Source organism: Actinoplanes nipponensis (assembly GCF_016862275.1).
In the GTDB taxonomy this organism is placed as follows: Bacteria; Actinomycetota; Actinomycetes; order Mycobacteriales; family Micromonosporaceae; genus Actinoplanes; species Actinoplanes nipponensis.
In genome coordinates, this window is record NZ_BOMQ01000013.1 from 1 (window position 1) to 40403 (window position 40403).

Here is a 40403-nt window from a genome sequence, read left to right on the forward strand (position 1 = left end):
AACTAGCTGAGCGAAAGTCCCGCCGCCCAGCCCGGATCACTCCGGTCTGCTGGCGGCGGGACCCTGTGCCCGTACCGGAAAACGGTTTTGATCCTGCGAGATCAGCCCGCCTGCTCGGCGAGGGAGAGGAACTGGCGCTTGGACGCCAGGGCCTGCTCCGCCTCCTTGATCCGCTTCGCGTCGCCCGCCGCCTGGGCCCGGGCCAGCCGCTGCTCGGCCTCGGCGACCTGCTCGCGCATCTGCTGGAGCAGCGGGTTGTCCTGCGGGGTGGTCTTGCGCCAGGCCGAGTCCATCGCCACCCGGATGCGGTCCTCGGCGGCCCGCCAGCGGCGGTCCAGCGACGCGGTCGACTCGCGCGGCACCCGGCCGGCGTCGTGCCAGGCCGCCTGCAGGTCGCGGAGCTTGTTCTGGGCGCCGCGCGGGTCCGCGTCGACGTCCAGGGCCTCGACCTCGGCCAGGATGGCCTGCTTCTTCTCCAGGTTGCCCTTGAACTCGGCGTCGCGGGCCGAGAAGACCTCGCTGCGCCGGGTGAAGAACGCGTCCTGGGCGGCCCGGAAGCGTTCCCAGAGGCGCTGCTCGGCCTCCTTGGCGGCGCGGGGCGCGGCCTTCCACTCGTTCATCAGGTCCTTGAGCCGGTTGGCCGTGGCCGACCACTCGGTCGACTCGGCCAGCGTCTCGGCCTCCTTGACCAGCTCTTCCTTGGCCGACTGGGCCTGCTTGCGCTGGCCGTCCAGGGTGGCGAAGTGCGCGCCGCGGCGGCGGGTGAAGCCGTCGCGGGCGGCCGCGAAGCGCTTCCACAGCTCGCCGTCGGTTTTCTTGTCGACGCCGCGGATGGTCTTCCACTCGTCGAGGATCTCCTTGAGCCGGTCGCCCGCGCTCTTCCACCCGGTCGACTCGGCGGCGATCGTCTCCGCCTCCTCGACCAGGGCGGTCTTGCGGGCCAGGGCCTCGCCGCGGGCCGCCTCGCGGGCGGCCTTGGCCTCGCCGGCCTTCTCCTCGGCGAGCGCGGTGAGCCGGTCGAGGCGCGCGGCGAGCCCGTCGATGTCGCCGACGACGTGGGCCTCGTCCAGGCCCGCACGGATCCGCTTCACGCTGGTCAGCGAGTGCGTGGCGTCCGCGGCGCCGGACTTCAGCCGGGCCTCGATGAGGTCGACCTCGGTGACCAGGTCCGCGAAGCGCCGGGCGAAGTGGGCCAGGCCCTCCTCGGGGGTGCCCGCCTGCCACGAGCCGACCACGCGGTCGCCCTCGGCCGTCTTCACATACACGGTGCCGTCGGCATCCACGCGCCCGAAGGCCGTCCAGTCGTTCATGAGCCCACCCTCGTTCTCCCGGCTGCGCGGGCCTCGTCGCCCGCGACCGCCGCCATAGCGCAGTCGAACGCCATCATCCCATCGGCATTCTTTCTCGCGCATTGTCACAGGTCCAACCCGGTTCCGGGGAAGCGCCCGCGAACGACCGTGACCAGCCCGTTACGGTGGCTCCGTGCCTTTGCTCCCGCCTGTCGGAGTCATCGCGGTCGTGGGACCCACCGCGGCCGGGAAATCCGCCCTCAGCATCGCCCTCGCGCACGCCCTCGGCGGCGAGGTGGTCAACGCGGACTCCATGCAGCTCTACCGCGGGATGGACATCGGCACCGCCAAACTGACCGTTGACGAGCGCGAAGGCGTCCCGCACCACGTGCTGGACGTCTGGGACGTGCGTGAGCCGGCCAGCGTCGCGGCCTATCAGGAGCTGGCCCGCGCGGCCGTTGACGACATCCTGTCCCGGGGCCGGGTGCCGCTGCTCGTCGGCGGCTCCGGGCTCTACCTGCGGGCGGTTCTGGAGGAGTTCGAATTTCCCGGCACGGATCCCGCCATTCGGGAGCGGCTGGAGCTGGAGCTCGCCGACGAGGGACCGGCGCCGCTGCACGAGCGGCTGCGCACGCTCGACGAACCGGCCGCCGCGAAGATCCTGCCGTCCAACGGGCGGCGGATCGTCCGGGCCCTGGAAGTGATCGAGCTGACCGGCGCGCCGTTCACCGCCTCGCTGCCGGCGCCCACGCCGTACTACCCGTCGGTGCAGCTGGGCGTCGACCGCGCGGCCGAGGGGCTGGACGCCCGGATCGCCAACCGGGTCGACCTGATGTGGGCGGCCGGGCTGCTCGACGAGGTACGCGCGCTGGACGGGCTGCGCGAGGGCCGGACGGCGAGCCGGGCCCTGGGCTACCAGCAGGCCCTGGCCCAGCTCGACGGCGAGCTCAGCCGGGCCGAGGCGGTCGCGGAGACCGTCCGGGCCACCCGGCGGTTCGTCCGCCGGCAGCGGTCCTGGTTCCGCCGCGACCCGCGGATCACCTGGCTCGACGGCGCGTCGCCGACCCTGACGGAGGACGCGTTGGCGGCCTGCGCGGCGGCTGCGCGATGATGGACCGCGTGTTGTTCACCAAGGGCCATGGCACCGGCAACGACTTCGTCATCCTGGGCGACCCGGACGGGGCGCTGGGGCTGACTCCCGCGCTGGTCGCGGCGCTGTGCGACCGGCGCCGCGGCATCGGCGCCGACGGCGTGCTGCGGGTCGTGCGCAGCGCCAAGCACCCGGACGGCGCCGGCCACGCCGGTGACGCCGAGTGGTTCATGGACTACTGGAACGCCGACGGCTCCCTCGCCGAGATGTGCGGCAACGGCGTCCGCGTCTTCTCCCGCTACCTGGTGGCGGGCGGCCTGGCCACGCCCGGCCCGGAGGGCCTGCCGGTGGCCACGCGGGCCGGCGTCGTGCGCGCGCTGGTCGGCGCGGACACGATCTCCGTCCACATGCGCACCCCCGAGGTGTACGCGGCCAGCACGGCGACCGTCGGCCCGCTGACCTTCCCGGGTGTCGCCGTGAACTGCGGCAACCCGCACCTGGTGTGCGGCCTGCACGACAGCCTGCCGCTGTCCTCGCTCGACCTGCACGTGGCGCCCGGCTTCGACCCGGCGCTGTTCCGCTCCGGGGTCAACGTGGAGTTCACCACGCCGGGGGAGCCGGTCGAGGGCGCCGACCTGCACGTGCACATGCGGGTCTACGAACGCGGCTCGGCCGAGACGCTGTCCTGCGGCTCCGGCGCCCTCGCGGTCGGCGCGGTGGCGCTGCGCGACGCCGGGCTGGCCGAGGGCGTGATCGCCGTGGACGTGCCGGGCGGCCGGCTCACCGTCACCCACCGCGACGGCGCCTGGTGGCTCGCGGGCCCGGCGGTGCTGGTCGCCACGGGCGAGGTCGACCCGGCGGCCCTGGCCTGATGGCCGCGCTGCACCGCGTGGCGCACCGCGGCTATTCCGCCGTCGCGCCCGAGAACACCCTGCCCGCGCTGGCCGCGGGGGTGCTGGCCGGGGCGACGTTCATCGAGTTCGACGTGCGGACCACGGCCGACGGCGTGCCCGTGGTGATCCACGACCGCACCGTGGACCGCACCACGGACGGCGCCGGCCACGTCGCCGAGCTGACCCTGGACGAGATCTCCGGGCTGGACGCGGGCTCGTGGTTCTCCCCGGCCTACGCGGGGCTCCGCGTCCCGCTGCTGCGTGAGGTCATCGACCTGCTGCGCCCGTACGCCCAGCCCCGGGTCGAGCTGCTCCTGGAGATCAAGCCGCCGGCCACCCGCGAGCAGGTGAAAGTGATCATCGCCCAGGTCGCCGAGGCCGGCCTGCTGGACCGCACGGTGGTGCAGAGCTTCGACCCGGCCGTCGTACGGCTGGCCGGGGAAGCCGCCCCGGAGGTACGCCTGGGGCTGCTCCGCCACGGCTTCGACGACGGGCAGGTCGAGGTGGCGCGGGCGCTGCGCCTGCGCTACGTCAACCCGGACCTGCGGGCGGTGCTGGCCGACCCGGCGACGGTGGCGGCGCTGGCCGCGGAGGGCGTCGGCGTGATGCCGTGGACGCCCAACGACATCTCCCTGTGGGCGCCCCTGGTCGAGGCCGGCGTGGCCGGCCTGATCAACGATCGGACCGGCGAGCTGACCGGCTGGAGCCTCGCCCGCGGCCTGGGCTGAGCGCGCCCGGGCCCGGGCGCGCTCAGAAGGTCGTCTCGGGCGCCGTCTCCAGCTCGGCCTCGGGGACCGCCGCCGGGTTGGCCGGGGTCTGCGCGCCCTTGACCACCGCGCGGATCGCCGCGGCCACCGCCGGGGTCACCCGGGAGTCGAAGACGCTGGGCACGATCACCGTCGGGTTCAGCTTGTCCTCGCCCACCACGTCGGCGATCGCCATCGCCGCGGCCAGCGCCATCTCCTCGGTGAACTCCTCGGCGCTGACGTCGAGCATGCCGCGGAACACGCCCGGGAAGGCCAGCACGTTGTTGATCTGGTTGGGCTGGTCGGAGCGGCCGGTGGCGACCACCGCGGCGTGCTGGCGGGCCTCCCGCGGGTCCACCTCGGGATCCGGGTTGGCCAGCGCGAAGACGATCGACTTGTCGGCCATCCCGGCGATGTCGGCCCCGGTCAGCAGGTTCGGCGCGCTGACCCCGATGAAGACGTCGGCGCCGACGATCGCGCCCTTCAGGTCGCCGCTGTAGTTGTCCTTGTTGGTGTGCTCGGTGAGCCACTGCCAGGTCGGGTTGAGGTCGTCCATGCCGCGGTGCAGGGCGCCCCGGCGGTCGTACGCGATGATGTCGCCCACGCCCTGGCGCAGCAGCAGCTTCATGATCGCGGTGCCCGCGGCCCCGGCCCCGGAGACCACCACCTTGACGTCGGCCAGGTTCTTGCCGACCACCCGCAGCGCGTTGGTCAGCGCGGCCAGCACGCAGATCGCGGTGCCGTGCTGGTCGTCGTGGAAGACCGGGATGTCCAGCAGCTCGCGCAGCCGCATCTCGATCTCGAAGCACCGCGGCGCCGCGATGTCCTCCAGGTTGATCCCGCCGTACGCCGGGGCGATCGCCTTGACGATGGCCACGATCTCGTCGGTGTCCTGGGTGTCCAGCACGACCGGCCAGGCGTCCACCCCGCCGAACCGCTTGAACAGCGCGGCCTTGCCCTCCATCACCGGCATCGCGGCGGCCGGGCCGATGTTGCCCAGGCCCAGCACGGCCGAGCCGTCGCTGACCACGGCCACCGTGTTGCGCTTGATGGTGAGCCGGCGCGCGTCGGCCGGGTTCTCCGCGATGGCCATGCACACCCGCGCCACGCCCGGCGTGTACGCCCGCGACAACTCGTCCCGGTTGCGCAGGGCGACCTTGGAGCTGACCTCGATCTTGCCGCCCAGGTGCAGCAGGAACGTGCGGTCGGAGACCTTGCGGACGTCGACGCCGTCCTGCTCCTCCAGCTGCTTGACGACCTGGTCGGCGTGGCTGGAGTCGGCGGTGTCGCAGGTGAGGTCGACCAGCACCCGGGTGGGGTCGGAGTCCACCACGTCGAGGGCCGTCACGATCGCACCGGCCTCGCCGACGCAGGTGGTGAGCCGGCCGATGGACGAGGCGTCGGCGGTCACGGCGATTCGGATCGTGATCGAGAATCCTGCGCTGGGCAGGCGGGTGGTCACCACGGTGTTCCCTCCGTCGTTGGCGGGTGCGTACCCGCATTCTTGCGCTTCGGGAATACCCCGGACCAATCCGGTGGTTACTGATGAGTCAGACACTCAGGCTTTAACGTCTTTAGGCCGTTTCGGGTGGTGGGCGGGGTGGTCGGACGGGCTCTGCCCCGTTATGTGGATGCGCCGGCCCGTCGGGCGTGCCACGATCGGGCGGAGGAGGTCACTTTTGCGTACTGAGGTATTCGAACCGGATGTCACCACCGGTGAGCTGGAGCTCGAGGAGCGCCATTCACTGCGTCGGGTCGCCGGACTCTCCACCGAGCTCACGGACGTCACCGAGGTCGAGTACCGCCAGTTGCGGCTCGAACGGGTCGTCCTGGTCGGTGTCTGGACCGGGGGCAGCGTCCAGGACGCCGACAATTCCCTCACCGAGCTGGCCGCGCTGGCCGAGACGGCGGGCTCGGAGGTGCTCGAGGGCCTCATCCAGCGGCGCAGCCAGCCCGACTCCGCCACGTTCATCGGCCGCGGCAAGGTCGACGAGCTGCGGGACGTGGTCATCGCCACCGGCGCCGACACGGTCATCTGCGACGGCGAGCTGTCGCCCTCGCAGCTGCGCAAGCTCGAGGAACAGGTCAAGGTCAAGGTCGTCGACCGGACCATGCTGATCCTGGACATCTTCGCCCAGCACGCGAAGAGCAAGGAGGGCAAGGCCCAGGTCGAGCTGGCCCAGCTCCAGTACCTGCTGCCCCGGCTGCGCGGCTGGGGTGAGTCGCTGTCCCGGCAGGGTGGCGGCGCGGGCGGCTCGGGGGGCGGCGGGGTCGGCACCCGTGGTCCCGGTGAAACCAAGATCGAGACGGACCGGCGGCGGATCAACACCCGCATCTCGAAGCTCAAGCGCGAGATCAAGGCGCTGCGGACGGTACGTCAGACCAAGCGGGCCAAGCGCACCAACAGCGGCGTGCCCGCGGTGGCCATCGCCGGCTACACCAACGCCGGCAAGTCCAGCCTGCTCAACCGCCTCACGTCGGCGGGCGTGCTGGTGGAGGACGCGCTGTTCGCCACCCTCGACCCGACCACGCGTCGCACGGCGGCCGAGGACGGGCGGGTCTTCACGATCTCCGACACGGTCGGCTTCGTCCGGCACCTGCCGCACCACATCGTCGAGGCGTTCCGCTCGACGCTGGAGGAGGTCGCCTACTCGGACCTGATCGTGCACGTGGTGGACGGCGCGCACCCCGACCCCGAGGGTCAGGTGTCGGCGGTCCGCGAGGTGCTCGGCGAGGTGGGCGCGGACCGCATCCCGGAGCTGCTGGTCGTCAACAAGATGGACGCGGCCGACGAGGAGACCGTCCTGCGGCTGAAGCGGGCCTGGCCGGACGCCGTGTTCGTGTCGGCCCGCTCGGGCCTGGGCATCGAGGAGCTGCACGCGGCGATCGCCCAGCGGCTGCCGCGGCCGGCCGTCGACATGCGGGTGCTGCTGCCGTACGACCGGGGTGACCTGGTCGCGCGGATCCACCGCGGCGGGCAGGTGCTGGACACCCGGCACACCGAGCAGGGCACGGAGCTGAAGGTCCGGGTGGGCCAACAGCTCGCCGCCGAGCTGGAGAACTTCCGGGCGCCCTGACCCGCCGACCCGTCCCACCAGGGTTGATCCACGCGTAACACCGGTACGAGACGCCGCATGCGACACTGATCGGATGCGGCGTCTCGTGTTCCCGGCCATCCTGGCTTCCGGGCTGGTGATGGTGGGGGCCGTGCCCGCCTCCGCCGAGCCCGCTCCGACGGTGATCTCGGCCAAGGCAGCGGCCGGCAAGAAGATCTGTAAGGTCACCGACCCGGCGCTGCCGGAGCTGTCGGGGATCGTGGCCACCAAGAACGGCTTCGTCGTGGTGAACGACGGCGCCGACGAGGCCAGCCGCCGCAAGGTCTTCTTCCTCGACCGGGACTGCGAGATCACCAAGAAGGTCGACTACCCGTCGCGCCCGCTCGACACCGAGGACCTGGCCCTCTCCCCGGACGGCGACACGCTGTGGATCGCCGACACCGGCGACAACAACGCCCGCGACAAGACCGGCGACACCCGCGCGACGATCGGCCTCTGGTCGATGCCGGCCAACGGCGCCAAGGAGCCGAAGATCCACCGCCTGGCCTACCCGGACGGCGACAAGCACGACGCCGAGGCGCTCCTGTTCAACGGGGACGGCACGCCGATCATCGTGACCAAGGAGGTCTCCGGCAAGACGCTCCTGTACACGCCGGTGAGCGCGCTGAAGACGAACAACGACGAGGGCGTGCGGCTGAAGCGGGCGGGCGAGATCGAGCTGCCGAGCAGCGACACGCCCGGCACCCCGATCGCCCGGCTGGCCCAGACGACCGTCACCGGCGGCGCGGTGGCGCCGGGCGGCGGACGGGTCACCCTGCGGACGTACCTGGACGCGTACGAGTGGGACGTCGCCGACGGTGACGTGCTGGGCGCGCTGAAGAACAAGCCGCGCAAGACCCCGCTGCCGAACGAGCCGTTCGGCGAGGCGATCACGTACAGCGCCGACGGCAAGCTGTTCTACACGGTGTCGGACATGGGCGCGGGCGCCGACCCGGAAGCAGCGAACTACATCCTGAGCTACACGCCGGCCACCACCATCGCCGAGACCAAGACCGACAAGGCGGCGGCCGAGGCCGACGACGGGGCGTCCTGGTACGCCGACCTGAGCCTGACCGACATCACGTACCTGATCGGCGGCGTCGGCGTCCTCGGCGCGCTCCTGGTCGGGGCCGGCGTCATCGGCATCATGCAGGCACGCAAGAAGCGCAGGCTCGAACCGCCCACGAAGAACACCGACCCGACGGACGACGGCCCGGACCCGCTCGACGCGAAGACGGAACTGCTCTCGGTCGGCGGCCCGGCCGAACGCCCAGGCGTCTACGGCGGCAAGCGCCCTCCGGCCGGAGCGCCATCCGGCCCCGGCGTGTACGGCGGCAAGCCGGCAGCGGCGGGCGCGCCGGCGAAGGGCAACGGGGTCTACGGCGGGGGCCGGCCACCGCAGGGTGGTCAGCCTGCGGGTCGTCCCGGTCAGGGTGGACAACCGGGCGGTCGTCCCGGTCAGGGCGGTCAGCCCGGCGGTCGTCCCGGTCAAGGCGGTCAGGGCGGTCGTCCAGGTGGTGCTCCGGCCGGTCCGGGTGGCCGCCCCGGCGTCCCGCCGGCTGGTCCGGGCGGTCGCCCCGGTCAGGGTGGTCAACCCGGTGGTCGTCCCGGTCAGGGCGGTCAGCCCGGCGGTCGTCCCGGCCAGGGCGGTCAGCCCGCGGTGCGTCCGGGCCAGCCGCCCGCCCGCCCGGTCCAGCAACCGGCTCGCCCCGCGCAGCCGCCCGCCCGCCCCGCGCAGCAGCCGGCCCGCCCGGCCCAGCAGCCGGCCCGTCCCGTGCAGCCGCCCGGTCGTCCGGGTCAGGGTGGCGGTGGCCGGCCCGGCGGTGGCGTCTACGGCGCCCCGCCCCCGCCCCCACCCTCGGGTGGCCGGCCGCAGGGCGGTGGACCGCAGCGCCCGTCCGGTTTCCTCGGCCAGGGCGGCGGACAACAGGGAGGCCAGCCACCGGGTCGCCCGGACGGCGGCGGCCGGCAGGCCAACGGCATGAACAGCTATGCGAACCGGAACGACTCATCGCGACGAGCGGAAGGGCGTTTCGAGAATCCGGGCTACGGGCGCACCCCGCGCGGGTATTGAAACGCGGTTGTCGGGGAACGCCGGGCTTCGGCTGACGGGGCCGGTGTCGCCACTTCGGTGGCGGTGCCGGCCTGATGCTTTTCCGGTGGGCGGAACGCTTTTTGGTGTGGGGGTCGCGCGGTTTTGCTTTCGGCCTGGGGTGGCCGCAATGCCCAGTCCCTCGGCTCGCCGGTCCTTGCCCAGCCGGGCCGGTCTTTCGCTTGGCCCAGCCGGGCCGGGTCTGTCGCTTGGTGCAGCCGGGCGGGTCTCTCGCTTGGTCCAGCTGGGCGGGTCTCTCCCTTGGCCCAGTCGAGCCGGTCTCTTGCTCAGCGCAGCCGAGCCGGTCCCCTCGCCCGGCCGAGTCCGGGCCGGTCCCTCGCCTCGCCTCGCCTCGCGTCGCCGAGCCGGTCCTGCCGGTCCTGTCCGGTCTCTCGCTTGGCCCAGCCCGGCTGGTCCTCGTCCGGCGCAGCCCGGCTGATCCAAGCCCAGCCCAGCCCGGTCGGTCCTGGCCCAGCCCAGCCCGGTCGATCCTTGCCAAGCCCAGCCCGGTCTCTCGCCTGACCAAGCCCGGGGGTCTCGCTCGGCCCGGCGGTCCCTCGCGTGGCCAGCCGGCCTCGCACCCGCCGATTGCGGCGCGGCCCCGACCCCGACTGCGACCCGGCCCCGGATCCGGCCTCGGCTCCGGGATGCGACCCGTTCCGGTCTGGCCTCGGCTCCGGGATGCCACGCGCTCCGGGCCTGGCCTCGGCTCCGGGATCTCACGCGCTCCGGGCCCAACCTCAGCTCGGGGATGGCACGCGCTCCGGGCCCAACCTCAGCTCCGGCATACGACCCGCTCCGGTCCCGGCCTCCGCCCCGGATATGACCGGCTCCCGGCCCGGGAACATCCGCCCCAGCTGCGGCCCGCCCAGGCCGCCCCACGGCCCACCCCCGAACCCCAGCCCGATCAGACCCGGCGAAGCACAGCCACCACACGCCCCATCACCGTGGCGTCATCCCCCGGAATAGGGTCGAAGGCCGGGTTGGCCGGCATCAGCCACACGTGCCCGTCCCGCTGCCGGTAGCTCTTCACCGTCGCCTCGCCGTCGATCATCGCGGCCACGATGTCGCCCACGTTCGCCGTCGGCTGCTGGCGGACCACCACCCAGTCCCCGTTGCAGATCGCCGCGTCGATCATCGAGTCGCCCTTGACCTCGAGCATGAACACGTCACCCTCGCCGACCAGCTCGCGCGGCAGCGGGAAGAACTCCTCCACCGCCTGCTCGGCCAGGATCGGCCCACCGGCGGCGATCCGGCCCACCAGCGGCACGTACGCCGGGGTCGGCCGGGCCGAGCGCAGCGCCTCGTCGTCGACCATCTCGCTGGGCGCGCGCACGTCCACCGCGCGCGGCCTGTTCGGGTCGCGGCGCAGGAAGCCCTTCTTCTCCAGCTCCTTGAGCTGGTACGCCACGCTGGACGGGGAGACCAGGCCGACCGCCTCGCCGATCTCGCGGACGCTCGGCGGGTAGCCGTAGCGTTCCACCCAGTCGCGGATGAACTCGAGGATCCGGCGCTGACGGGCGGTCAGATCCGCGGTGACCAGATCGGGGAACTGGCTGACCACCGGCGTCACGGCGCGCAGCTGCGGCGCGTCAGCGCTGCGGGCCCGGGTCGGGGTGCGCCGCCGCATCGCCGCCTTGGTGTTCGCGGCCTCGGGCTTCGCGTCCTTCTGGTGTTGCCGGCTCGTCCGGTCGTCGGTCGACATGTTGGCCCTCCTGTCGGCCAGTGCCTCGTCGGCACGTGGTGCGCTCGCGGAGCCGGACATTTCGCCGTGGGGATGGACTTGTGCCCGGCTGACCCCTCTTGACCGAGAACCGTAACTGCGGGGTACGACATATTCAAACATCTGTACGACTTTCTCGCGGCGTGTCGCTCGGAAGTGCTCGACTTCCGTACGCCTGTTCTGATAGACCGTCGTACGGGCGTTCGATCGAACGCTTGTCCGAGGGACGTATGCGGAGAAAGGAATATGCCGTGGTGGCCACTGGTATGCGGCGGGGCGGTGACCCGGCCCCGTTGCGGTTGACCCGGCGGGGTCGCGTCGTTGTGCTGACTTTCTTCCTCCTGCTGGCGTCCCTGGCGAGCGCCGTGTTGTGGACCACAGCCTCGCGGGCCGACGATCCCCCCGCCGGTCCGCCGCCCACGGTCGTGGTCCAGGCGGACGACACGCTGTGGGACATAGCCGCCCGCACCGACCCGGGCCGCAGCCCGCATGCCGTCGCCGCGGAGATCCGCCGGCTCAACGGTCTCGGCGTCGACGAGATCGCGATCCATGCCGGTGACACTCTCGTGGTGCCCCGGGCGCGTTGATCCACTTCCGCGCCCGGCGGGGTTGATCATGGGTTTCGGTGCTGGCCGTGACCGGTGCGGCACCCCTCGTGGTGAGGCGGAAAATACGGCGCGCCGACGCGCCGGTGAACTTGCGTCGGCGTCCGCAGCGGCATAACGTCAACCCCAACATCTAGTAGTTACAAGGGTGTAAGTCATCCACAGGTTGGGGTCGGGCAACCCCGTCATCCACAGGTTCGTCCACAGCCACGACGCGGAATCCTCCGCTGCCGGGGCTGTCATTCGGCGTGCCTCGGCGACGGTCTGTTCCCCTGTTCCGCCTCCCGGATGGCAGCGCCCGGCGACAGGGGGATCTCGGTGCGGTGTCCGTATTGCCGGCACGCCGACTCACGCGTGGTCGACTCGCGTGAGGCCGACGACGGTCAGCTGATCCGCCGCCGCCGGTCGTGCCCGGAGTGCGGCAAGCGCTTCACCACGGTCGAGGAGGCCGTGCTGGCGATCGTGAAGCGCAACGGCGTCACCGAGCCCTTCAGCCGGACCAAGATCATGAGCGGTGTCCGCAAGGCCTGTCAGGGCCGGCCCGTCGACGAGGACTCGATCGCGTTGCTCGCGCAGCGCGTCGAGGAGACCGTACGGGCCAAGGGTGCGGCCGAGGTGCCCAGTCACGACGTGGGCCTGGCCATCCTGTCGCCGTTGCGCGAGCTGGACCAGGTCGCCTATCTGCGCTTCGCGAGCGTCTACAAGTCGTTCGACTCGCTCGAGGACTTCGAACGCGAGCTCGCTGAGCTGCGCGAGGCGGCGGCGGGGGCCCGGCATGCGGTGCCCGCCCGGTCCGGGGCCGGTCGTCCGGCCAAGCTCACGGAATCCCGTACCAAATAGCAGCTTTTGAGAGCAGGCATGGCCACAGCCGTGCCTGGATGTCGGTAACAGATCGCGGTGGGGAAGCTGCGATCTATCGAGGGGGAGCACGAGATGGCCGGTGACGGCATGACAGCAGGCAGGCAGCGCAGTCGCGCTACCAACGGGGGCGCCGCGGTCGGGGGGCTGCGGATCGAGCGGGTCTGGACGACCGAGGGCGTCCACCCGTACGACGAGGTCGAGTGGGAGCGCCGCGACGTCGTCATGACGAACTGGCGGGACGGCTCGATCAACTTCGAGCAGCGCGGCGTGGAGTACCCCACCGCCTGGAGCGTCAACGCGGCCAACATCGTCACCACCAAGTACTTCCGGGGTGCGGTCGGCACGGACACCCGCGAGTGGTCGCTCAAGCAGCTGATCGACCGGGTCGTGAAGACGTACCGCAAGGCCGGCGAGGACTACGGCTACTTCGCCAACCCCGGCGACGCGGAGATCTTCGAGCACGAGCTGACCTGGATGCTGCTGCACCAGGTGTTCAGCTTCAACTCGCCGGTCTGGTTCAACGTCGGCACCGCCTCGCCGCAGCAGGTCAGCGCCTGCTTCATCCTCTCGGTCGACGACTCGATGGACTCGATCCTCGACTGGTACAAGGAGGAGGGGCTGATCTTCAAGGGCGGCTCCGGCTCCGGCGTCAACCTCTCCCGCATCCGCTCCTCCAAGGAGCTGCTCTCCTCCGGCGGCACGGCCAGCGGCCCGGTCAGCTTCATGCGCGGCGCCGACGCCAGCGCCGGCACCATCAAGTCCGGCGGCGCGACCCGCCGCGCGGCCAAGATGGTGATCCTGGACGTCGACCACCCCGACATCTCCGAGTTCGTCACCACCAAGGCCCGTGAGGAAGACAAGATCCGCGCGCTGCGCGACGCCGGCTTCGACATGGACCTCGGCGGCAGCGACATCGTCTCGGTGCAGTACCAGAACGCCAACAACTCGGTGCGCGTCAGCGACGAGTTCATGCGGGCGGTCGAGGAGGGCACGACCTTCGACCTGCGCGGCCGGCTGCACGGCGAGGTCATCGAGACCATCGACGCCAAGCAGCTGTTCACCGAGATCGCCAAGGCGGCCTGGGAGTGCGCCGACCCCGGCCTGCAGTACGACGACACCATCAACGACTGGCACACCAACCCGGAGACCGGCCGCATCACCGCGTCCAACCCGTGTTCGGAGTACATGTCGCTGGACGACTCGTCGTGCAACCTGGCCTCGCTCAACCTGATGAAGTTCCTCAAGGCCGACGGCGGCTTCGAGATCGAGAAGTTCGTCAGGAGCGTCGAGTTCGTCATCACCGCGATGGACATCTCGATCTGCTTCGCCGACTTCCCGACCCCGAAGATCGGCGAGACCACGCGGGCCTACCGCCAGCTCGGCATCGGGTACGCCAACCTGGGCGCGCTGCTGATGGCGACCGGCCACCCGTACGACTCGGAGTCGGGCCGCAGCGTGGCGGCGGCGATCACCTCGCTGATGACCGGCACGGCGTACCGCCGCTCGGCCGAGATCGCCGGCGTCGTCGGCGCGTACGACGGCTACGCCCGCAACGCCGACGCCCACAAGCGCGTCATGCGCAAGCACGCCGCGGCCAACGACGAGATCCGCCCGTCGGGCACCGTCGCCACCGCGATCGTCCGCGAGGCCACCAAGCAGTGGCAGTACGGCAACAAGATCGGTGACAAGAACGGCTGGCGCAACGCCCAGGCCTCCGTGCTCGCGCCGACCGGCACCATCGGCCTGATGATGGACTGCGACACCACCGGCGTCGAGCCCGACCTGGCCCTGGTCAAGTTCAAGAAGCTGGTCGGCGGCGGCTCGATGCAGATCGTCAACCAGACGGTCCCGCGCGCGCTGCGCAGCCTCGGCTACCCCGAGGAGCAGGTCGAGGCGATCGTCGAGCACATCGCCGACCACGGCATCGTGGTGGACGCGCCCGGCCTCAAGCCGGAGCACTACCCGGTGTTCGACTGCGCCATGGGCGAGCGGTCCATCGCCCCGATGGGCCACGTCCGGATGATGGCCGCCGTGCAGCCGTTCATCTCCGGCGCGATCTCCAAGACGATCAACATGCCGGAGTCGGCGACCGTCGAGGACATCGAGAACGTCCACTACCAGGGCTGGAAGCTCGGCCTCAAGGCGCTGGCGATCTACCGCGACAACTGCAAGGTCGGCCAGCCGCTGTCGGCCGCCAAGCCGAAGAACGCCGTGGCCGAGGCGCCCGCCGCCGCGGTCGAGCCGGTCGTCGAGAAGGTCGTCGAGTACCGCCCGGTCCGCAAGCGCCTGCCGAAGAAGCGCCCGTCGGAGACGGTGTCGTTCTCGGTCGGCGGCGCCGAGGGTTACCTCACCGCGTCGTCCTACCCGGACGACGGCCTCGGCGAGGTCTTCCTGAAGATGTCGAAGCAGGGCTCGACCCTGGCCGGCGTCATGGACGCCTTCTCGGTGGCGATCTCGATAGGGCTGCAGTACGGCGTCCCGCTCGAGACGTTCGTCAGCAAGTTCACCAACATGCGGTTCGAGCCCGCCGGCATGACCGACGACCCGGACGTCCGCATGGCCGCCTCGGTGATGGACTACATCTTCCGTCGCCTGGCCCTGGACTTCCTGTCCTACGACGCCCGCGCCGAGCTGGGCATCTTCACCGCCAAGGAGCGCGCGGCGCAGATCCAGGCCGAGGCCGCGGCCGAGGCCTCCGGCGTCGACCTGGCCGGCATGGCGGCGTCCGCGCCGGTCTCCGCCCCGGTCGGTGCCGCGTCGTCCCCGGCGGCGACCGTCCCGGCAGCCGAGGCCGAGCGGAGCGCGCCGGCCCCGGTGGGCTCCTCGACGGAACTGCTCGAGGTGGTCCTGGGCACGTCGGCCGACGCGCCGCTGTGCTTCACCTGCGGCACGAAGATGCGCCCGGCCGGCAGCTGCTACGTGTGCGAGGGCTGCGGCTCGACCTCGGGCTGCAGCTGAGACCGGAAAGTCAGGGCATGTCCGGTGACTGACTCCTGACGAATGCACGAATGCACGGATGCACGGATGCCTCCCACCCGACATCGGGTGGGAGGCATCCGTGCATGGCGTATGGGACCTCGACTCTGATCTCCAGCAGCCGGCCGGCCTTACCGGGACGGTTTTCGGTGGCGGGCCGCTGACCCCGTTGCGATCATGCGACCGTGACCGACGACGCCCTCCTCGCCCACGCCCGGCGCCTCTGGACCACCCTGGCCGCAACCCCGGTCACCTTCTCAACCGCACCCGTCGGGGTAGCCGTCTCCCCGCGGTCCCGGCTGTGTCCGCCGGGCTGGGTCGGCATCGTCACGCTGGGGGACGCCGCGATCGCCACCGCCCCCGACGACCACACCGCCGAGATCGTGCGGCGGGCGCTCGACGGCCGCCCGGCCGTCGCCGTGACGGATCCGGCCGCGGTCGGTCACCGGCTGCCGATCGGCGAAGTCCTCGGGCCGGCGATCCTGGCCTACTGTGACCCGGCCCAGTTCCGGCCGGGCGCCTCCGGCGCCGTACCGCTGGTCCCCGCCGACCATGCCGACCTGGCCGCGTTGCTGGCCCGGGTCCCGGCCGGGGACGCCGCCGAGTCCGGCCTGGACGAGATCACCTCGCCGGCGTTCGTGGTGCGCGGCGCATCGGGGATCATCGCGGCGGCCGGCTACCGCGCCTGGCCGGGCGGCGCCGCCCACCTCAGCGTGCTGACAGCCCCGGCCGAACGCGGCCGGGGGCTCGCCCGCATCGTCGCGGCGGCGGCGGTCACCGCCGCGCTGCGGGCCGGTCTGCTGCCCCAGTGGCGGGCGCGCCCGGCGGAGTCACGCCGAGTGGCCCGGGCCCTCGGGTTCCGCGAGCTGGGCACGCAGTTGAGCATCCGCCTCACCCTCGCCGGACGCCCGGACTGACCGGCGGCTTCACGCCGGGGGAGTCCGCGCCCAGTACGGGTCGCGCCCGGTGAGCCCGAGCATCCGGTCCAGCACCGGGGCGTCCGGCGGCACCGGCGTCTCCGCCCCGTATTCCCCCAGCTCGCGACCCAGCTCGGCGGTCTTGGCCACCTCGTCGTGCAGGAAGCCCAGCACCTCCTCGTCCCAGGACACCGGCTGGCCGGTGGCCCGGGCCAGGTCCCAGCCGTGCACCACGATCTCCGCGAGCACCATCCCGCCGACCATCCGGGCGGGCATCTCGTTCGGCCCGCCCATCGACGTCACGCCCTGCCACGCGGCGGGCGCCGACCAGGCCGCGACGAGCTGCGCCAGCTGCCGTTCGAGGGCATCGTCGCCGGGCGGCAGCACGCCGTCGGAGTGGCGGCTGGCCCGGGCCAGGCTCGGTCCCCACTGGAGCAGGTGGTCGATCAGGCCCCGCACGTCGAACTCCGCGCACGGTGTCGGGGCGGTGAGCTGGTCCGGGTGGATCCCGCGGATCACGGTCAGGGTGGGCGGCGCCGCCAGGGCGATGAGTTCGTGTTCCCGCATGAACGCCGACGATAGGGGCCGCGCGGGCCGCCGTCTTGAAGAAACGCGACGCTAGGCTGCGGTCATGGCCAGGGACGCGCGCGAGCTGCGCGGCGCGTGGGCCACTTTCCAGAGCCACTGGTACGGCGTACCGTCCGCCGATCTGGCCCCGTTCGTCTCCGGGTACTGGGCCGCGGAGTGGGACCTGCGCGGGCAGCCGCCGTACCGGCAGAAGATCGTGCCGTACCCGCACGTGCACCTGACGTTCCGCGACGGCGACGCGGTCGTCCGCGGTCCGGAGCGCCGGTACGCGGTCCGGGTGCTCGAGGGCCGCGGCCGGGTGTTCGGGGTGAAGTTCCGGCCGGGCTGCTTCCGCCCGTTCCTCGGCGACCGCGTCTCGACGATCACCGGTCGGGTCCTGCCCGCCGCAGCGGTGTTCGGCCCGGGCCGGCTGCCGATCCCGTCACCCTCGGCGGAGGGCTCGTTCGAGGAGGCGTCGCAGCACAGCGCGGGGCGGGTCGAGGAGTTCCTGCGGCAGCGCCTGCCGGCGCCGGATCCGCTGGCCGAGCGGGCCGCCGGGATCGTGACGCTGGTACGGGACGAGCCGGGGCTCACCCGGGTCGACGCGCTGGCCGGGCGGGCCGGGCTGGGCGTGCGCCGGCTGCAGCGGCTGTTCGCCGAGTACGTCGGTCTCGGCCCGAAGTGGGTGATCCGCCGGTACCGGCTGCACGAGGTGGGGGAGCGGCTCGCCGCCGGCGCCGAGATCGACTGGGCCGGGCTGGCCGGCGAGCTCGGCTACGCCGACCAGGCGCATTTCGTCCGGGACTTCACCGCCATGGTGGGTGAGCCGCCCACCCGGTACGCCGCCCGCTACCCCGGTCAAGGGGACGGTCGTCACTGATCACCGAGCTGACGATCGGCCACTTTAACGGTTAAGTTCGAGGCGTGACTGTTGCCGCCCCCGACCGTTCCCGCCTGGAGATCGCCAAGGTCGCCGTCGGCGTCACCTTCGCGACGAACGGCCTCGCCTTCGCCGGCTGGTTCGCCCGCATCCCGGCCGTCCGCGAGGACCTGGGCCTGAGCTCGGCCGCGCTGGGCCTGCTGCTGCTCTGCCTCTCCGGGGCGGCGCTGACCGCCATCCCGCTCGCCGGTCCGCTGGTCCAGCGCGTCGGCCCGGGCCGGGCGGTGCTGCTCGGCAGCACGTCGGTGACGGTGGGCCTGCTCGCCATGGCCGCGGGCACGCAGCTGGGCTCGGTGCCGCTGGCCGGGGTCGGGCTGGTTCTGCTCGGCATGGGCAACAGCACCTGGGACGTGGCCATGAACGTCGAGGGCGCGGACGTCGAGCGCCGGCTCGGCCGTACCCTCATGCCCCGCTTCCATGCCGGCTTCAGCCTCGGCACCGTGGGCGGCGCGGGGGTCAGCGCGGCTGCGGCAGCAGCCGGGGTGAGCGTCTCCGCGCAGCTGCTGGGCACCGCGCTGCTCGGCGCGAGCGTGATGGCCCTGACCGTCCGCCGGTTCCTGCCGCACACCGCCACCACGGCCGAGCAGCGCACCCGCGGCCGGGTCCGGGACGCCTGGCGCGAGCCGCGCACCCTGCTGATCGGCGTGATCATGCTGGGCTTCGGCTTCACCGAGGGCGCGGCCAACGACTGGCTGGCCATCGGCCTGGTCGACGGCTACGACGCGAGCGAGACCACCGGCGCCATCGGCTTCGGCTTCTTCGTGACGGCGATGACGCTGGCCCGGTTGTTCGGCGGCAACGCGATCGAGCGCTGGGGGCGGGTGCGGGTGCTGCGCGGTACGGCGGTGTCCGCGCTGGCCGGCCTGCTGCTGGTGGTCTCGGGCATCGGCGTGCCGCTGGTCCTGTTGGGCGCCCTGCTCTGGGGCGCGGGCGCGTCCCTGGGCTTCCCGATCGGGATGAGCGCCGCCGCCGACGACCCGCTGCGCGCGGCGATCCGGGTGTCGGTGGCCGGCTCCATCGGCTACGGCGCGTTCCTGGCCGGCCCGCCGCTGATCGGCGTGCTGGCCGAACACCTCGGCGTGCTGCGGGCGCTGCTGGTCGTCGTGGTGGCGATCGGTCTGGGGCTGGCGGCCTCGGGCGCCGCCCGTCCCCTGTCGCGGGGCGGGACGCCGGAGCCCGAAGCTGCCCGCCCCTGATCAGCCGCCGCTGAGGAAGTCGCCGATCAGCGACGCCAGCAGCTCCGGCTGCTCGATCACCATCGCGTGCGAGGCGTCCTCGAGCGGGAGGTAGCGCATCCGCGGGTTGGCCCGGGCCCCGGCCGCCGCCTGCTCCACCAGGTACCGCCGGTGGGCCGCGTACAGCTCCGCGAAGGGCTCCTGCTCGGGCAGGTCGCGGGTGGCGAGCACGGCCAGGGTCGGCGCGGGCGTGGTCGCGTACACCGGGCCCAGGTCCAGGGCGTTCATCAGCTCGCGCAGCTCGCCCGCGGTCGCGGCGGACGGCCGCATGGTCGTCTCGCCGTCCCGGTGCACCAGGTTGCGCCGGAAGCCCTCGATCCACACCTTCTCGTTGGCGCCCATGTCCCGGGCCGCCATCTGCTCGCGTTCCACCAGGTCGGGAAGCTCGTCCGAGGGGATGGTGCGGCCCATGCCGGCGTGCGTCGTGTCGAAGACCGCCGCCAGCCGGGCCAGCTCGGCCGCCGCCTTCTCCGGGTCCAGCCCCGGCAGCTGCTCCGGGCGGGCCGGCGGCGGGTTGCCGTCCAGGCTGACCACGCCGGGCGTCTCCGGGTGCCGCTGGCCCCACAGCACGGCGAGCATGCCGCCGAGCGAGTGCCCGGCCACGGCGGGCCGGTTCAGCTCCAGCTGGACGGTCACCGCGGCGATGTCGCCCAGCGCCGCGTCCCAGGACCACGGGCCGTCGCCGGAGCGCCCGTGCCCGCGCAGGTCCAGGGTGATGACGCGGTGCCGGGGCCGCAGCGCCCGGGCCAGGGTGGTCAGCGTGGCGAGGTTGCCGCCGGCGCCGTGCAGCAGCAGCAACGGCGGCTGGTCGCCGCCGAAGTCCCGGACGGCGATCGGCAGCTCGCCGGCGTCGACCAGTCGGTCGTTGATCACAACATCTCTCCCAGCGTCAGGTGGTCGGTGGCCGGCGGAGCCGGTCCCGGACGGCGGCCGAGGGCACCCCGCCGTCCGGATGGCGGGGGAGCCGGCCCCGCCGTACCAGGTCGTGCACCCCCTGGCGGGTGATGCCGAGCATGGCCCCGGCGGTGGCGTACGAGACGGACTCCGCGGCCGGATGGCCGACCCGCCGGGCGACCACCCCGCCGAGCGGGGTCCGCCACCACTCCACCGGCGGATCGAACGCCCGGTCGTCCGGATACAGCGTGGCGATGAGCCGGACGGCGGCGCGGACGGCGGTGGCGTCGTCCCCCTCCCGCAGCTGGGCCGCCCACTGCCCGGCCCGCAGCCGGACCAGCCGGCGCAGCGCGTCCACCGCGTCGTCGCCGTCCAGCAGGATCTCGAGCGGGTCCAGCAGGCGGACGTCGAGCAGCCGGACGATCTGCTCGACCAGGGCGTCGGCCGAGGGCATGCGGCCCATGCTGGCCCGGCTTGACGTCGACTGTCAAGTCGCTAGGGTCGGGGGGTGCAGACGCCGCATCCGAGCCGGCTCGCCCCCGATCACCCCCGCCGCGCCGAGATCCTGGCCGCGCACGCCGCCGCCGACGCAACCGGCGAGGCCGGCTACCTCGATCCGGGCACCGGGCTCTTCGTGCTCACCGCCGGTTTCCTGGCCCGGCGGGGCACCTGCTGCACCCGGGGCTGTCGTCACTGTCCGTACGTCGGCGGTGCCTGAGGCGGGCTTTCGTCGGCAGCCCCGCGCACAGTACGGTGTGCCCCGAATTAGTCGGGAGGACATTCGTGCGTTCGCGTCTCATCGCCGTCGGCGCCGCAGCCGCGCTGCTCGCCCTGGCGGGCTGTACGCACCGTGACGAGCCGGCGCGGCAGGCGCTGCCCGAAGTACGCATCGTCCAGCAGCCCGCGGCCTCGGCCGGCGGCGCCTGCATCCTCTGGGACTACGCGTTCATCGAGCAGACGATCGGCGTCGCCTTCACGGTCGCCGCCTCGGACCAGGTCGACGACACGTCCACCTGCGTGGTGCAGACCGAGACGGCCGACTGGCCCGACCTGGCGCTGTCGGTCGTGGAGAGCACCAAGGCGGACGCCGGGCTGTTCACCACGGAGCTCATGCCGAAGAAGGCGACCAAGCTCAAGGGGCTCGGCAAGGCGGGCTACCGGCTGGTGAGCAAGCCTTCCGGCGGGCACGGTCCGGTCGTGGAGATCGGCTGGCTCAGCGAGGCCGCGCAGCTGCAGACGCTGCGCTTCACCTTCCCGAAGGATGCACAAAGCGACGCGGTCGACGAGCTCGCGCCGAAGCTGCTGAACCTCGCGAAGGCGCTCGACACCACCCGCGGCTGACCCGCCGGCCGGCTCAGTGGGCGTCGACGAACACCCGCGACGCCACCTCACGCGGCAGCCGGATCTTGTCGCCGGACCGGTCGATCGTCACGCCGTCGCGCTCCTGGGCCACCGTCACGGTCGCGCCCGGGTCGATGCCGGCCGCGTGCAGCTGGCGCAGCACGCCCGCGTTGGTCTGCACGCTCTCGCAGATCCGCCGCACCACGACGCTGCCGCTCAGGCCCGGGAAGGCCAGGTTGCGCTCGCCCGAGTTGATCACGCTGGAGCTGCTCTCCATCGGCTCCTCGGCCGGCAGGCCGAGCACCTCGAGGCCGGGGATCGGGTTGCCGTACGGCGACCGGGTCGGCCGGTTGAGCAGCTCGTAGACCTTGCGCTCGACCGAGTCGCTCATCACGTGCTCCCACCGGCAGGCCTCCTCGTGGGCCTCCTCGTAGGGCATGCCGATGACGTTGACCAGCAGCAGCTCGGCGAGCCGGTGCTTGCGCATGACCGCCACGGCGGCCACCCGGCCCTCCTCGGTCAGCAGCAGGTGCCGGTCGTTCTCGACGGTGAGCAGGCCGTCGCGTTCCATCCGGGCGACGGTCTGGCTGACGGTGGGTCCGCTCTGATGCAGGCGTTCGGCGATGCGCGCGCGCAGGGGCGGTACGCCCTCCTCCTCGAGCTCGAGGATCGTACGCAGGTACATCTCCGTGGTGTCGACGAGATCATTCAAGATGCGGCCCTCCCAGCAGCGATATTACCTCGCAGCCGGGGCTTGACTTCGTGCCGACGAGGTGGGTCAGGTGACCCTACCCTGGGTGGCGGCGGAAGGCTCGGGTGGCAGCGCCGGGCGCGCGTGGCAGCATGAGCCCATGGCGGAGTCGACGGCGGTGGTCTGGGACGAGGCGCTGCTCGCGTACGACATGGGCGAGCACCCGATGAATCCCGTACGGGTGGAGCTGACCATGGCGCTGGCCCGCGAGCTGGGGGTGCTCGACCGTCCTGGGGTGCGGCTGCTGGTCCCCGCGCCGGCCGACGACGCGGCGCTGACCAGGGTGCACCGCCCCGACTACCTGCACGCGGTACGGGCCGCCCCGCACGACCCGTTCTTCCGCGGCTGGGGCCTCAACACCCCCGACAATCCGGTCTTCGAGGGCATGCACGAGGCCAGCGCCCGGATCTGCGGGGCCACGCTGGCCGCCGCCGAGGCCGTGTGGAGCGGCGAGGTCACCCGGGCGGTCAACGTCTCCGGCGGGCTGCACCACGCGATGGCCGCGCGCGCCTCCGGCTTCTGCGTCTACAACGACCCGGCGGTCGCCATCGCCCGGCTGCTCGACCTGGGCGCGGAGCGGATCGCGTACGTCGACATCGACGTGCACCACGGCGACGGGGTGCAGGCGCTGTTCTACGACGACCCCCGGGTGCTCACCGTGAGCCTGCACGAGACCCCGCTGGCGCTCTTCCCCGGCACCGGTTTCCCCGACGAGACGGGCGGCCGGGGCGCCGAGGGCTCGTCGGTCAACGTCGCGCTGCCCCCGGGCACCGGCGACGCGGGCTGGTTGCGGGCGTTCCAGGCGGTGGTGCCGTCGATGCTGCGGGCGTTCGCGCCGCAGATCCTGGTCACCCAGTGCGGCGCCGACGCGCACCGGCTCGACCCGCTCGCCGATCTGCGGCTGTCGGTCGACGGTCAGCGGGCCGCCTACATCGCGCTGCGCGGGCTGGCCGACGAGCTCTGCGACGGCCGCTGGGTGGCCACCGGCGGCGGCGGGTACGCGCTGGTCGAGGTCGTGCCGCGGGCCTGGACGCATCTGCTCGCGGTGGCCACCGGCGAGCCGCTCGACCCCGGCACCGCCACCCCGCCGGGCTGGCGCAAGCTCGCCGCGGAGCGCCGCCCCGGCACCGAGGTCCCGGCCACCCTGACCGACGGGGGCACGCCACCGGTCGAGCGCTGGGAGCCGGGGACCACGCCCGACCCGGTGGACAAGGCGATCCTGGCCACCCGGATGGCGGTCTTCCCGCTGCACGGGCTGGACCCGTACGACATCCGGGACTGAAGGGGTAACGCGTGACCAGAGAAGCGGACGTGCTGCTCTCCGACGGCAGCGCCGTGCACATGCGCCCGATCCGCCCCGAGGACGCGCCGGCCATCGTGGAGTTCCACTCCCGGATGAGCGACCGCACCCGCTACCTGCGCTACTTCTCGCCCTACCCGCGCATCCCGGAACGGGACCTCGCCCGCTTCGTCAACGTCGACCACCACGACCGGGAGGCCTTCGTCATCGTCAGCGGCCCGCGGATCATGGCGGTCGGCCGCTACGAGCGGCTGGGCCCGGACTCGCCGGAGGCCGAGGTCGCCTTCGTCGTCGAGGACGCCCACCAGGGCCGGGGGATCGGTTCGGTGCTGCTGGAGCATCTCGCCGAAGCGGCCCGGGAGAACGGCATCAGCCGCTTCGTCGCCGAGGTGCTGCCGCAGAACGGCGGCATGCTGCGGGTGTTCAGCGACTTCGGCTACCAGGTCCAGCGCAAGTACGCCGACGGCGTCGTGCACCTGGGCTTCCCGATCGCCCCCACGGAGAAGTCCCGCGAGGTGCAGGAGAGCCGCGAGCAGCGCACCGAGTCACGGTCCATCGCGCGGCTGCTGCACCCGCGCGCGGTGGCGGTGTACGGCGCCAGCGCCAGCGGCCAGGGCATCGGCGCGGCGATCCTGGGCCACCTGCGCGACGGCGGCTACACCGGGACGATCGTGCCCGTGCACCGCAGCGCCGAGCGGGTGGCCGGGCTGCCCGCGTACCGGTCGGCCGCCTCGGCCGGGGCCGAGGTCGACCTGGCCGTGGTCGCGGTGCCGCCGGACGGGGTCGCCGACGCCGTGGCCGACGCGGCCGCGGCCGGCGCGGGAGGTCTCGTGGTCGTCTCCGCCGGCTTCGCCGAGTCCGGCGGTGAGGGTGCCCGCGCGCAGCGCGCGCTGATCGACGCGGCCCACGCGTCGGGCCTGCGCGTGGTCGGCCCCAACTGCCTGGGGATCGCCAACACCGATCCGGCGGTACGCCTCAACGCCACGCTCGCGCCGCGCCTGCCGGCCGCCGGGCGGGTGGGCTTCTTCAGCCAGTCCGGGGCGCTCGGCGTGGCGCTGCTGGCCGAGGCGGAGCGCCGCGGGCTCGGGCTGTCCAGCTTCGTCTCGGCCGGCAACCGCGCCGACGTCTCCGGCAACGACCTGCTGCAGTACTGGCAGGACGACCCGGGCACCGACGTGGTCCTGCTCTACCTGGAGACGTTCGGCAACCCCCGCAAGTTCGCCCGGCTGGCCCGCCGGATGAGCCGGGTCAAGCCGGTGGTCGCGGTGGCCTCGGCGACCCGGCCGGCCGGGCTGGCCGGCGACCTGCCCGCGCTGGACACCCGCGCGGTCACCGCCCTGTTCGCCCGCTCGGGCGTGATCCGGGTGGACACCGTGGCCGAGCTGTTCGACGTGGGCCTGCTGCTGGCCCACCAGCCGCTGCCGGCCGGGCGCCGGGTCGCCATCGTGGGCAATTCCTCGGCGCTGTCCGGCCTGGCCGTGGCCGCCTGCCGGGCGAACGGGCTGACCGTCGCCGAGGGCTACCCGCGCGACATCAGCCCCCAGGCCGGGGCGCACGACTTCGCCGACGCGCTGGCCGACGCGGCCGTCGACGACCGGGTGGACGCCCTGGTGGTGGTCTTCGCGCCGCCGCTGCCCGGCCAGCTCCCGGACGAGGACGCCGACTTCACGGCGGCGCTGGGCAGCGTCGCGCTGGCCGGCGAGAAGCCGACCGTGGCGACGTTCCTGCTCGGCACGATGCCCGACCGGGTGCCGGCCTACCCGTCGGTGGAGGAGGCCGTCCGGGCCCTGGGCCGCGTCGCCGGGTACGCCGACTGGCTCCGCCTGCCGCCGGGCGTCTTCCCCGCACTGTCCGGCGTGGACCCCGCCGCGCCCGAGATCGACGGCTCGCCGGCCGAGCTGCTCGCCGCGTACGGCATCCAGGTCGAGCCGTCCGGCGCGGTCACCTCGGTCGAGGAGGCGCTGGCCGCCGCGGGCGAGCTCGGCTACCCGGTGGCCCTGAAGGCGGCCGGCGGCTCCCTGCGGCACCGCATCGACCTGGGCGCCGTCCGGCTGGCCCTGGCCGACGAGGACGACGTGCGCGCCGCCTACCGCGAGCTGGAGTCGGCGTTCGGCCCGCAGGTGCTGGTGCAGTCGATGGTCCCGCCCGGGGTGGCCTGCACCGTCGAGGTGGTCGAGGACCCGGCGTTCGGCCCGGTGGTCGGCTTCGGTCTCGGCGGGGTGGCCAGCGAGCTGCTGGGCGACCTGGCCTGGCGGGCGGCGCCGCTGACCGACCGGGCCGCGGCCGCGCTGGTCGACGAGCCGCGCGCGGCGCCGCTGCTGCACGGCTATCGCGGCTCGGCGCCGGTCGACCGGGAGGCGCTGATCGATCTGCTGCTGCGGGTGGGTCGGCTGGCGGACGAGCACCCGCGGGTCCGCGCCCTGTCGCTGAACCCGGTGCTGGCCCGCCCGGACGGCATCACGGTGCTGCACGCGTCGGTGGAGATCGGCGCGGGCGGTCCCCGCCCGGACACCGGCCCGCGCCGGCTCTCCAGCGCCTGACGCCCGGCCGGCTCCTCAGTGGGGGGTGCGCGGGTCGGCGTGCTCCGGCGTCCGGCCGTCGGTCGGGGTACGCATCAGGTGCAGCGCGAGGCGGTTGGCCGCCGCCAGCACGGCCAGGACCACGGCCAGGATCGGGTGCCCGGTCACGGCCAGAGCGACGGTCGCGCCGCCGAAGACCAGCCACTCCGGTACGAGTCGCAGCGGATCCGGCAGCGGCCGGCGGGCCTTGGGGGCGACCCACTGTCCCCACACGACGGCGGCGACCAGCGGCAGCCCGATCGCGGCCAGCAGCCGCAGCCAGAGATTGTCCGATGCCTGCCAGCCCGCGTACGCCAGCGCCGCCAGCGCGCCCAGCTCCAGCACGAACCGCAGCAGCAGGTGGAAGCCTCGCATCCCGCACCTCTCCGACGACGCTCGCCCGGCCCGGGCTCGACCCGTCGATTGTCGCCGAGGAAGCGCGTCGTGTCAGTCCGCGATTCGCCCGACCCCGCCGCGGACATGGCGGAGGCCGGTCGCGCATCGCGACCGGCCTCTCGTTCGGGCGGCGTCAGCCGGCGTAGGCCTCCAGGCGCGACGCCCGCTGCGGGTCCCGCAGCTTGGACATGGTCACCTTCTCGATCTGGCGGATCCGCTCCCGGCTCAGGCCGAACTCGCGGCCCACCTCGTCGAGGGTGCGCTGGCGGCCGTCGTCGAGGCCGAAGCGGAGCCGGATCACCGCGGACTCGCGCTCCGACAGCGTGGAGAGCACGATCTCGACCTCGCCGCGCAGCTCGCTGCGGCCGACGCTGTCGCCGGGCTCGCCGCGGGGGTCGACCGCCGCGACGAAGTCGCCGAGGGCGCTCTCGCCGTCCTCGCCGACCGCCTGGTCCAGGCTGACCGGCTCGCGGTCATAGGAGATGAGCTCGATGACCTGGAACTCCGGCACGCCCATGGCCTTGGCGATCTCGGCCACCACCGGCTCGCGGCCCAGCGTGGTGGCCAGGTCGCGGCGGGCCCGGACCATGCGGTTGACCTGCTCGACCATGTGCACCGGGATGCGGATGGTGCGGGCCTGGTCGGCCATGGCGCGGGTGATGGCCTGGCGGATCCACCAGGTGGCGTACGTGGAGAACTTGTAGCCCTTGGTGTAGTCGAACTTCTCGACCGCGCGGATCAGGCCCAGGTTGCCCTCCTGGATCAGGTCCAGGAACGCCATGCCGCGGCCGGTGTAGCGCTTCGCGATGCTGACCACGAGGCGCAGGTTGGCCTCGAGCAGGTGGTTCTTGGCGGCCCGGCCCTCGGCGAGGATGATCTCGAGCAGCGGCGCCAGGTCGTCGCCGGCCGTGGGGAGCTTCTCCTCGGCGTAGAGGCCGGCCTCGATCCGCTTGGAGAGCGTCACCTCCTCGACCGCGGTGAGCAGGCGCGTGCGGCCGATGCCGTTCAGGTACGCCCGGACGAGGTCGGCGGAGACGCCGCGCTCGTCGATCGCGTCCAAGTCCGCCAAGGGCTCGACACCGTCAGTCATGATGTTCTCGGCAGCAACCGCCGCCGTGGACTCCGTCGCCTTCATCTGCAGGACCACCTTTCAGTCCCCTCCCCGCGTTCACCCGAGTCGTGCATTCCCAGCCGCATTCGTGCCGGTGATCACTAGCTTGGCGGCAGGCGCGTTAAGCGGAGGTGAGGCAAGCGTCCAGGTGGCATGAATCGGGGAGAACCCTGAGGTCGTCAACCCGACACGGTGCCCGGATTGCTGTGACATTTACGGAGAGTGAGGCAATTCCGCTTGTCGACGACGGGGTCGATAATCGGCGTCAGGTCAGCAACGAGGAGGAAAGTCCGTGGTCTTCAAGCGCATGATGCAGGCGATGGGTGTCGGGGGCCCGTCCGTGGAAACGGTGCTCGCCAACCCCAACTGCCGTCCCGGGGGCTATCTCGAGGGGCAGGTGCACGTCATGGGCGGCGACCACGCCGTCGACATCGAGTACGTCGCGGTCGGCCTCATGACCCGGGTCGAGGTGGAGAGCGGCGACAGCGAGTACAACACCGACCAGGAATTCCACCGGCAGCGGCTGACGGGCTCGTTCAAGCTCGACGCCGGCGCCCGCCACGACATCCCGTTCCGCTTCGACGTGCCGTGGGAGACCCCGATCACCGAGGTGTACGGCCAGCACCTGCACGGCATGACGATGGGACTGCGGACCGAACTCGAGGTGGCCCGGGCGGTCGACAAGGGTGACCTGGACGCCGTGGCCGTGCACCCACTGCCGGCCCAGGAGCGGATCCTGGACGCCTTCCTGCGGCTCGGCTTCCGCTTCAGCCGCGCCGACGTCGAACGCGGCCGGGTCTACGGCGTGCAGCAGACGCTGCCGTTCTACCAGGAGATCGAGTTCTACCCGCCGGCGCAGTACGCGAGCGGCATCAACCAGCTCGAGGTCACCTTCATCCCCACCCCGCACAACCTGCAGGTGGTCCTGGAGATCGACAAGCGTGGCGGGCTCTTCACCGAGGGCCACGACGCGTTCGGCCGCTTCGACGTGGACTACCACTCGGTGGACCAGGTCGACTGGACCGCGCAGCTCAACGGCTGGCTGCAGCAGTCCGCCCAGCGCCGCGGCTTCTTCTAGAGCTCCAGCCAGACGGTTCTCGGGCCCACGTTCACGCTTTCCACGAGCATGTGGGCCCGGAACCGTCCAGTCTGCACAGTCGCGCCGCGCTCCCGCAGCGCCGCGACGAACGCGGTGACCAGCGGCTCGGCCACCTCCGCGGGCGCGGCGGCGGACCAGGTCGGACGGCGGCCCTTGCGCGCGTCGCCGTAGAGGGTGAACTGGCTGACCACCAGCAGCGGGGCGCCGGTGTCGGCGGCCGAGGCGTCACCGTCGAGGATGCGCAGCTCGTACACCTTGCGGGCCAGGGCGGCGGCGGTCGCGGCGGTGTCGTCGTGGGTGACGCCGAGCAGCACCAGCAGCCCGTCCTCGATCTTGCCGACGACCTCGTCGCCGACCGTGACGCTGGCCCGGCTGACGGTCTGGATCAGCGCGCGCACGCCAGCACCCGCTCCGCCGCCAGGTCGAGCCGCTCGGTGCCGGAGAGCTGCCAGTCGCGGAAGCGGACCACCTCGTCCAGCAGCCTCGTCGGCGCGCCGGGGGCCAGCCGCAGGAACGCGCTCAGCAGCGCGCCGGCCGGGGCGGACCACTCGTGCCGCGGGTCGACCGCCACCTGGGCGAGGATCAGCGCGGTCAGTCCGGTGTCGAGGTCGGGGTCGCCGGGCCGGGCGTTGCACCAGTCGATCACCACCGGACCGCGGGCGGTCATCAGCACGTTCTCCGGGTGCAGGTCCAGATGCAGCAGAGCGGTGCCGGCGGGCGCGCCGGGCCCGGGCGGCACCTCGTGCAGGCGGCGCAGCAGCTCGGCCAGGTGCGTGGCCGCCTGGTCCAGGGTCAGCGCCGCGGTCACGAGGGCCTGGGCCATCGTCGGTCCGTCGAGGCGTTCGAGCACCATGTCGCGGCCGGCGGCCTCGTACACGGCCGGGACCGGATAGCCGGCGCCGGCGAGGTGACGCATGGCGTCGACCTCGCCGGTGACATCGGCGTCGCGCCTGTACCGGCGCAGCACGCGCCGCTCGTCCAGCGCGTACACGTCGGCCTCCCGGCCGGAGGCGAGCAACGGTCCCGTCACCCGCCGACGATAACCTTCTCAGTCGATCGCGCTGCTGGTGGCGTCGCTGGTGGGCCCGTCCGTCGGCGTCATCGCGCCGGTGGTGGCGTCGCCGGTGGTGGTCGGCGCGACGCCGGGACCGGTCCGCGGCCGGGTCTTGAAGCTGTTCGGGCCGGCGGTGCCACCGGTGGTGGTCATGATGCCGCCGCCGGCGGGCGGGGGACCGCCGTTGACCAGTTGCTCGGGGTCGGTGCCGGCGGCGATGGTGCTCGACAGGCCCGGGTCGTCCTCGCCCTTCTCGGGGCGGTACGTGCTCGGCTCCTCGAGCGCGCCGGGCGCGTAGTCGCCGTTACCGATCTCGCTGTTGTCACTCATGGCCAGGGGTTTGCCCGGACGGCCGGGCGGCAAACCGGGCTCAGTAGGAGCCGGCGGTCACCCGGCTCGCAACGGGGGCCGGCTCGCCGCGGTGCCGGGCGGCCAGGTCGTCCAGGATCGCCTCGGTCGCGGTGGCCCCGAACCGGGTGGCGCCGGCCGCGGCCAGCTCCAGCAGCGTGTCCAGGGTCCGTACCCCGCCGGAGGCCTTGACCGCGACCGCCGGGGACACCGTCGCCCGCATCAGGCGGATGTCGGCCGCGGTGGCGCCGCCCGGGGCGAAGCCGGTGCTGGTCTTCACGAACCGGGCCCCGGCCCGCTCGGCCAGCCGGCAACCGGCGACCTTCTGCTCGGCGTCCAGGTACGCGGTCTCCAGGATGACCTTGACGCAGCGACCCTCGGCCGCCGCCACGACCGCGGCGATGTCGTCGAGCACGTAGCCGGTCTCGCCGCCGCGCAGCCGGCCGATGGCCAGCACCATGTCGATCTCGCCGGCGCCGGCCGCGATCAGCTCCCGGGTCTCGGCCACCTTGAGCGCCGTGGTGGTGCTGCCGTGCGGGAAGCCGACCACGGTGCCGACCAGCACGCCGGTGCCGGTCAGGACCGCGGCGGCCGTCGCCACGTCGCCGGGGCGCACGCACACCGAGGCGGTACGGCGCCGGGCGGCCACCTCGCAGCCGTGGCGCACCTCGGCGGTGGTCAGCTCGGGCCGCAGCAGCGAATGGTCGATCATCGCGGCGACCTGCTCGACGGAGGGGATCACGGGGTTTCTCCTTCTCGGGGCGGCTGCACGTCGAAGGTGACGCGCAGCGAGTAACGGGAGCCGACGTACCGGCTGACGCTGTATTCCAGGGGCGCGGCGTGCTGGTCGACGATCACGCGGCTCTCCACCAGCAGCGGCTCGGCCGCACCGACCTGCAGGCGCGGCCCGTCCGGGCCCGCCGGCTGGGCGGTCAGCGTCGACGAGCCGAGCGTGGGGCGCAGGCCGCGCTCGTGCAGGGCGCGGTGCAGCGAGCCGGTCTCCAGGTCGGCGTCGAGCAGGGTGGCCAGGTGGGGCGGGAAGCAGGCGTACTCGACGGCCAGCGGGACGTCGTCGGCCAGGCGGACCCGCACGATCGAGACCACGGTGGGCGCCGCGGCCGTGAGCTGCAGCGCGGCCGCCTCCTCGGCGCCGGCCGGCCGGACCTCGCCCTCGACCAGGCGCGACGAGGGCGTACGCCCCCAGCTGCGCACCTGGTCGTGAAAGCTCATCAGCGTGGCGGCGGCCCGCGGCGTGGGCCGCCGGCGCACGAACGTGCCCCGGCCCTGGATCCGCTCGACCAGCCCGTCGGCCTCGAGTGCGTTGAGGGCGGCCCGCACGGTCATCCGCGCGACGCCGAACTCCTCGGCGAGGGCGGTCTCGGCGGGCACGAGGGCGCCGGGCGGCGCCGTGGCGAGCCGGGCCCGCAGCGCCCGCTCGATCCGCACGTACAGCGGGGTGTTCGCCACGTGTCCTCCAGGTCGTCTAGACAACCTAGAAGTTAGCGGACGGGCCGGGCGACGGTCCATAGGATGTGGGCCATGACGCTTTCGCTGCCCATCGCCGCCGAGGCCAACGAGCTGCTGTCGGCCGACCCGCTGGCCCTGCTCATCGGCATGGTGCTGGACCAGCAGATCCCGCTGGAGAAGGCGTTCAGCTCGCCGTACGTCCTGGCCCAGCGCCTCGGCCACGCGCCCACCGCCGCGGAGCTCGCCGACTTCGATCCCGAGCAGCTCGTCACCGTCTTCGCCACCCCGCCGGCCCTGCACCGGTTCCCCAAGGCGATGGCCGCCCGGGTGCAGGACGTCTGCCGGGCCCTGGTCGGCTCGTACGACGGCGACGCGGCCAACCTGTGGCGCGACGTCGCCGACGGCCGGGAGCTGGTCCGGCGGATCGCCGCGCTGCCCGGGTTCGGGCGGCAGAAGTCGCAGATCTTCGCCGCCCTGCTCGGCAAGCAGTACGGCGTCCGGCCGTCCGGCTGGCGGGAGGCCGCCGGCGCCTACGGCGAGGAGGGCTCGTTCCGCTCGGTGGCCGACATCGTCGACGCCGGTTCGCTGGAGCGGGTGCGGGCCTTCAAGAAGGAGATGAAGGCTGCGGCACGGAGCTGACCAGCAGCTCCAGGAACCGGGCCGGCGGCAGCGGCCGGGCGAACAGGTAGCCCTGGCCGATGGCGCAGCCCAGCAGCTGCAGCTCCGCCGCCTGCTCGGCCGTCTCGATGCCCTCGGCGACCGTGGTCAGGTGCAACACCTGGCTCAGCCGCAGGATCGCCTCGGTGATGCCGGAGCCCTCCGGGGTGCCGTTGAGCTCGGCCACGAAGCTGCGGTCGATCTTGAGGATGTCGACCGGCAGCCGGGTCAGGTAGTGCAGCGACGAGTAGCCCGTGCCGAAGTCGTCGATCGCCACGTGGATGCCGTGGTCGCGCAGCGCCCGCAGTTTGGCGATGCCGGCGCTCTCGTCCACCAGCGCCGACTCGGTGATCTCCAGGACCAGCCGGTCCGGCGCCAGCCCGGTACGCGCCAGCACGTCGAGCACGTCGGTCACCAGCGTCTCCTCCTGCAGCTGGCGCGGTGACACGTTCACGCTGACGTAGACGCCGTCCCACCCGGCCACCTGCCGGCACGCGGTCTCCAGCACGAACATGCCGATGTCGGCGATCGTGCCGCTGCGTTCGGCGATCGGGATGAAGCGGGCCGGGGACACCACGCCCAGCCGCGGATGCTGCCAGCGCACCAGGGCCTCGGCGCCGACCGGGCGGCCGCTCGCCAGGTCGACCAGCGGCTGGTACAGCACGTGCAGCTCGCCGCGGTCCAGGGCGCCGGCCAGGTCCTCGCCGAGCCGGGCATCGGCGGCCCGGCGGTCGGTCATCGCCGGGTCGTGCAGTTGCACGCCGTGCTTGCCGAGGTGCTTGGCCTGGTACATGGCGATGTCGGCGCGCCGCAGCAGCTCCTTGGGGGTGTCGCCGGCGCGGCCGGTGGCCACCCCGATGCTGGCCCGCACCGGCAGCACCTCCTGGCCGAGGTGCACCGGGGCCGCGGCCGCCGTGGCCAGGATGCGCTGCGCCGCCGCGACCGCGTGGTCCGGGTCGGGCACCCCGGTGATCAGCACCACGAACTCGTCGCCGCCGATCCGGGCGGCCACGTCGCCGGTGCGCACCCCGGCCAGCAGGATCTGCGCGAACTCGGTCAGCATCGCGTCGCCGGCGGCGTGCCCGTGCAGGTCGTTGACCAGCTTGAAGCCGTCCAGGTCGATGAGCAGCAGGGCGATGTCGGTGCGCCGGCCGACCGCCTGCGCGAGCCGGGCGTCCAGGCCGGCGCGGTTGGCCAGGCCGGTCAGCGGGTCGTGCAGGGCCATCTGCTCCAGTTCCAGCTCGCGTTCGCGCAGCCGGGTCTCGACCTGCTGGCGCCGTTCGATGTCGCCGCGCAGCGCCGAGGTGGCGGCGTCGACCTTGCCCATGGCCCGGTTGCGGGCGCCGGTGAGCAGGGCCACGAGCGTGGTGAGCAGCAGTGCGATGGTCAGGGCGACCGCGAAGGTGGTCCGTACGATGCCGCGGTCGGTCTCCTTCAGCAGTTGGTCGGTGGGGTTCACCCACAGCTTCCAGGTGTGCGACCCCGCCGTGACGGTGGCGACCCGGTCGAGGGCGGCCGCGTGGTCCGGGGCGGCCTGCCCGGAGGTGGCGATGGTCTGGTGGACGTCGCCGGTCGGGTCCTCCAGCACGGCGGTCACCGCGCCGTGGCCCCGCGTCCGCAGCGTCTCGGCCAGCAGGTCGCGGCCGTGCACCCCCATGGTGAGCCAGCCGCGGAAGGCGCCGCCGATGCGGGCGACCGGCACCGCGAACAGGAACGACAGCTGCTGCGCGGCGGCCGGTCGCGCCTGGTCGGCGGGCGTCACGTAGGCCCGGCTGACGGCGAAGCCGCCGTCGGAGTACGCCTCGCGCAACGTCTCGGCCGCCTCGGGGTCGCCGGCCAGGTCCGTGCCGGCGGCCACCGGGACGCCGTCGAAGGAACGGGTGAACACCGCGAACGCGTGCTCGCCGGCGGTGGCGGCCGGTCGCAGGGCCAGGTCGGCGGCGCCGCGGCTGCGCCAGTACGACTGCAGCGCGGCGACGCCGGTGCCCGGGGTGGAGACCACGAAGCCGAGTGAGGTGGCGCCGGGCAGGTGGCGGTTGCTGATCCGGTTGGTGATCCACGTGAAGTCGCCCGCGGTGAGGTCGGTCTGCGCCCCGAGCGCGATGGAGACGTCCGCGAGCGTGTCGCCGTACCGCTGGACCTGGGTGGTGATCGCCCGGCTGAGGTCGCTGGTGTAGCGGTCCATGAGCTGGGCCGCGTAGCGCTGCTCGGCGGCGCGGGCGTTGCCCGCGGCGAACCAGGAGATCCCGCAGCCGAGCAGGGCGACCACGACGACGAGGGCGACGCCCGACCAGCGTCGCCGGTTGAGTCCGCAGGAGGCCCACCGCACACCTGCCTGATCGGTCGGCAATGGCGGAACTGAACGATTCGGCGCGGGCGGCCCTGTCGCGCGGGGCGCTGCGTCGATTGTGGGCATGGGCCCGGTGGCGGTGCGAGGATGAGGTGTCGATCGGAGTATCAAGGTGAAGAAGCAGCCGGTGTTGATCACCAACGCCGCTCGCAGCCAGAGCGATCAGCTCCGCACGCGCCAGATCCGTTATGTCGCCATGATGAGTGTCCGCGCCGGGTGTCTGATTCTCGGCGCCGTCCTGGTCAGCATCCGGCCGCCCCTGCTGCCGCTCTGGCTCATCCTCTGCGCGGTCGGCATGGTCTTCCTGCCCTGGGCCGCGGTGCTGATCGCCAACGACCGGCCGCCGAAGAGCCGGGCGCACCCGGCGGCCACCCCGGCGGTCAACCAGCAGCGCGTCCTGGAACCGGAGGCGGCCGAGATGATCAAGCAGCGCACCATCGACGTCGAGCCGTGAGGTTCTAGCGCGGGCGCGCGCCGACCGTCTGCACGGCGGCCGCGCCGAGGGCGGCCCCGGCCGCGAGCGCGGCCTCCGGCTCCGCCCCGGAACACCAGGCGGCGAGCAGGCCGGCCGCGAAGGCGTCACCGGCCCCGGTCGGATCGAGCGGCGGTACGGGCACACCCGCGACCGACCGCACCACCGCGTCCCGCGACACCCAGACGGCGCCGTCGGCCCCGCGCTTCACCACGACGTTGCGCGCCACCGCGGTCAGCGCGGCCGCCTGTTGGGCCGGCGTGCCCGTACCGCCCAGCACCTCCGCCTCGTCGGCGTTGCACAGCAGCAGGTCGACGGGGCCGAGCAGGTCCAGGAACGCCCGCGCCCCGAGCTGCCGCAGCGGCTCGGCGGACGCCGCATCGACGCTCGTGGTCAGCCCGCGCTCCCGGGCCGCGGCCAGCGCCGCCAGCCCACCCGTCCGGGACCCGGCGTGCAGCAGCGGGTAGCCCGACAGGTGCAGGTGGGTGCCGTCCGTGACGGCCTCCACCGCGGCCGTCACGTCGACCGGGTCCAGCAGCAGCGCCGCGCCCCGATCGGTGATCATCGTGCGCTCGCCGGCCGAACTGAGCACCACCACGCTGCCTGTGGCCACCCCCGGGTGCGCCCGTACCGCGCAGCGCACACCGCCCGCCACCAGCTCGGCGATCCGTTCCCGGCCGGCGTGGTCGTCGCCGACCGCGGCGACCAGGACGGCGCCCGCCCCCGCCCGGGCCAGCCAGGCGGCGGTGTTGGCCGCCTGCCCGCCCCCGCCGACGGTGATCCGCGCCTCGGTGTCCGAGCCCACCGCCAGCGGCCCGGCGTGCGCGACCAGGACGTCGGTCACCAGGTCGCCGACGACCAGGACGGTCACTCCCCGCACCGGCGCGGCCTCACGCCGGCAGCGCGAAGCCGAGCGTCGCGGGCGCCGGGGTCGCGGCCGCGGCGATCTGCGCGGCCAGGGCCGCGTTGCGCAGGATGATCCGTACGTTGACGGCCAGGCTGCGGCCCTCGGTGCTGCTGTGGAAGTGCGCCAGCAGGAACGGGGTGACGGCCTTGCCGGTGACGCCGTCCCGGGCCAGCAGCTCCAGCCCCTCGGCCAGGGTGCGGTCGTGCACGGCCGGGTCGAGCTGCTCGTCGGTCGGCAGCGGGTTGCCCAGCACCAGCGCGCCGGCCCCGACCGCCTGCTCCGTACGCGCCGCGATGACGTCGGCGACCTGCTGCGCCGTGTCCAGCCGCCAGTCGACGTCGAAGCCGCCGTCGGTGACGAAGAAGCCGGGGAAGCGGTGGGTGCCGTACCCGGCGACGGACACGCCGAGCGTCTCCAGGCGTTCCAGGGTCGCGCCCACGTCGAGGATCGACTTGACCCCGGCGCAGACCACCACGATCGGCGTGCGGGCCAGCGTGGTGAGGTCGTTCGACTCGTCGAAGGTGCTGCTCGCCTCGCGGTGCACGCCGCCGAGCCCGCCGGTGGCGAACACCCCGATGCCCGCCGCCGCGGCGATCGCGCTGGTGGCGGCGACCGTGGTGGCGCCGTCCGCGCCGGTGGCGGCGGCCACGGCGAGGTCGCGGACCGAGAGCTTGGCCACGCCGTCGGCGCCGGCCAGGTGCTCGATCTGGTCGTCGGACAGGCCGACGACCAGCTCACCGCCGATCATGCCGATGGTCGCGGGCACCGCGCCGTGGTCGCGGACGGTCTGCTCGATCTCCCGGGCCACCCGCAGGTTGTCGGGCCGGGGCAGGCCGTGCGAGACGATCGTGCTCTCCAGCGCCACGACCGGGCGCCCGTCGCGGCGCGCCCGGGACACGTGGTCGCCGTAACGGATGGCATAGCGGCCCATCTGCCGCGTGGAATCGGTCACGATGGCAACGGTACGGTGCCCAGCGGCTCCGTTGTCGTTGGACCGACCAGGCGTGAGGTGTCAGACTTGTGGGTTGGAGCTTCTTCCGCGGTGACCGGGGGGCACGCGGGCCCGGCAACAGCGCCGATTCACCGGCGCTGTGCCGTTGAGCACACAGTCATGAGACTCATGAAGGGCAGATGCCGTGAGCACGCAGATCCTGGAGCGTCCGGAGACCAAGGACGCCGACACCGGTCCCGAGATGTTCCACTACGTGCGCAAAGAGAAGATCGCCGAGAGTGCCGTGATGGGCACCTTCGTGATCGCTCTGTGCGGGGAGAAGTTCCCGGTGACCAAGTCGCCGAAGCCGGGCTCGCCGGTGTGCCCGCAGTGCAAGGAGATCTACGAGTCGATGAAGCACTGACCTCGGGCCGGCCCTCGTGACAGGCGGCTACAGCCTGCTGGTGGCGGACCTGATCGGCGTGGCCGTCTTCGCGGCCTCCGGCGCCAGCGCCGCCGTCGCCAAGCGGCTCGACCTGTTCGGCGTGGGCTTCGTGGGCTTCGTGGCGGCGCTCGGCGGCGGCATCCTGCGCGATCTCGTGATCGACGCCGTGCCGCCGCTCGCTTTCGCGGACTGGCGTTACGCCGTCACGGCCGTCTGCGCCTCCGTGGCGGTGTTCTACCTGCACCCGCAGCTCAACCGGCTGCGGCGTACGGTGCTGCTGCTGGACGCCGCCGGGCTGGGGCTGTTCACCGTCCTGGGCACCCTCAAGGCCCTCGACGCCGGCGTCCCCGCCGTCGGCGCCTGCCTGATCGGCATGCTCACCGGCATCGGCGGCGGGCTGGCCCGTGACCTGCTCACCGGGGAGATCCCGGTGGTGCTCCAGCGCGACATCTACGCGGTGGCCGCGCTGGGCGGCGCGGCCGTCGTCGTGCTGCTGAACCGGCTCGAGCTGGCCGGCCCGGCCCCGCTGGTGCTCGCGGCGGCCGCCATCACCGGGGTACGGCTGCTCGCGCTGTACCGGCGCTGGTCGGCGCCCGTCGCGGTGCCGTGACCACGCCGGCGGCCGCCCGCCGCTATGCTGGGTTCCGCCTCTGCGGCCCGTTGCGCAGAGGCTTTTCTGTGAGTCGAGAGGATCGTCGCAGCTTGAGTCCGCCCCTGCCGAACCTGGAGACCTTCCCACCGCTGCGCGCCTGGCAGCGCAAGGCGCTCGTGGAATATCTGCGCAGGCGCAGCTCCGACTTCATGGCCGTCGCGACCCCGGGCGCGGGCAAGACCACCTTCGCCCTGCGGATCGCCGCCGAGCTGCTCGCCGACGGCACCGTCGAGGCGGTGACCGTGGTGTGCCCGACCGAGCACCTGAAGACCCAGTGGGCGAACGCGGCGGCCCGGGTCGGCATCCAGCTCGACCCGATGTTCCGCAACGCCGACGTGCACTCCTCCCGCGACTTCCACGGCGCGGTGCTCACGTACGCCCAGGTCGGCATGGCGCCCGCGGTGCACCGGCGGCGCACGATGACCCGCCCCACCATGGTCATCCTCGACGAGATCCACCACGCCGGCGACTCGCGGACCTGGGGCGACGGGGTGAAGTCGGCCTTCGAGGAGGCCGAGCGCCGGCTGATGCTGACCGGCACCCCGTTCCGCTCGGACGACAACCCGATCCCGTTCGTCGTCTACGAGCGCGGCGAGAACGGCCTGCAGCGCTCCCGCTCGGACTCGGTCTACGGCTACTCCGACGCGCTGCGCGACGGCGTCGTGCGGCCGGTGCTGTTCATGGCGTACTCCGGCGAGACCCGGTGGCGGACGAATGCGGGCGACGAGCTGGCGGCCCGGCTGGGCGAGCCGATGACCAAGGACCTGGTGGCCCAGGCATGGCGGACCGCGCTGGACCACCGCGGCGACTGGATGCCCCAGGTGCTGCGGGCGGCCGACGCGAGGCTGTCCCGGCTGCGCGAGCACGGCATGACCGACGCGGGCGGGCTGGTCATCGCGAGCGACCAGCAGACCGCCCGGGCGTACGCGAAACTCCTGGGCGAGATCACCGGCCAGCCGGCGGTCGTGGTCCTCTCCGACGACCAGGGGGCGTCGGCCCGCATCGCCTCGTTCGCCCTCTCCGAGGAACGCTGGATGGTCGCGGTCAGGATGGTGTCGGAGGGCGTCGACATCCCCCGCCTCGCCGTCGGCGTGTACGCCACCAGCGCCTCGACCCCGCTCTACTTCGCGCAGGCAATCGGGCGCTTCGTGCGGGCCCGCCGTACCGGTGAGACCGCGACGGTGTTCCTGCCCAGCGTCCCGCACCTGCTGGGCCTGGCCAGCGAGATGGAGGCCGAGCGCGACCACATCCTGGGCGCGCCGAAGGACCCGGACGGCCTGGACGACGCCCTGCTGGAACGCGCCCAGCGGGCGGAGGACGCCGAGGGTGACCTGGAGAAGCGGTTCGAGGCCCTGTCGGCGACGGCGGAGCTGGACCAGGTGATCTACGACGGCGCCTCGTTCGGCACCGGCGCCCGCACGGGCACCCCGGAGGAGGAGGAATACCTGGGCCTGCCCGGCCTCCTGACGCCCGACCAGGTGAGCGTGCTGCTGGAGCGGCGGCAGAGTGAGCAACTGGCGGCGCAGAAGCGGCAGAAGGCCGCTGAGCCGGTTCCGGCCCAGCGGGAGCCGGTGGTGACGCTGAGCGCGGGGGAGCGCCGCAACAGCCTGCGCCGGCAGCTGAACACGCTGGTGGCGGCCCACCATCACCGCACCAACCTGCCGCACGGCAAGATCCATGCGGAGCTGCGGCGGCTGTGCGGGGGGCCGCCGAGCGCTCAGGCGACGATTGAGCAGCTTGAAGAGCGGATCGCGACCATTCAGACGATGTAGGCGGGTTGGGCCTTTCAGCGCGGCTGTCTGCGGTCTTCAGGCGGGGCTTGGGGGGAAGCGCTCGGTGCGGCCGTCTGCTGGGCGTGGGTGTTGGACCGCTGTGGTGGCGTCATCGCCTCCTGCCCGTGTGCCGGCCGCGCGATGCGATTCCATGCGACGCCGGTTTCCGCGGCTTCGCCTTGTGCGCTCCATCGTCCGTTTTTCGCATCTGCGGTGCGCTCCGCCTTCGTCGCCTTCCGCCTTCCGCCTTCCCCCTTCCGCCTTCCGCCTTCCGCCTTCCGCCTTCCGCCTCATCCGCACCCGCGGTCTGCGCTCCGCCTTTTACGCGTGCCGCCTCGGCTTTCCAGCCTGCGCCTTCCGCGCTTCGTTATCCGCGTGCGTCTCCGCTCTCCCGCCTGCGCCTTCCGCCTCTGCCCTCTGCCTCTGCCCTCTGCCTCTGCCCTCTGCCTCTGCCCTCTGCCCTCTGCTGAATCTTGAAGAGCTGGATCGAGTGAGCGCACCCATGCCGCTCCAAGATCGGGCGGACGTCGTGGGACGGGTGAGTGCCCCGCCGGGGCGGTGTGGACAGGGCGCTGAGGTTGCTGGTGGGCATTCGGACTTCGAGCGCTGAGGCAAACTGCGCGCCCTCGCTCGTTGATCCAGGCCCCGATCCGTGTTGCCGACAAGCGGTCTCGAACGCCTGCTCACTCCCTCGTCGACGCCACGGCAGCGCGCACCGGATCTTGATGCCCCAGGACCGATTTGCGCCTTGAGAAGTCACAAGATCAAGTGTGGGGGTGGGTGAGGCGGGTGGACGTCGCTCGGCAGGTGGGGTGGCTCGGGCGGGTGAGTGTGGTTCGGGCGGGTCGGTGTGGTTCGGGCGGGTGGGG

At 73.1% G+C, this 40403-nt stretch carries 38 protein-coding genes; 21 read left to right on the forward strand and 17 right to left on the reverse strand.

Annotation, left to right across the window (positions count from 1 at the left end; translation table 11 throughout):
- Positions 1 to 101: 101 nt before the first annotated feature.
- Positions 102 to 1310, reverse strand: coding sequence for a DUF349 domain-containing protein (locus tag Ani05nite_RS05090; protein ID WP_203765597.1), 1209 nt, complete (start codon positions 1308 to 1310; stop codon positions 102 to 104).
- A gap of 172 nt (positions 1311 to 1482) precedes the next feature.
- Here Ani05nite_RS05090 and miaA point away from each other — a divergent pair, with 172 nt between their 5' ends.
- Genes miaA through Ani05nite_RS05105 form a run of 3 tightly spaced genes read left to right on the forward strand, consistent with a single transcriptional unit; the run spans position 1483 to position 4000 of the window.
- A complete protein-coding gene (gene miaA / locus Ani05nite_RS05095; protein ID WP_203765598.1) occupies positions 1483 to 2400 on the forward strand; it encodes a tRNA (adenosine(37)-N6)-dimethylallyltransferase MiaA in 918 nt (305 codons plus the stop codon).
- A gap of 8 nt (positions 2401 to 2408) precedes the next feature.
- Positions 2409 to 3251, forward strand: a complete 843-nt coding sequence (gene dapF, locus Ani05nite_RS05100; protein ID WP_203765599.1) for a diaminopimelate epimerase — start codon at positions 2409 to 2411, stop codon at positions 3249 to 3251.
- A complete protein-coding gene (locus Ani05nite_RS05105) occupies positions 3251 to 4000 on the forward strand; it encodes a glycerophosphodiester phosphodiesterase (RefSeq protein WP_203765600.1) in 750 nt (249 codons plus the stop codon). The genes dapF and Ani05nite_RS05105 overlap by 1 nt, the downstream gene beginning before the upstream one ends.
- 22 nt (positions 4001 to 4022) lie before the next feature.
- On the opposite strand, the gene Ani05nite_RS05110 is transcribed toward Ani05nite_RS05105, so the two are convergent.
- A complete protein-coding gene (locus tag Ani05nite_RS05110) occupies positions 4023 to 5483 on the reverse strand; it encodes an NAD-dependent malic enzyme (protein ID WP_203765601.1) in 1461 nt (486 codons plus the stop codon).
- Positions 5484 to 5649: 166 nt separating this feature from the next.
- Between Ani05nite_RS05110 and hflX the strand changes: the two genes are divergently transcribed.
- Positions 5650 to 7095 carry a GTPase HflX gene (gene hflX / locus Ani05nite_RS05115; protein ID WP_203765603.1) on the forward strand — a complete coding sequence of 482 codons (1446 nt, stop codon included), beginning with the start codon at positions 5650 to 5652 and terminating at the stop codon, positions 7093 to 7095.
- Between the two features lie 73 nt (positions 7096 to 7168).
- Entirely contained in the window at positions 7169 to 9187 is a 2019-nt protein-coding gene (locus Ani05nite_RS41765; protein ID WP_203765605.1) for a hypothetical protein, read from the forward strand.
- 925 nt (positions 9188 to 10112) lie between these two features.
- Here Ani05nite_RS41765 and lexA read toward each other — a convergent pair.
- Entirely contained in the window at positions 10113 to 10910 is a 798-nt protein-coding gene (gene lexA / locus Ani05nite_RS05125) for a transcriptional repressor LexA (protein WP_377883135.1), read from the reverse strand.
- Between the two features lie 341 nt (positions 10911 to 11251).
- Between lexA and Ani05nite_RS05130 the strand changes: the two genes are divergently transcribed.
- The 4 genes from Ani05nite_RS05130 (at position 11252) to Ani05nite_RS05145 (ending at position 16287) form a co-directional block, all read left to right on the forward strand.
- A complete protein-coding gene (locus tag Ani05nite_RS05130; RefSeq protein WP_239129316.1) occupies positions 11252 to 11515 on the forward strand; it encodes a LysM peptidoglycan-binding domain-containing protein in 264 nt (87 codons plus the stop codon).
- A gap of 336 nt (positions 11516 to 11851) precedes the next feature.
- A complete protein-coding gene (gene nrdR / locus Ani05nite_RS05135) occupies positions 11852 to 12373 on the forward strand; it encodes a transcriptional regulator NrdR (protein ID WP_203765607.1) in 522 nt (173 codons plus the stop codon).
- A 93-nt stretch (positions 12374 to 12466) separates the two neighbouring features.
- Positions 12467 to 15352 (forward strand): vitamin B12-dependent ribonucleotide reductase, encoded by a 2886-nt coding sequence (locus Ani05nite_RS05140; protein ID WP_203765609.1) that lies wholly within the window; start codon positions 12467 to 12469, stop codon positions 15350 to 15352.
- A gap of 203 nt (positions 15353 to 15555) precedes the next feature.
- On the forward strand, positions 15556 to 16287 hold the full coding sequence (locus Ani05nite_RS05145) for a GNAT family N-acetyltransferase (RefSeq protein WP_203765611.1): 732 nt from the start codon (positions 15556 to 15558) through the stop codon (positions 16285 to 16287).
- 9 nt (positions 16288 to 16296) lie between these two features.
- On the opposite strand, the gene Ani05nite_RS05150 is transcribed toward Ani05nite_RS05145, so the two are convergent.
- On the reverse strand, positions 16297 to 16854 hold the full coding sequence (locus Ani05nite_RS05150) for a TIGR03086 family metal-binding protein (RefSeq protein WP_203765613.1): 558 nt from the start codon (positions 16852 to 16854) through the stop codon (positions 16297 to 16299).
- Positions 16855 to 16918: 64 nt separating this feature from the next.
- On the opposite strand from Ani05nite_RS05150, the gene Ani05nite_RS05155 reads away from it, so the two are divergent.
- On the forward strand, positions 16919 to 17734 hold the full coding sequence (locus tag Ani05nite_RS05155) for a helix-turn-helix domain-containing protein (RefSeq protein WP_203765614.1): 816 nt from the start codon (positions 16919 to 16921) through the stop codon (positions 17732 to 17734).
- Between the two features lie 44 nt (positions 17735 to 17778).
- A complete protein-coding gene (locus tag Ani05nite_RS05160) occupies positions 17779 to 18990 on the forward strand; it encodes an MFS transporter (protein WP_203765615.1) in 1212 nt (403 codons plus the stop codon).
- On the opposite strand, the gene Ani05nite_RS05165 is transcribed toward Ani05nite_RS05160, so the two are convergent.
- Complete coding sequence (locus tag Ani05nite_RS05165; RefSeq protein ID WP_203765616.1) at positions 18991 to 19902, reverse strand: alpha/beta fold hydrolase; 912 nt, start codon at positions 19900 to 19902, stop codon at positions 18991 to 18993.
- Positions 19903 to 19918: 16 nt separating this feature from the next.
- Positions 19919 to 20377: a hypothetical protein gene (locus tag Ani05nite_RS05170; RefSeq protein ID WP_203765617.1), complete on the reverse strand. Its 459-nt coding sequence runs from the start codon at positions 20375 to 20377 to the stop codon at positions 19919 to 19921.
- Between the two features lie 54 nt (positions 20378 to 20431).
- Here Ani05nite_RS05170 and Ani05nite_RS05175 point away from each other — a divergent pair, with 54 nt between their 5' ends.
- Together Ani05nite_RS05175 and Ani05nite_RS05180 are read left to right on the forward strand one after the other, a co-directional pair.
- Positions 20432 to 20641: a DUF5522 domain-containing protein gene (locus Ani05nite_RS05175; protein ID WP_203765618.1), complete on the forward strand. Its 210-nt coding sequence runs from the start codon at positions 20432 to 20434 to the stop codon at positions 20639 to 20641.
- 65 nt (positions 20642 to 20706) lie between these two features.
- Entirely contained in the window at positions 20707 to 21264 is a 558-nt protein-coding gene (locus tag Ani05nite_RS05180; protein ID WP_203765619.1) for a hypothetical protein, read from the forward strand.
- 13 nt (positions 21265 to 21277) lie between these two features.
- Here Ani05nite_RS05180 and Ani05nite_RS05185 read toward each other — a convergent pair whose 3' ends face one another.
- On the reverse strand, positions 21278 to 21979 hold the full coding sequence (locus Ani05nite_RS05185; RefSeq protein ID WP_275410501.1) for an iron-dependent transcriptional repressor DtxR: 702 nt from the start codon (positions 21977 to 21979) through the stop codon (positions 21278 to 21280).
- A 136-nt stretch (positions 21980 to 22115) separates the two neighbouring features.
- Between Ani05nite_RS05185 and Ani05nite_RS05190 the strand changes: the two genes are divergently transcribed.
- Together Ani05nite_RS05190 and Ani05nite_RS05195 are read left to right on the forward strand one after the other, a co-directional pair.
- Positions 22116 to 23297, forward strand: a complete 1182-nt coding sequence (locus tag Ani05nite_RS05190) for an acetoin utilization protein AcuC (RefSeq protein WP_203765622.1) — start codon at positions 22116 to 22118, stop codon at positions 23295 to 23297.
- A 59-nt stretch (positions 23298 to 23356) separates the two neighbouring features.
- Positions 23357 to 25855, forward strand: a complete 2499-nt coding sequence (locus tag Ani05nite_RS05195; RefSeq protein WP_203765651.1) for a bifunctional acetate--CoA ligase family protein/GNAT family N-acetyltransferase — start codon at positions 23357 to 23359, stop codon at positions 25853 to 25855.
- 15 nt (positions 25856 to 25870) lie between these two features.
- On the opposite strand, the gene Ani05nite_RS05200 is transcribed toward Ani05nite_RS05195, so the two are convergent.
- Positions 25871 to 26248, reverse strand: coding sequence for a YrdB family protein (locus Ani05nite_RS05200; RefSeq protein WP_203765623.1), 378 nt, complete (start codon positions 26246 to 26248; stop codon positions 25871 to 25873).
- A 154-nt stretch (positions 26249 to 26402) separates the two neighbouring features.
- A complete protein-coding gene (gene sigB, locus Ani05nite_RS05205) occupies positions 26403 to 27359 on the reverse strand; it encodes an RNA polymerase sigma factor SigB (protein ID WP_203765624.1) in 957 nt (318 codons plus the stop codon).
- A 313-nt stretch (positions 27360 to 27672) separates the two neighbouring features.
- Between sigB and Ani05nite_RS05210 the strand changes: the two genes are divergently transcribed.
- Positions 27673 to 28458, forward strand: coding sequence for a sporulation protein (locus Ani05nite_RS05210; protein WP_203765625.1), 786 nt, complete (start codon positions 27673 to 27675; stop codon positions 28456 to 28458).
- Here Ani05nite_RS05210 and dtd read toward each other — a convergent pair.
- The 5 genes from dtd to Ani05nite_RS05235 are packed head-to-tail and all read right to left on the reverse strand — an operon-like array spanning position 28455 to position 31348.
- A complete protein-coding gene (dtd, locus tag Ani05nite_RS05215; RefSeq protein ID WP_203765626.1) occupies positions 28455 to 28877 on the reverse strand; it encodes a D-aminoacyl-tRNA deacylase in 423 nt (140 codons plus the stop codon). The genes Ani05nite_RS05210 and dtd overlap by 4 nt on opposite strands.
- The gene (locus tag Ani05nite_RS05220) at positions 28865 to 29509 is read right to left on the reverse strand and encodes a phosphotransferase (RefSeq protein WP_203765628.1); all 645 of its coding nucleotides are present in this window, start codon (positions 29507 to 29509) and stop codon (positions 28865 to 28867) included. Before Ani05nite_RS05220 ends, dtd begins: the two co-directional genes overlap by 13 nt.
- 18 nt (positions 29510 to 29527) lie before the next feature.
- On the reverse strand, positions 29528 to 29863 hold the full coding sequence (locus Ani05nite_RS05225) for a hypothetical protein (RefSeq protein ID WP_203765629.1): 336 nt from the start codon (positions 29861 to 29863) through the stop codon (positions 29528 to 29530).
- Positions 29864 to 29903: 40 nt separating this feature from the next.
- Positions 29904 to 30623 (reverse strand): deoxyribose-phosphate aldolase, encoded by a 720-nt coding sequence (gene deoC, locus Ani05nite_RS05230; protein WP_239129317.1) that lies wholly within the window; start codon positions 30621 to 30623, stop codon positions 29904 to 29906.
- Entirely contained in the window at positions 30620 to 31348 is a 729-nt protein-coding gene (locus Ani05nite_RS05235) for a GntR family transcriptional regulator (RefSeq protein WP_239129318.1), read from the reverse strand. The genes deoC and Ani05nite_RS05235 overlap by 4 nt, the downstream gene beginning before the upstream one ends.
- A gap of 72 nt (positions 31349 to 31420) precedes the next feature.
- Between Ani05nite_RS05235 and Ani05nite_RS05240 the strand changes: the two genes are divergently transcribed.
- On the forward strand, positions 31421 to 31987 hold the full coding sequence (locus Ani05nite_RS05240; protein WP_203765633.1) for an HhH-GPD-type base excision DNA repair protein: 567 nt from the start codon (positions 31421 to 31423) through the stop codon (positions 31985 to 31987).
- Here Ani05nite_RS05240 and Ani05nite_RS05245 read toward each other — a convergent pair.
- Positions 31953 to 34355 carry a putative bifunctional diguanylate cyclase/phosphodiesterase gene (locus Ani05nite_RS05245; protein ID WP_239129320.1) on the reverse strand — a complete coding sequence of 801 codons (2403 nt, stop codon included), beginning with the start codon at positions 34353 to 34355 and terminating at the stop codon, positions 31953 to 31955. The genes Ani05nite_RS05240 and Ani05nite_RS05245 overlap by 35 nt on opposite strands.
- 127 nt (positions 34356 to 34482) lie before the next feature.
- Here Ani05nite_RS05245 and Ani05nite_RS05250 point away from each other — a divergent pair, with 127 nt between their 5' ends.
- Entirely contained in the window at positions 34483 to 34809 is a 327-nt protein-coding gene (locus Ani05nite_RS05250; protein WP_377883179.1) for a DUF3099 domain-containing protein, read from the forward strand.
- 4 nt (positions 34810 to 34813) lie between these two features.
- Here Ani05nite_RS05250 and Ani05nite_RS05255 read toward each other — a convergent pair whose 3' ends face one another.
- Positions 34814 to 35698: a carbohydrate kinase family protein gene (locus Ani05nite_RS05255; RefSeq protein ID WP_239129321.1), complete on the reverse strand. Its 885-nt coding sequence runs from the start codon at positions 35696 to 35698 to the stop codon at positions 34814 to 34816.
- 19 nt (positions 35699 to 35717) lie between these two features.
- Positions 35718 to 36665 (reverse strand): pseudouridine-5'-phosphate glycosidase, encoded by a 948-nt coding sequence (locus tag Ani05nite_RS05260; protein ID WP_203765655.1) that lies wholly within the window; start codon positions 36663 to 36665, stop codon positions 35718 to 35720.
- Between the two features lie 205 nt (positions 36666 to 36870).
- Between Ani05nite_RS05260 and Ani05nite_RS05265 the strand changes: the two genes are divergently transcribed.
- From Ani05nite_RS05265 to Ani05nite_RS05275, 3 genes are all read left to right on the forward strand, one after another.
- On the forward strand, positions 36871 to 37089 hold the full coding sequence (locus Ani05nite_RS05265; protein ID WP_203765641.1) for a DUF3039 domain-containing protein: 219 nt from the start codon (positions 36871 to 36873) through the stop codon (positions 37087 to 37089).
- 16 nt (positions 37090 to 37105) lie between these two features.
- Positions 37106 to 37720, forward strand: coding sequence for a trimeric intracellular cation channel family protein (locus Ani05nite_RS05270; protein WP_203765643.1), 615 nt, complete (start codon positions 37106 to 37108; stop codon positions 37718 to 37720).
- Positions 37721 to 37812: 92 nt separating this feature from the next.
- Positions 37813 to 39534, forward strand: coding sequence for a DEAD/DEAH box helicase (locus Ani05nite_RS05275; RefSeq protein ID WP_203765645.1), 1722 nt, complete (start codon positions 37813 to 37815; stop codon positions 39532 to 39534).
- The last annotated feature ends 869 nt before the right edge of the window (positions 39535 to 40403 follow it).

What these genes read in the sequence shown, in the direction of transcription:
- Ani05nite_RS05090 (WP_203765597.1), bottom strand. Translation starts at nt 1,310, where the DNA reads ATGAACGACTGGACGGCCTTCGGGCGCGTGGATGCCGACGGCACCGTG.
- Ani05nite_RS05105 (WP_203765600.1), top strand. Translation starts at nt 3,251, where the DNA reads ATGGCCGCGCTGCACCGCGTGGCGCACCGCGGCTATTCCGCCGTCGCG.
- hflX (WP_203765603.1), top strand. Translation starts at nt 5,650, where the DNA reads ATGCGCCGGCCCGTCGGGCGTGCCACGATCGGGCGGAGGAGGTCACTT.
- Ani05nite_RS41765 (WP_203765605.1), top strand. Translation starts at nt 7,169, where the DNA reads ATGCGGCGTCTCGTGTTCCCGGCCATCCTGGCTTCCGGGCTGGTGATG.
- lexA (WP_377883135.1), bottom strand. Translation starts at nt 10,910, where the DNA reads ATGTCGACCGACGACCGGACGAGCCGGCAACACCAGAAGGACGCGAAG.
- Ani05nite_RS05140 (WP_203765609.1), top strand. Translation starts at nt 12,467, where the DNA reads ATGGCCGGTGACGGCATGACAGCAGGCAGGCAGCGCAGTCGCGCTACC.
- Ani05nite_RS05150 (WP_203765613.1), bottom strand. Translation starts at nt 16,854, where the DNA reads ATGCGGGAACACGAACTCATCGCCCTGGCGGCGCCGCCCACCCTGACC.
- Ani05nite_RS05155 (WP_203765614.1), top strand. Translation starts at nt 16,919, where the DNA reads ATGGCCAGGGACGCGCGCGAGCTGCGCGGCGCGTGGGCCACTTTCCAG.
- Ani05nite_RS05170 (WP_203765617.1), bottom strand. Translation starts at nt 20,377, where the DNA reads ATGCCCTCGGCCGACGCCCTGGTCGAGCAGATCGTCCGGCTGCTCGAC.
- Ani05nite_RS05190 (WP_203765622.1), top strand. Translation starts at nt 22,116, where the DNA reads ATGGCGGAGTCGACGGCGGTGGTCTGGGACGAGGCGCTGCTCGCGTAC.
- Ani05nite_RS05195 (WP_203765651.1), top strand. Translation starts at nt 23,357, where the DNA reads ATGCGCCCGATCCGCCCCGAGGACGCGCCGGCCATCGTGGAGTTCCAC.
- Ani05nite_RS05200 (WP_203765623.1), bottom strand. Translation starts at nt 26,248, where the DNA reads ATGCGAGGCTTCCACCTGCTGCTGCGGTTCGTGCTGGAGCTGGGCGCG.
- sigB (WP_203765624.1), bottom strand. Translation starts at nt 27,359, where the DNA reads ATGACTGACGGTGTCGAGCCCTTGGCGGACTTGGACGCGATCGACGAG.
- Ani05nite_RS05225 (WP_203765629.1), bottom strand. Translation starts at nt 29,863, where the DNA reads ATGAGTGACAACAGCGAGATCGGTAACGGCGACTACGCGCCCGGCGCG.
- Ani05nite_RS05240 (WP_203765633.1), top strand. Translation starts at nt 31,421, where the DNA reads ATGACGCTTTCGCTGCCCATCGCCGCCGAGGCCAACGAGCTGCTGTCG.
- Ani05nite_RS05260 (WP_203765655.1), bottom strand. Translation starts at nt 36,665, where the DNA reads ATGGGCCGCTATGCCATCCGTTACGGCGACCACGTGTCCCGGGCGCGC.